Source organism: Streptomyces hawaiiensis, from assembly GCF_004803895.1.
Lineage (GTDB): Bacteria > Actinomycetota > Actinomycetes > Streptomycetales > Streptomycetaceae > Streptomyces > Streptomyces hawaiiensis.
Genome location: NZ_CP021978.1, coordinates 1 through 57,079, shown reverse-complemented (window position 1 = coordinate 57,079; position 57,079 = coordinate 1). Strand labels below are relative to the sequence as shown.

Sequence of the window (57,079 nt, the reverse complement as noted above, 5' to 3'; positions counted from 1 at the left end):
CCGGGACAGCAGGTGGCCACGATGATGGGCGGCATGGGCCGCTCGTACGACGGCGCGTACGCCCAGTACGTGAGCGTCCCCGCGGCGCAGGTCATCCCGTTCGAGACCGGCCTGCCGTGGGAGGTCGTCGGCGCGCTGCCGGAGATGTTCCAGACCGCCTACGGATCGCTGACCACCGGCCTGGACCTCACGGCCGGGCAGACGCTGCTGATCCGCGGCGGCACCTCCACGGTCGGGCTGAGCGCGGCCACGATCGCGAAGGACCTCGGAGCCACCGTACTGTCCACCACCCGCAGCCCGGAGCGCGCCGGGGAACTGCGGGCCGCGGGCGTCGACCATCCCCTCGTCGACAACGGCACGATCGCCGACCAGGTGCGCGAGCTGATGCCGGAGGGTGTCGACGCCGTACTGGAGCTGGTGGGCTGCTCGGTCCTCGCCGACACCCTCCGCACCGTCCGCCGGCACGGAACGGTCTGCTTCACCGGAGCGCTGGCGGGCCAGTGGACGATCCCCGATTTCACCCCGTTCATGATCCCGGGCGGGGTGCGGCTGACGTCCTACGGCGGTCAGGCCGCCGACCTCCCGGCCGACGTCTTCGCCCGCCAACTCCAGGCCATCGCCGCGGGGAGTCTCACAGTCCCGGTCGCGAAGGTCTACCACGGCCTGGAACAGGTCCGTGACGCCCAGGCCGACGTCGAGTCCGGCACCACGCCGGGCAAGCACGTCGTCGTCCTGGACTACTGAGCCCGGATCCCTCGACTTGAGCGGCAAGGGCGGTCGGCGCCGTTTGGGGAATGTTCGAGGAGGGTGGCCGCTGGTCCGGGGGACGTCAGTGCGCTCGGGGGAAAAGCCGTTCGACAGCGGTCACCACCGCGGCGCGGCGGGCGGCGGTGGTGGGGTCCACGGCGTGTGCGGCGGCGGCCTCGCTGAGTTCGGGCTGTGCCGCCCAGGTCATGGCGATCTGGTTGACCAGGGCGAGGACATCGGCCGGGTCCCATGCGGAGTCGAGCTGTCCGGCCTGCTGCGCCTGGCGGAGCTGGTCGATTTTGCGGGCGATCACTGCCTGGTCGGGATCGTCGGCAACGGCTCTGGTGCCCGGCAGTTCGAGGCGGCCCCAGGTGATCAGGCGGTGGTGGTCCGGACGGGCGACGAAGTAGTCGAACAGGCGGCCCGCGTAGCCAGGCAGGTCGCACGGGTCCATCTGGGTGGCCTCGGCGATGACGACGTACTCCCGTGCAGCGACAGCCGAATAGAGCGCGTCTTTGCCGCGGAAGTAGGCATAGACGCGTTCTTTGCTGGTTCTGGCGAGCTTGGCGATGCGGTCCACACGGGCCCCGGCGATGCCGTGGCGGGCGAATTCCTCCATGGCAGCGGTGAGGATGCGCTCGCGCGTGGTGTCACCGCCCGCGGCGGCTCCTGCGGGCGCTGCGGTCGGGCCGGAATCGCGGGACTGGGACATAGCCCCAGGATAGAGCACCGAACCGTTTGGTTTGGCCTCCGGGCGGTCGGCGCGTAAGGTAAAACCGAACAGTTCGGTTTGACACCTGCGGGTGAAGCCGACGAACCACTGAGGGAGTGAACTCATGCAGCACCGCAATCTGGGCTCTCAGGGTCTGCGCGTCTCGGCGCTCGGCCTGGGAATCATGGGCATGTCCATGGCCTACGGCGCCTCGAACGACGACGAGGGCCTCGCGACCATCCGCCGCGCCCACGAACTCGGGATCGACTTCTTCGACACCGCCGAGCTGTACGGCGCCGGCACCGGCAGCAACGAGATCCTCCTCGGCAAGGCAGTCGAAGACTTCCGTGACGAGGTGGTCCTCGCCACCAAGTTCGGCTTCGACATGACCGCCCCGGCGATCAGCCCCGCCTTCAACAGCCGTCCGGAAAACATCCGCAAGGTTGCCGAGAACAGCCTGCGCTACCTACAGAGCGACCACATCGACCTCTTCTACCAGCACATCTCTGACCCTGACATTCCGGTCGAGGAGGTCGCCGGCGTGGTCGGCGAACTGATCACCGAAGGCAAGGTGAAGTACTTCGGCCTGAGCAACGTCGGCCCCCAGTACATCCGCCGCGCCCACGCCGTCACCCCGGTCTCCGTGCTCCAGTACGAGTACTCGCTCTTCGAGCGGGAGGTCGAGGAGAAGATCCTTCCCGTTCTGCGGGAACTCGGCATCGGCCTGGTGCCCTACTCCCCGCTCGGCCGCGGCTTCCTCACCGGCCAGGTCAAGCCCGCCAGCGAGTACCCCGCGGACGACATGCGCAGCTGGGACGAGCGTTGGCAGGGCGAGAACTACACGTACAACGTGCACGCCATCGAACAGCTCAAGAACCTGGCCGACACCAAGGGCATCACCACCGCCCAGCTCGCGCTGGCCTGGCTGCTCGCCCAGGGTGAGGACATCGCGCCCATTCCCGGCACCCGCAGCACCAAGCGGCTTGAGGAGAACGCCAGCGCCGTCGACGTCCAGCTCTCGGCCGCCGATCTGGCCCGCATCGCCGAGATCCTTCCCCACGGTTCGGCAGGCAGCCGCCTCCCGGCCGCGGTACTGTCCAGCTTCACCACAGAGTGACCGCGCCGGGAGCCATCTCCTCTTGACGGGCAAGGGGCCTGCGCCGCGTTTCCGTCACGCGTCGGTCCTGGCTGCGCGGGCCGCGAAGGCGGCCGGGGTGAGGCCGGTGCGGTCGAGGAAGAAGCGGCCGAAGTTCGCGGGGTCGGTGAAGCCGAGGTGGACGGCCACGGCCCGGGCGTCCCACCGGGCTGCTCCCAGCAGGCGCCGGGCCTCCAGGAGGCGCCGCTCGTCGATGAGTTCGCGTACTCCCTTGCCGGTGGCATCCTGGGCGGCACGGCTGAGGGTGCGGACCGAGCAGCCGAGCAATTCGGCGTAGTCCGCGGCTTGGTGGAGCTCGCGAAAATGCAGCTCCAAGGCGTCCAGGAAGCGTCGGTATCTGTCGGCGCGGGCCGCGCCGGCCGTGGCTGTCCCGGTGGGGGCGATGCCCGGGGAGTTGGCCAGGCGCAGCAGTAGTGATTCGAGCAGGCTGCGCCGCAGCGCGTGGTGGATGTCGAGGGGGCGGCGCCCCAGTGCGCGGTGCTCGTCCAGGAGTTGGAGTGCCGTCTGCTGGAGCCAGGCGGTGTCGTCGGGGTGCGGGCTGAGCACGGCAGGTGCCTCGTGTGCGGTGAGCGGGGCCAGGAGACGGGCGAGGTCGGGCCGCAGTACGTCCGGTTCGAACAGGATGAACGGGCCGCGGGCCGCGCCGGGCGGATGCCAGCACTGTGCGTGTCCGGGACGCACCCACAGCCACTGGCCTGGGGTGACGGTCCGCGTGACGTGGTCGACGTCGTGCCGCAGCTCACCCTCGGTGACGGTGATGAGGTAGTGGAAGGTGGCGCGGCCCGGACGGGGCGGGTTCCACGGCCAGTCGTCGTGGTGGGCGAAGAAGTCCTCGACGGTGCTCACCTCGAGGCCGTACGGGGTACCGACCGGGGGCTGGAAACCGTACAGCGGAACCGCGGCCTGCCCGGCCTGCTCGCCCGGCCCACTTGGCCCGGAGTGTCGCTTGTCGACCATCACGTGTCCGCAGCCTACCGCCCTTCCCGTCGACTTCGACGCAAGGATGGGACGTGCCACCGCGCCCGCGCGGCGCGCCCTCCGCCTCCTTCGACGCCACAGTCCGTCACCACCTGAGAAGGCTCACCACCCATGAACGGATCGGCCCTGCACAAGACCGCCGCCGACTGCGCAGCCACATCACCCCGGCTACCACATGAACAAGAAGCACTGGATCACCCTGGAGGGCGGAGAAGGCGTCGACAGGGAGCTCGTCGGGGAGCTCGTCACCGACTCCTACCGGCTCGTCGTCGCCCATCTGCCCAGGGCCGAGCGGCCTGTCGACCCGCACACCTACGGCACCGGCCCACGGGCGGCCCGGTGAGCGCGGCCGGTGACCGGCTCCAGGACACCGCCTGCCGGGCGGCACTGGGCCTCCCCGACGTCAGCCACGGCTACCCCTTCACCCCGGGACTCGACGTGTACAAGGTCGCGGACAAGGTGTTCCTGATCGTCACCGACGACCCGGACGAGCAGATCATCACGGTCAAGTGCGAACCCGAACACGCCCGCGCTCACGTACGCGGCCACGCCTCGATCACGCCGGGCCGCTATCTCGACAAACGCCACTGGATCTCACTGGGGCCAGGACCCGGCATCACCGAGCGGCTGGTCACCGACGCGGTCGAGGACTCCTACGACCTGGTCGCCGAGAGGCTGCCGCGACGCGACCGCGCCGATGCCCGATGAGCCCTGCGCGCTTCCCCACGAGCGGCTGAGCCGACGCCTGTCAGTGCCCCGTGCAAGGCTCGCCACGTCCGCACACGTCCACTTCCGACCCGAGAGACCGATGGAACCGACCCTGCCGCTCTTCGGCGAGGAGCCCGCACGGCCCCTCGCCGACCGCCTGCGCCCCACCCGGCTGGAAGATGTCGTCGGGCAGGACCACCTCCTTGCCCGGGACGCCCCGCTGGGCCGCATGGTCGCCCAGCAGCGCCTCGGCTCCGCCATCCTGTGGGGCCCGCCCGGCGTCGGGAAGACCACCATCGCCCGGCTTCTCGCGGACGCCGGCAACCTGGCCTTCGAACCGGTGTCGGCCACCTTCTCCGGAGTGGCCGATCTGCGCAAGGTCTTTGCCGCCGCACGAAGCCGGCGCGGCATCGGCCAGGGCACCCTGCTGTTCGTCGACGAGATCCACCGCTTCAACCGTGCCCAGCAGGACAGCTTCCTGCCCTACGTCGAGGACGGCACAGTCACCCTGATCGGCGCCACCACGGAGAACCCGAGCTTCGAACTCAACGGCGCCCTCCTCTCCCGCACCCAGGTCCTCGTGCTCAAACGCCTCGACGAAGCCGCACTGTCCACGCTCCTCGACCGCGCCGAGCAGCTCACCGGCCACCATCTGCCCCTGGACGACGACGCCCGCCGCGCCCTGATCGCCATGGCGGACGGCGACGGCCGCTACCTCCTCAACATGGCCGAACAGCTCCAAGCCCTCCCGGACACGGAAGCCACCCTCGACACCGCCGGGCTCGCCCATCACATCCAGCAGCGCGCCCCGCTGTACGACAAGGCGCAGGAGGGCCACTACAACCTGATCTCCGCGCTGCACAAGTCGATGCGCGGCTCCGACCCGGACGCGGCCCTGTACTGGCTCGCCCGCATGCTCGACGGCGGCGAGGACCCGCTGTTCGTCGCCCGCCGCCTGGTCCGCTTCGCGAACGAGGACATCGGCATGGCCGACCCCCACGCCATCCAGCAGGCCCTCGCCGCCTGGGACGTGTACGAGCGACTCGGCTCCCCCGAGGGCGAGTTGGCGATCGCCCAGGCCGTCGTCTACCTCGCCACCGCCCCCAAATCCATCGCCGTCTACCGCGGCTTCAACGCCGCACACCGATCAGCCCGGCATACCGGCTCACTCATGCCGCCCACCCACATCCTCAACGCCCCGACCCGGCTGATGAAGGACCTCGGCTACGGCAAGGACTACCAGTACGACCCGGACACTGCCGAGGGCTTCTCCGGTGACGACTACTTCCCCGACGACATGGACCGCGAGACGTACTACCAGCCCACCCGCAACGGCTACGAAGCCCAGATCACCGAGCGCCTGCGCCACTGGGCCGCTCTGCGTGCCCGCCGGCAACGCGGCTGACCGGCCGACGCGCCGATGGTAAGTGGATCGACTTGCCTCATGGATGGCGTGGGGGATACCTTCAGGTAAGTTCATCGACTTACCTCACGACTCGGCAAGGAACACTGAACATGAATCGTCTTGCGGGCAAGCGCGCCCTCATCACTGGCGGCACGAGTGGGATCGGTCTGGAGACCGCGCAGCGTTTTGTCGCGGAGGGCGCCGACGTGTTGGTCACAGGGGTCACCCCGGCCAGCATCGACAAGGCGCGGCAGATCCTCGGGGACGCGGTGCCGGTGGTGCAGGCCGATGCGCGCGATCTCGATGCGCAGCGCGGCCTGGCGGAGCGGGTGCGTGAGCACTTCGGGAAGCTGGACGTGGCGTTCCTGAACGCCGGCGTCTCGGACTGGCGGCCGTTCGAGGGCCACACGGAGGACAGCTTCGACCGGCTCTTCGACATCAACGTCAAGAGCGTCTTCTTTCTCACGCAGGCCCTGGTGCCCGTGCTGGCCAACCCGTCCTCGGTTGTCCTCAACGCGTCCAACAGCGCGCACGGCGGTTACGGGCAGTCGAACGCCTACGCCGCGACGAAGGCGGCTGTCGGTTCCCTGATGCGGTCGTGGAACGCGGACCTGCTCAGGTCGCACGGCATCCGGTTCAACGCGGTCAGCCCCGGCCCGGTGAACACCCCGCTGTACTCAGGGGCCAAGCTCGGGATCGAGGACCCCGCGCAGCAGACGGCGGTTCTGGAGGCGATCAGCTCCGGCATCCCGCTGGGGCGCATGGGTCTGCCCGAGGAAGTCGCGGAAGCCGTCGTCTACCTGGCCTCCGACGCCTCCGCCTTCGCCGTGGGCCAGGACCTTATCCTGGACGGTGGCCAGACCGTTCTCTGACAGCGAGGACGCGGCCGCGAGACGGGCGAGGGGCGTGGGCATGTCGGTGGCGGACCGTGACCGAACGGAAACCGGTGGCGACACGTGCCAGGCCGGGTATCACGCGCAGATCAAAGCGGAGAACCGCGCGCGCATCATCCGCGCCGCCCGCGACCTCTTCCTCGCCCGGGGATACGACAAGACCTCCCTGGCCCAGATCGCCCGAGAGGCCCGCGTCTCCACCGGCACCCTCTTCAAGCGGTACCCCTCCAAGGCCGCGCTGTTCGCCGCCGTCACCTCCGAACAGTGGCAGCTCGACGTGCAGTACGCCGCACCACCCCCGCCCGGTGATCCCCGGTACGGTCTGGACCACATCGGCCGCGACTACGCCTGCCTGATCGGGCGGCCCGGCACGGCGGCACTGTGCCGCCTCATCATCACCGAACTTCCCCAGATGCCGGAACTCGCCGACATCGTCGGCACCGGCTTCGCCATCGACCGCGGACCCTTCTTCGACCGGCTCCGCGACTACCTGGACACCGAAGCACAGGCCGGCACACTCGACTTCCGTTCGGCCGACGGACAGACACAGCAGACCTCCGCAGTGGCCGAACAGTTCCTCGGCATGATCTGCGGCCAACTCCTGTGGCCCCAACTCGTACGCACCGACTTCGTCCCGCCCGACCCCACCGACACCACGATCGTGGACGAAGCCGTCGCCCTCATGCTCACCCGCTACCGCACCGGATCCTGAACCCAGGACGCGGCGGCAACTGCCGGCCGACCGCAGAAGCGTCTGACGCAGAGTGGTGGCCCCCACGTGAGTCGGCCGGTCTGGCGGAGCGCTCGGATCCAACAGGCGAGTCCGCCCCCGTACGAAACCACCGACCAGGCCCCGTTAGGAGGATTCGGGCACGGCCGTGAGCAGGTCGGCTGCCTCGGCTGACTTCGGCAGCGTAGGTGGCCCAGTCGTCGGTGGAGAGCCGTTGCCAGGCGACAGCGACATTGGTGTGGATGCGGGCGGGGATCTCGGACGGGTGGTGCAGCTGTCGGCCGGGTCGTCGCCACACAACCGCCCCACACGAACCCGTTAGCCCCACGCTTCGAGCACGCGCCACAACCCCAGCTCACGCACCTCGGCCTCCCCACCGAAGCCGCCCGTCTCGCCCCTCAGCGAACCAGCAACACACCAGCCAGCCGCCACCCCGTACACCAACAAGCCCCCTCCGAGCGTCGGCGGCCGTCGCGCTCGCGGCCGGTTATCTGCTCGGGCGCCTGCGCCCGTGGCATCGTGCGGGTGACTGGGCGGCCGATCTCCCGGCGTTCGTCCCCCACCTGTTGCCATCCACGCAGCACCGAGCGTAACCCGCGCGGAGCAACCTCACCGCTGCTTGATCAATGACGACAGAGGGTGTCGGGTTTACGGCCGACGATGGACGTATGCGCGAAACCCCAGAAGAACTCGACAAGCTCCAGTCTCTCCTCGACTCCTCTCTCTCCGGCTCGACCGCACACCTCCGCTCGATCGTCGAGGGCCGCACCATCACGGCGGCGCAGCTCACCGGGGTTCTTACCGGCATGTGCACGCTCGCCCTCTCCACAGTGACCGCAAAGGGCGAACCTCGGATCAGCGGCGCCGACGGGCACTTCCTGCACGGCCGGTGGCACTTCGGCACGGCCCGCAACGCCGCCAAGGCCCGTCATCTCGCGGCCCGTCCGGCCGCCAGCGTCGCGCACATGCGCGGCGAGGACCTCGGCGTGTTCACCCACGGCACGGTGGAGGAGCTGAACCCCGAGGACGCCGAGACCACGGCCGACTGGCAGGAACTCCTCGCCTACTTGAAGGACTTCTACGGCGACGACGACGCCTTCGACTGGAACCGCGAGGTCGTCTACTACCGGCTGAACCCGCACTGGATGACCGTCTACGCCCCCGACCTCGACAAGCTCACCGGCACGTGACGCCGGGCCCGTCGACGAGGGCCTGCACCTGCGCGTACGTGGGTGCGGGGTCGGTCGACGGCGCGCCGTCGCGTACCGCCAGCGCCGTGGCGACGGCCTCGCCCAGCGCCCGCCGGTACAGCAGCGACCCGAGGCTGCCCCGCCCCGACCGGGTCGGTGACAGCCGGGCCGATGCGTAGCTCGGAGAACGGCACCTGCTCGCCGAAGCCCGCCGCCACCTCGCCCTCGTTTTGCGCGGCCGCCGCCGCGACCCCGGCTTGGACGATCGGATCGTGGCTCCGCCATTTCCACGCACTGCCTGGACATCAGCGAGCCGAAGACCACGCTCGGTCTGCTGTCGGACTACCGCCTCTACACCGCCCGGACGTGGTGCTGGCCGACCCGGGCTACGACCACGACAAGTACGCGAGGCCGTTCCCGCCTCCTTGTGTCACGGGCTCGAGGCCAGCCAATCCGAGGGAAGGATGACCGGCACAGAAACAGGAGTGCCGACGGTAGTGAGAAGCCCACTAGGGCCTGTTGCGAAAGTGCCGGTCACAGCCACTCGTTGGCGGTTGCAACCAACACACTCGCGTGATGGCGGATCGTGAGCCGCCCCATAATGCCGTGCAGTCGGACCGGATGACGGGAGACACTGGCGCGGTGAATCAGCTTCAGGAGATCGCGGGATTGGCCGGTGGTGTGCTGAGCGGGGATCTCATCGGCGCCTACCTTCATGGATCTTCCGTGCTCGGAGGCCTCAGACCAGCCAGCGACGTGGACGTACTGCTCATCTCCCGGAGGTCGATGGACGAGCGGGAACGACGGGCGCTTCTCGGTGGCCTGCTCGGGATCTCCGGCCCCCGGAACAAGGCCCGCCCGGTCGAGCTCACCGTGGTCGTCCAGTCCGAGGTCCAGCCATGGCGATACCCTCCGACCTGCGACTTCCTGTACGGCGAGTGGCTGCGCGCCGAGTACGAGGCCGGGAAGGTCCCCCGGCCGGAGCCGTTGCCCGATCTGGCCCTGCTGATCACGATGGCAGACCGGTGACTACCCCCTCGCCGGCCCGCGGCCGACACAGATCCTCGACCCCGTCCCGCACTCCGATCTGGTCCGGGCAAGCGTGGCGGGCATCCCCGACCTGCTCGACAACCTGGACGGCGACACCCGCAACGTCCTGCTGACCTTCGCGCGCATCTGGACCACGCTCACCACCGGCCAGATCAGGCCGAAGGATGCTGCCGCAGACTGGGCCCTCGCCCAGCTCCCTCCCGAACACCGCCCAGCTCTCGAGCACGCCAGGCAGCTCTATCTCAACTGCCGCTACTCCGATGAAAGCTGGAGCGAGAGACCTTGCAGGCACAGGTCCGTCCGCCTGTAGACCACGTGCTCGCCGAGATCGACCGGTTGAGCACCCGGAGCCAGCGGACATAAGAACCGTCCTGAGGTCCTGATCACCGAGAGTGTTCCGACTGCGCTGGTCACAGCCACTCGTTGATGGCCGCGATCAGTACGGTCGCCTCGTAGCGGACGGCGAGCTTGTCGTATCGCGTGGCGACGGCGCGGTGTCTCTTGAGTCGGTTGATCCCGCACTCGACCGTATGACGCTGGCGGTAGTCGGCCGGGTCGAAGTGCGGTGGCCGGCCGCCGCGGGAGCCGAGCTTCCGGCGGTTGCGTGCCTGGTCGGCCTTGTCCGGGATGGTGCAGCGGATTCCGCGGCGGCGCAGGTAGGCGCGGTTTTTGCGGGAGGCGTACGCCTTGTCGGCCCGCACGCGATCGGGGCGGACGCGTGGCCGGCCCGGTCCGATGCGGGGCACGCGGACCTTCTTCAGCACGGGCTCGAACTGCGGCGAGTCCCCGCGCTGCCTGGCCGTGATCACGATCGCCATGGGCTTCTGGCCCTGCTCGACGGCCAGGTGCAGTTTGGTGGTGAACCCGCCGCGCGAGCGTCCCAGCCCATGATCTCCGGGCTCGTGAACACACCGCCCGGTGGTTCCTTCTGCAGGTCACCCTGCTTGCGGGCCCCCGCTGCATGCTGATGGGCGCGACAGACCGTGGAGTCGACGCTCAGGTCCCACGTGATCGCCCCCTTCGCGTCAGCCAGGACCTGGAGCTGGGTGAGGATCCGGTGCCAGGTGCCGTTCCGCTGCCACCGGCGGAACAGGTCGTAGACTCGGCCCCACGGCCCGTACTCGACGGGCACGTCCCGCCATGGCACACCGGTCCGGACCTGGAATCGCATGCCGTCGATCAGCCGCCGCCGAGGCCAGACCGGCGGCCGCCCGGCCTTCGCGCCCTTCGGCAACAGCGGCTCCAACACCGCCCACTGCTCGTCCGTGAGATCTCCCCGCCCCATGCACCGTGATCATTCACAGTCCAAGATCCACTTTTGCCACACGGCCTAGTACTCCAGCAGGATTTCGGCTGTCTCACCTGGTCTTTCGCCGGGTGGCGGGAGTGTAGCGGGACTTCGGTCGTGCGGGGGCGGTCTCACGGAGACCGCCCCTCGATCGTGCGACAACGCCGCAGGTAGTGACAGCGGCGGGGCAGTTTCCGAGGGTGATCACCGAGTCTGCCGCCGCGCAGTGGGACCGCGAACTGGACGATCTCTTTCTGACCATCGGGCACCGCTTCAGTCGGGTCGAGCTCCGCCGACGTATGCGTGACTACGTACGCGGGCTACTCGCTCCAGTCGCTCGCAAGAACAGCTGGCAGCCGGCCGAACAGGCCGGCCACCCTACGCCCGACGGCCTGCAGCACCTCCTCGCCGGATCGAAGTGGGAGCCCGATGACATCCGCGACGACCTGCAGGAATACGTCGCCAGCAAGCTCGGCGAGGCCGACGGCGTGCTGATCAGCCGGGGTTCAGCGCCAGTACTCCGGAACCGCCGGCCGAACCGAGAACTGTCGGCGTTTCGGGAGAAGATCCGGCTCCGGGCCGGCATGCGGTTCGCGGCGGGCGAGAAGACCGCGGTGATCGCCAAGGACCTGCGGGTGAGTGTGCGGTCGGTGGAACGCTGGCGCCGTGCCTGGCGCGAGGGCGGCATGGAGGCCCTGCGTTCTGCGGGCCCGGCCAACTCCCCGACGGTCACCGATGCCCAGTTCGCCGTGCTCGAGGCAGAACTGGGCAAGGGTCCGTCGGCGCACGGCTTCGACGATGAGCGGTGGACTTTGGCCCGGGTCCAGACGGTGATCCGCCGTCGTCTGAGGCTGAGCCTGTCGGTGGCGACGGTGTGGCGGCTGTTGAAACGGCACGGCTGGTCCTGGCAGGCGCCCGCCCGCAGAGCACTCGAACGTGATGAGCACGCCGTCGAACTGTGGAAGAAGGAGGTGTGGCCGAGGGTAAAAGGCTCGCGGCGGCCCATGGGGCCTGGATCGTCTTCGAGGACGAGGGCCGGGTTCTCGATGACGCCGCCTCGCGCCCGCACCTGGGGCCGGCGCGGGCACACCCCCGTCATCCGAGTGAGAGGCCGGTCCCGCCGTAGGACCTCGGTCGCCGCCCTGTGCTGCTACAAACCGGGCGTGGAAAGCCGTCTCATCCACCGGCCCCGCAACCACCTCATGCTCAAAGGCGCACGCAAGAGTTTCTCCTGGCAGGACTACCGTGATCTGCTCGTCCGTGCACACATCCAGCTCGGCGGCCCGATCGTGATGGTCTGGGACAATCTCAACACCCACCTAGCGTCCGGGCTGAAACGGTACGAGGCCGAGCACGACTGGCTCACCACCATCCGTCTCCCGCCGTATGCACCCGACCTGAACCCCGTTGAGGCCCTCTGGTCACTGGTATGCCGGGCCATGGCGAACACCGCCTTCGACACACCCGACGACCTCGACCGTGTCCTGCGCCGGGAGTTACGCAGGATCCAGCTCCGCCCCCACCTGGTCGACGGCTGCCTCACCGCCACCGGCCTGACCCTCGCACCACCGACCCCACCCTGAAAACCTCAGTAACTCCAGGACCCGCTTGGCCAGCTGCTGCAGCAGCCCGTTCTGCCCGGTCAGCTGCAGCCCTTCCGGCCGGGCCCGCTCCACCAGCATCGCAACCGGTTGCTCGTCGGACACGGGCGCAGGCTGCCCCAACGGGGCACTCTCGACAGGTTCCACGGTCTCCAACTCCACGGCGGCGTAAGTCACTTGACGTCTCTCCCATGATCGTCGGATCCACCGTTAGATTTACACTCCCCATCGCCTTGCCCGACGACCCGGGCGGGGACGTCACCGGACGCGCCCCCGGTAGCAGGCAGCGCTTCCATGCCGGTCTTGTCCGATCTATTGACGGTGTTCCTGACCCACCTCTACCTTTCGTCCGCAGTTCCGCACAACGTTCGTAATATCGAATGATGGCTGAGGTGAGTCGTTTGGACGAGCCGCCGCTGGAAGGACCACCCGTGCACCACACCCTGCACCCTCGACGGTCGAGTCGTCGGTGGACGATCCTCGGGGCAGTCCTGCTGTCCCTGGTCACGTCCCTGTCCCTCGTCGTCACGCAGCCCACCGCCGCGGCCGACGGCAAGCCGTTCACCAACCCGGTCAAGACGCAGAAGGGCGCTGACCCCTGGCTGGAGTACTACAACGGCAACTACTACCTGGTGACGACGACGTTCACCAACAAGCTGCTCATGCGGAAGTCGCCCACCCTTGCGGGGCTGAGCACCGCCCCGAGCGTGGAGATCTGGTCGGACAGCACCGCGGGCCGCAACGCCAACATCTGGGCACCGGAGATCCACTTCCTCGACGGCAGGTGGTACCTGTACTACTCGGCCGCACAGGCCGGTGCCACCTGCTGTGACACCCAGCGCACGCACGTGCTGGAGAGCTCCGGCAGCGACCCGATGGGCACGTACACGTACAAGAACATCCTCACCGACGACAGCCTCACCCCCGGCCCGGCCGCCGCCCAGGGCTGGCTGATCGACGCCAGTGTCCTCAAGCACGACAACAAGCTGTACCTGCTGGGCAGCGGCAAGATCAACGGCAGTACGCAGAGCCTGGTCATCGCCCCGATGAGCAACCCGTACACGCTCAGCGGTCCCTTCACGATCATCTCCAGCCCCACCCTGAGCTGGGAGACCTCCGGTGGCCCGGTCAACGAGGGGCCAGAGCCGCTGTACCGCAACGGCCGCACCTTCCTCACCTTCTCCGCCAGCAGCTGCTCGACCGCCGACTACAAGCTGGGCCAGCTGGAGCTCACCGGCAGCGACCCGCTGAACCCCGCCTCCTGGACGAAGAAGCAGACCCCGGTCTTCCAGCGCAACGACGCCAACGGGGTGTACGGGCCGGGACACAACGGGTTCTTCACCTCGCCCGACGGCACCGAGAACTGGATCGTCTACCACGCCAACAGCGCGGCCAACGGCGGCTGCGGCAACGCCCGCACCACCCGCGCGCAGAAGTTCACGTGGAACGCCGACGGGACGCCCGATTTCGGCAACCCGGTCGCCACGGGGGTGACGCTGGCCGGCCCCTCGGGTGAGACCGTGACCACCCCGACCGCGTACACCATCGTCAACCGCAACAGCGGCAAGTGCCTCGACGTCGAGGGCGGCAACACCGCCGACGGCACCAACATCTTCCAGTGGAGCTGCATCGGCGGCGCCAACCAGAAGTGGCGCATCGAGGACATGGCCGACGACTCCAGCCGCCTGGTGAACGTGGCCACTGGCAAGGTCGCGGACGTCGCCGGCTGCTCTTCCGCCGACGGCACCGACATCCGGCAGTGGTCCTGGCTGAACAACAACTGCCAAAAGTTCCGCCTGATCTACACCGGCGGCGACTACGTCCGGATAGTCAATGCCGCCACCGGAAAGGTCGCGGACGTCGCCAACTGCGGTACCGGCAACGGCGTCGACGTACGTCAGTGGTCCTGGCTGAACAACAACTGCCAGCAGTGGCGGCTCGTGCCCACGACCGCCTGACCGTCCGACGGCCCCGGGGGTACCGGGGCCGTCGGCCTAAGCACTCAGTGGTTGGGCTGCTGGCATCCCCGTTGCGCCCCCCCTTCGTCCATGCCCTGGCTGGAGTTGGGGATGAGGGAGGGCGGGATGGGCGGCGCGGACGCAGCCGGGGATCGAGGCGCGCTCAGCCGGTTGCGCGTCGGCGGGGCCTCCGCGCCGGGCCGCCGTCAGTGCGGCGGTGACGTCAGGCGGGGGACATCGGCGGGGGAGAGGTCGGGGCGGGCACGGTGCCAGCGTGCGGGATGTCGCCACCGGCCGGAGGCGTCGCGGGCGACGTCGACGCCGACTTCCACCACCAGCTCGGGTTCCACCAGCGTGACGTTCAGCGTCTCCCGGCTGCCCCACCCGGCGGAGAACGACCAGCCTGTCCACGGATGACCGCGCCGCCCTGCAGCGAGCAGGCCGGCCACCGCCGCACCCGCCGCCTGGGCGAGGGTGGTGGTGCGGCCGACGTACTGAAAGCGTCCTTCAGCGTCGTACCTGCGAGCAGCACCGTGCGAGGAACGGCCAGAGAACCGGTTACCGCGCCGACGATCGCCTCGCTTGTCTCGCGGACTTTGTATTTCTGCCACCCCTCACCGACGGGCGGTAGGCGTCGTCCAGCCGCTTGAAGACCACTCCCTCCATCCCGACCGACGCCCACGTCAGCCACTCGCGCACGGCATCGGCATCGATGGTCGACGGGCACAGCGCCCACGGCGCCGACAGCCGACGGGCGGCGAACACGGACTCCAGCGCGGCCCTGCGGCGCCGGTACGGCCATCCGGTCGTGTCCGTCCCGGACAGCCGCAGCAGATCGAACGCGATCAGTTCCCTGTTGGATCTGCGTGTTGAAGCGGATCTGCAGGGATGGGTGTTGTGGTCGGTTGGCGTGTTTTCTGGGTGGCGGAGCATTGCACAGAACCCTCACAGGGGGTCCAGAGGCTGCTGCAACGTGAGGTGTTGGAGTCGTACGGCGCGGCAGCCCCTCCTGGAGACCCGGTCATGCTGTCGCCGGACTACCGGATAGATCCGCAGCTGAGCCGCTATCTATGCCGCTCGTCGTTCGCTCGTTTGGGTGGGGAATCGAAGCGGAACTACACGGACGATTACCGGCTCTTCTTCGACTTCCTGTGGCAGCGCGGCAGGTGGTGGCACGAGGCCGATATCGAGGACTTGTGGGATTACGAAGACTGGCGGACGCGCTCACCGCGCAACCCCGTGCGGGTGGGAGGAGCGCGATGGAATCGCGGCCTGGCCGCCTTGAGTCGGCTGTACGCGTGGGGCGTGAGCACCGGGGTGGTGGCCCGCTCACCTGTGGCGATGCGGGAGGTGCCGGGCCGCTATGGAGCACCAGTAAGGGTTCCGGAGGCACGGGCGCCACAGACGCGGAGTAGCAACGTGCACTGGTTGACCCCGCGTGCCTTCCGGTTGTGGCTGGAGGTGGGGCTGCGCAGACACACCGTGGACGGCGTTCCGGGGCAGGGGTGGACGGGGCGGTTGGAGGCACGTAATACGGCGTTCGCCGAGCTGTTGTTCTCTTCTGGGGTGCGGCTGACGGAGGGGGCCTCGCTGTTGACCTTCGAGATGCCGCAGCCCACGTTGGGGGCGGGCCGGTTTGTTCTGGGGCGGCTGGGGCGGGCGGTGACCAAGTCGAAGCGAGCCCGGACCTTCTATGTGGCGGCTGCGGTGGTCTCCGCGGTCGCGGGGTATGTGGAGTCCTCGCGTGCGGCGGCGGTACGGCGGGCGCAACGGCGGGGGCGCTATGAGGACCTGGCAGCGTACCGGGTGGTGCGGGCCGTGACCGGGATGCGGCAGAAGGTGTTGCACTGGCGCGATACTCAGGGCCGTGTGGGGCGGACCGCGTTGGCGGACGCGGGGGTGGCTGAGCGGATGAGCTTCTATCGCGAGGGGCCGCAGGGGCTGGAGCCGCTGTGGCTGTGGCTGACCGAGGAGGGGCTGCCGCTGCGACCGGCCTCGTGGGAGAACGTGTTCCGCACCGCTTCGCAGCGGTGCGAGCAGGTGCTGGCGGGGCGGGTGGCCGAGCCGCCGTTCTGTACCCCGCACATGTGTCGCCATTCCTTCGCACTGCACATGCTGGTGGTGCTGCATCACGTGATGGACCGTCGGATGGGGCTGAGCGTCCAGGAGCGGCGGGACTTCCAGCTGCTGTACGGGGATGTGTGGCGGATGGTGCAGGATCTGCTGGGTCATGCGCAGGTCGAGACGACCCGTGACTTCTACCTGGCCCCGGTGGCGGACCTGCGGCTGCGCTCGCTGCTGGCCGAGCCGGCACCCCTGGCCGAGGGGGCGGCAGCGCCGTCTGCGCAATGGGTGAGCTCGCTCCTTGCACGGATCGCCCAGGAAAGCGAGGGCGTACAGGACCTCGATTCGGCCCTGGGGCTCGGGTGAGCGGGCGTGGGAGGCGCGCCGCGCTTCCGGAACAAGGACACCGCCGGCCGACCGTGCTGGACACGCAGGGAATGGTGGTCGAGCATCGCGATGCCGCGGGCCGGACCCGGAGCTACGACTTCGGCCAGCTGCCCGTCGCGCCGGAGCTGGCGCGTTCGTGGGCGCGGGTATTCGCCTCCCGGTGCGCCCCCGGCGGTGGGTGGAACTCGGCCCACTCCAGCACCACGAGCTGGACGATCCTGGCCCGCGTCGCCGGGTTCCTGGCCGAGCGTGGATCTCCGCCCACCAGCTCGGAAGGCCTGACGCCAGTGGTCTGGAATGCCTACCGGCTCAGCCGCCCGCACACCGCGACGGGACTCAACGAGCTGGCGGCCCTCGCGGCCTTCCTGCGTCGTGACCCGGAGATTCCCGCATCGGCGCGGGAGGCGATAAGGCAGCGGATGGGGCGCCTGCCGGCCAAGGAAGAAGCCTTCTCCCCGGCCGAGTTCGAGCAGATCCGTCACACGGCCCGGCGCATGGTCCGTGCCGCCCATCTGCGCATCACACACAATCTGCAGCTGCTGGAGGGCTGGCGCGGCGGCGCGCACCCGGACGGGTGGGCGCAGTGCCAGGTGGGAGAGGCGTTGGAGGCGCTGGCGCGTACCGGGTTCTGCCCGCCAGGGCCTTCCAGCCGCCCGGGGCGCGTGTCTGGAGCCTATGCGAGGGCGCTGGGCGGCCGAGACGGCGGAGGCGACGTGGAAGCGGCTTTTTCTGGGCCGAGAGGAGGTCGCGGCGGTAGCTGTGCTGCTGGTGGCCGAGTTCGGCTGGAACGCCTCCACGGTCTCGGAGCTGCGCGTGCCCCAGATCGTCTCCGCGCTCGAGCAGGCCGGGGTGGGGGCCGTCTACCGCATTGAGTTGCACAAGATGCGGCGCGGCGCACGCAACACGGAGACGCGGAACCTGACCGACTGGGGCGCCGACTCACCGGGGCGACTGCTCACGGTGGTGCTGGAGGCCACTGCCCCGGCCCGCCGGCTGGTAGAGGAGGGGGGTGTGGCGCCCTCTGCGCACTGGCCCCTTCGCCCTGGGACTGTCGGGCAATCAGGTGGAGTCATGGGGCCGAGCGCATGGACTCGGCGGCTCGCCACTGCGACGGATGCGCCGCACCGTGAACGTGCTGCACCGGCGGGAGCCGGGACAAAACAGCCAGGGCGTGCACGATGCGGTGTACGTGCTGCGCGAGCCACAGGCGCGGCAGGCCGCAGCCCCCGTCATCGCAGCCGGCGCCACCGACGCCCTGGAAGCGGCCCGCGCCACCGTGCTGCGCGCCCACCTCAGCGTCCAGCTCCGGGTAGAGGACCTACCCACCGCGGTGGCAGACTGCGTGGACTTCGCCCACAGCCCGCTCACCCCCGGCACGGAAAGCTGCCAGGCATCGTTCCTGCTGTGTACCGCCTGCCCGAACGCTCGCGTCCATCCCGGCCATCACCCGCGCCTGGCTCATCTGCACCGGGCCATCGCAAGTCTGCGTCCGGTGCTGCCCGACGCGGTGTGGGAGGCCGAGTGGCGCGACCCCTACCTGCGACTGGAAGATCTGCGGCGCCGCTTGGGCGAGACCGCTTGGCAGCGTGCCCAGGCCACGGTCACCGCCGAAGAGCGCACCCTTGTCGAGGCGTTGATGAAAGGCCACCTGGACCCGTGACCCACCCGCTCGTCCCCGCCCCCGACGGGCTGCCGGATCCCAATGGGCCCGCCTTCCTGACCGATCGCGTGGTCGCTGACCACGCACCGTTGCCCCGCTACGGTGACGCCGTCTGGCCGTTGGCTGCGCTGGAGGGAGACCCCGCCGCCCAACCCAAACGGGTGTTCTGGAACTCCTACCCCGAGTCGCTGCGGGAGCAGTTCCGGCTGCTGGTCTGGCTGTTGATCAACCGGCCACTGCCTGAGCGTTTCGTCGCCGAGCGTGGCTCCGCCTGGCGCATCCGGGTCAGCAGCGTCGGCGTCTACCAGACGCATCTGTACTGGCGATGCCTGGCTCGGTGGCTTTACGAGCACGGCGCCCAGAGCCTGACTGCCTGTACCGCGCAGGTCTTCACCGACTTCATCAACCGGCCCGCCAGGCCGCGCGGCAGGGTCGAGGCTCAGCACGAGCTGACGGCGCTGACCCGGCTGTGGGCCCTGGATGCCCTGTGTGCGCCGCAGTTTGCCGGCATCGCAGAACCGCCCTTCAGCCGCGCACCGGCGGACTTCCTCCCGCCCGTTCCTGCCCACGGGGAGAACGCCACCGAGCCGCTGGCACCGGCCACCATGGGCCCGTTGCTGATCTGGGCACTGCGCATGGTCGAAGACTTCTCCGATGACATCCTCACCGCCCACCACATCCGGCAGACCATGACCGACCGGGTCGCGCAGTCTCGCGCCACCCCCGCCGCCCGAAGCGCGGTGCGCACCTACCTGTCCGGCCTCGTGGCCGACCAGCGCCCGCTGCCGACCACCCTCCGGCACGGCCGTCCAACCCTCGCCCAGACCTACATCGCGGCTCGCACGGGTGCCGTCCCACACCAGGTGCAGAAGGTGATGTATACGGAGCGGGCGCGCTGGCGTCCCTACCTGGAGGCCAACCCGGGCCCCTGCCCCCTCGACACGGCCCTGACCGGCACCGTCGACGGGCAGCCCTGGGCCGAAGCGATCGACTTCTACAACGTTCCCACCCTGCGCCAGCACCTGGGCACCGCCGCCTTCATCGTCATCAATTACCTCACGGGCATGCGACCCGGCGAAACTCTCGCCCTGCGCCGCGGCACCTGCCACACGCCCGACACGGGCCCGCCCCTGCTGCACGCCCACACATACAAGACCGCCACCACACCCGAGGGCACCCACCTCAGCAGCGGACGGCAGCGCGAGACCCCCTGGGTCGCGGTCGGCCCGGTGGTCTCGGCTGTACGCCTGCTGGAACGCATGACCGGCACCAGCCCGCTCCTGTTCGACCTCACCGAACATGGCTGGTACGACCGGCACCGCCGCAACGGCGCGCTCACCCCCGAGGCAATGCGCGACCGCATCGGCGCTTTCCGCCTCTGGGCCAACACGCTCGCTGACAACCTCGGCCGAGACGCTGAACGCATCCCCGAGGATCCGCACGGCCCGATCGGCACCGCCCGCTTCCGCCGCACCCTGGCCTGGCACATCGCCCCCCGCCCCGGCGGACTGGTCGCCCTCGCCCTGCAATACGGCCACCTGCGCACAGCCGTCAGCGCCGGCTACGCCTCCCGCAGCCGCGGCGGCATCCACGACCTCCTCGACATCGAAACCGCCCGCACCACCGCCGAGACCCTCACCCGCCTTCACGAGGACCTGGAAGACGGCGGCGGGATCTCCGGACCTGCCGCCCGCCGCGCCCTGCACGCCGCCACCCAAGCTCCCGCCTTCGCCGGCACCCTGCACACCGCCCGCCAGGCCCGCGACGTCCTGGCCAACCCGCAACTGGCCGTCCACGAGAACCCGCACAGCTACCTGATGTGCATCTACGATCGCGACAAGGCCCTGTGCAGCCGCCTCGGCCCGCGGCCCGAAGCCCCCACCCTGGAACGCTGCCAACCCGGCTGCGCCAACATCGCCCGCACCGACGACCACGCCGCCCAGCTCACCGCCGAAGCCGACAGAATTGAGCAGCAGGCAGCCAGCCCGCTCACCCCGCCGCCTCTGGCCCAGCGCCTGACCACCCGCGCCGCCCGCCTGCGGGACCTGGCTGCCGGACACCACCACACCCGCCTCACCCCTGAGGAGCCAGCACCGTGACCCCCGCCCCGGACGAACGCGAGCGCATCCGCGCGGCCACGGACCGCATCCTGGCTGGCACTCCGCAATGCTCCACCGGAGCCCTGACCATAGTCGCCCTCGCCGCAGAGGCCGGCGTCCCCCGCAACGCACTCACCCAACGTCACCTGGATTTGAAAAACCACTTCTACGAGGCGGTACGCGCCCGGGGCCAGCTGCCCGACAGCGAGCGGCGACTACCCCAGCAGATCACCAGACTCAAGGAACTACGGGCACGCGACGCCGAGGAGATCGCCCAGCTACGCACCGATGTCGAACACCTCGTCCACGCCCTTAACCAACTCACCACGGAGAACCACCTCCTGCGCAGCGAGGCAAGCGCCCCGCGTGCCCACGTTCTCGCGCTCCCCAACCCATGTCCATCTCATGCGGGGACCTGAACAACCCGCACAGACCAGCCGACCGAAGTACTGACTTGGGCAGCTGAGGGTGACGGCGGCCGAGGGGCGCCGGCGCGAGCGGCGCCGTGGGGGCGCGAGATTCAGAGAGCGGGGGCGCGAGCAGGGCTACAGGACGGTGGCACGACGCCGCCGCGTGGGTGCGAGCAGCGGCGGGTGCGGCATAGCGGAGTGCGGCGTAGCGGCGGTCGCCTGTCGGCGCAGGGCGGCGTCTGCAGCGACCGCCGCTGTCACCTCACGGCCCTCGGCCTCCGGGCCGCCCCGGAGGAGAGCCCCGGGGCGGCCCGGAGGCCAAGGACGGTGAGGTGTTCCGGCAGAGGATCCGTGTGGCCGTGGACCGTGGACCGCTGGACCACGCCCGCGCCCTGCGCGTCCCGCGCCGCAGGGCCCTGCCCGGCGCGCCTGGCGGGCGATCCGGCGGAGGCGGTGCCCGGCGGACGCGTCCCCGGCGATCCAGTGGACGCCCCGCCGGCGATCTAGCGGGTGGCCCCGGTGTGCTCCCGCACAGTCGCCGCCTCGCTCGCCGTCGTCCCGGCCCCCGGCTCGGCGCTCTGCTTCGCGAACCCGCGCCGGCCCGGCAGGACCGCGAGGACGATCAGTGTTCCGGCGGCCATGATAATCCCGCCGATGAGGCTGGTCTGGGCGACTCCGTGGGCGAAGGCCTGGTGGACGGCGTCCACGGCGGCCTGGGCCTGCTGGGGTCCGGCGGAGGGATCCTGCGCGACCCGCTCCGCGACGGCCAGGCCGGCGCCGACCGAGTCCTTGGCGGTCTCCATCGCCTCCGCCGGGAGCCGGTTGCCCACCAGGTCGGTCAGCTCGTCCCGGTAGGCCGTGCCCAGCAGTGAGCCCAGCACCGCGATGCCCAGCGCCCCGCCCAGCTCCAGCGCGGTGTCGTTGACACCGCCGCCGACGCCCAGCTCGGACTCGGGGAAGGAGCCCATGATCGTGTCGGTCGCCGGGGAGATGGCCAGTCCGAGCGCGAGGCCCAGCATCATCAGCGGAGTCAGGAAGTCCCCGTACGTCGACCCCTTGTCGATCTGGGTGAGCAGGAACATGCCCGCCGTGCCGACGGCCATGCCGGTCACGGCCATCACCCTCACCCCCAGCTTCGGGGCGAGCACCCCGGTCACCGCGGACCCGAGGAACACCGCACCGCCCAGCGGCAGCAGCCGTACACCCGTGTCCAGGGCGCCGTAGCCGAGGACGAACTGCAGGAACTGCGTCGCGTAGTAGATCACGGCGAACATGCCGAAGAAGAAGAACATCACCGCGAGCATCGAGCCGCTGAAGGGCCGCAGCGCGAACTTTCGGACGTCCAGCATCGGGTGCGGGTGCCGCAGCTCCCAGGCGACGAAGTTGACCAGACCGACACCGGCGACCACGGCGGCGGTGACGGGGCCGGCGCCCCAGCCGGAGTGTGGGCCCTCGATGGCGGCGTAGATCAGGGAGCCGACGGTGACGATCGACAGCAGACCACCGACGTAGTCGATCCGGCCCATGCCCTCCGCCTTGGACGGCGGTACCAGGGCGAGCGCGCCGAACACGGCGAGGACGGCGATCGGCACGTTGATCAGGAAGGTCGAGCCCCAGGCGTGGTCCTCAAGCAGCCAGCCGGAGACCAGCGGGCCGACGGCTACCGCCACCCCGGAGGTCGCGGCCCAGGCGGTGATGGCCTTGGCCCGCTCGCTCCGGGGGAAGGTCGCGACCACCAGGGACAGCGTGGCCGGCATCACGACCGCGGCACCCACACCCATGATCGCGCGGGCCACGATGACCAGCGAGGTCTCGTCGACCATGCTCCCCATCACCGAACCGCCGGCGAAGATCAGCAGACCCAGCACCAGCGCGCCGCGCCGGCTGTACTTGTCGCCGATCGCGCCCAGCACCAGCATCAGCGCCGCGTACGGAACGGTGTAGGAGTCGACGACCCACTGCAGATCACTGCTGCTCAGGCCCAGGTCGGTGGTCATGTCGGGGGCGGCGACGATCAGCGACGTGTTCGCCATCACCGTGATCAGCAGGCTCAGGCACAGCACGAGCAGCGCCCACCAGCGCCGCGCGTACGGCCCGGTCATCTTCTCCAGGGGGGTGTTCGCAAGGAAGGGCATCAGTAGCTCCTGAGAGGGACGGGGCGGACGAGCGGAATCACTTAATTGCCCGTGAAGCGAGCGGGCGACGGGCTGAGATCTACGGGCTTCAAGATCATCCTGTGGCCCCTTGTGGGCTTCCCCCGGCGATCCCCTGGAGGGCCGCGTCGGTGTCCGCGATGGCCAGCATCCTGTTGATGTCGGCGCCGGCCAGTGCGCCGGCCGCTGCGGAGGCCCCGACCTGGGCGACCAGATCGGTGGCGTTGCCGGCCACCCACACACCTGGCACCTCGGTGGTGCCGGCCGTGCCGGAGGCGAAACCGCGGCCCGTCGGCAGGTCCCGCACCGGCAGGCCCAGACCTTCCAGACCCTGGGTGCGGGCCTGCATAGGCGCGGCGACCGCGACGACGCGGCGGGCCACGACCTGCCCGTCGGCCAGGCGCACCCCGGCGAGGGCACCGTCCTCGTCGTTGACGACCTCGGTGACCGGGGTGTCGATGACGCGGATGCCGCGGGCGGCGAAGCGGGCGCGGCTGTCCTCGTCCAGGTCAGTGCCGTGGGTGAAGTAGGTCAGGTCCTCGGTCAGCTGACGGAACAACAACGCGTGGCCGATGGAGGCCGCGCCGGTGGCGGGGATGCCGATGGGCTCATCGCGCACCTCCCAGCCGTGGCAGTACGGGCAGTGCACCACACTGTGCCCCCAGTGCTCGGCGAGCCCGGGCACCTGTGGCAGCACATCCGTGAGGCCGGTGGCCACCAGGATGCGGCGGGCGGTGATGCGGCGGCCGTCGGCCAGGGTGACGGTGAACCGAAGGTCCCCGTCCGCCGACGGGGCGGCGGACTCGGCCGAGACCGCCTCGCCGAACACGACGCGTCCGCCGTACTGGCGCACCTGCTCCCGGCCCCGTCGAAGGATCTCGGACGGCGGGGTGCCGTCCAGGGCGATGAGGCCGTGCACGGCCTCCGCGGGCGCGTTGCGCGGGGAGCCGCTGTCGATCACGACGACCGAGCGGCGGGAGCGGGCGAGGATCAGTGCACCGTTCAGCCCCGCGGCGCCCCCGCCGATCACCACCGCGTCGACGGTCCCCTCGGCCAGTGCATCGCTCGCGTACGGAGGAGTCGTCACAGCCATGGCCTCCTGCCTTTCCTTGTCAGTCATGGTTCGGTCAACCCTTCGAGTTCTGGGTGGTTGGAGGGGGGCAGCTGTTCAGGAAGCCCAGGATGTGGTCGGCGACCGTCTTGGGCTGTTCGAGGTGCAGGAAGTGCCCCGCGCCGAGGACAGCCCGACGTTCGTGATGTACGGATCCAGTCCGGCGATGAAACTCGCCGTCGCCAGGACCGCGAGGATCAGACCGGGCCTTGTCGGCCTGGAAGGCATCGCAATGCCGGGCGGCGCGGAGGAGTGCAAAGGCATGAGTTGCTCTCCATCGCGCCAGGCGTGCACGCACCCTGCCCGGTGAGCCCAGGACGGTTGTGTACTGAACAGTCAGAAACCTAGGCGGTTCTGTACTGAGTTGTCAACAAGGGCGGGGCGGCTTTACCTTCGGTGTATGGCGAGACCACGAAGCTTCGACCCCGACCACGTCCTCCATGCCGCCGAGCGGCAGTTCCGCACCTCGGGCTACAACGGCACGAGCGTCGACGACATCAGCGCCGCCACCGGCCTGGGCCGCGGCAGCCTCTATGCCGCGTTCGACGGCAAGCACGGCGTGCTGCTGCAGGCGATGGCCGGCTACTTCGCCCGGCTGGGGCAGTTCGCGCCGAAAGCGCTCGCCGGACCGGACGAGGGCGCCCTGGAACGACTGCACGCCTACTTGCTCCGCGCCGTCCACGGGGTGCCACTCGCCGCCGACGTACCCCCCGCCCCTGACCGGGCGGCGGCGGCCTGCTTCGCCGCCAAGATGGCCCTGGAGATCGGCGCCTCCGACCCCGAGGTGAAACGCCTGGCCAACGACTGCTTCTCCGTGCTCGCGACAGCGGTGGCCGACTGCGTGCGAGCGGCGCAGCGCAACGGCGACATTGACCCCGACGCGAATCCAGACGACCTTGCCTACCTTCTGCTGACCATCATCCGCGGGACCGATGTCGTAGGCGCATACGGCCACAGTCCCGCCCGCCTGACCTCGATCGCGGAGAGCGCGTTCGCCTTGCTGCCTCGCCCGCGCCACCACTGACAAGGGCACGGCCAGCCTCGTTGCACAGGAATACCTTCTCCTGGTTGACCGCGTGTACGCGGTGGTCGAAAGGCTGGCCCCCGCGAGCGCAAAGGGCCGCTACCTGGCCGTGTACGGCACCAGTTGGGGTATCGCAGGGATCGCAACACCTCTCCTGTGGACGCAACTGCTCGAGCATGCCGGGCCCGCCGGGCTCTGGAGTGCCATGGCACTCGCATGCCTGCTGCTCGCGGTCCTGCAGCCAGCTCTGGTCCGCTACGTCACCTCCCGTGGTGATGACGACCAACGCCATTCAACACCTGCCAAGTTGAGCTGAAGAACGACGGCCCGCGGGGCATACCGCAGGGTTCGAATACGTACCGGAACCCACCTGCGAAATGGGCTCTGCGCGATCTACCTGGCACTGAGCCGAGTCGAGAACTCAGCCGCCGAAGCCATCACCGGGTCCCGGCCCACGCGTCAGGCGGGCCTCCGTGCTCACGGTGCCCCAAGGACGGTCCGATACGGCTGTAGCCGGACTGCTTGCGTAGGTCAAAGAGCCGAGGCGATCCGTAGTCCTTCAACATGTAGGACTTGACAGAGAAGACGAAGTGGGCCGGCCACTCCTGCGCCTCCCGGGCCGCCCCGGCGCCACGCCGGGCAAGCCGGTTTTGCAGCCGCTCGAACGCGAGGCGGCCCGCGGTGTCCCATACGACCAGCTCGCCGTCCAGCGCGGTCGCGTCCGGCAGTTGCACGGCCCCGGCCGCGACCTCCGGAAACGACGACCCCATTTCTGTGCCGCGCCTGGAGCGCAGCACCACCCGCCCGGCGTCGACGGAGACGAGAGCCCGAAAGCCGTCCCACTTCGGCTCCGCAGCACTGCCCGGCCGCAGATCGGGTACGGGCACGGGGGTGGTCAGCATCGGCTCTGGCAGCGTCCATGGCACCTCCCATCCCTTCCACCCGCCATGTCCGCCACCCGAGTGGCTGCGCATCGCCCGGCCAGCGAGGCACAACTCCACTCGCGACGAGGGCCCGGGCCACAACACCCAAGGGCGTGGGCATACTGCTGGTCGTGGCCGACTGGGCGGATGCCGTGGTGGGCGCGGGTGCCGCTGGCGTGGGCGCGGGATTCGGAATGCTTGTCCGTCCCCGGCCCGCGGTGACTTCCGGCGGGGCGGCCAGGGGCGACGGCTATGCGGAAGGGATCGCCGACGCGGTCCTGTTGAGCATCGCGATGTACGAGGCTGCGGTCTTCCCACTTATCTCTGATGGGGTGAGCGATGAGGAGCAGGAGGCCCGTCGTACCGTCGCGTACCGGCTCTCCGCCTATGACGGCCTGCCCCGTTCCGTTCGCGTGTCGGCGGCCGCTGCGTTGGAGGCCCTGGATGACGGCGGTGCCGTCCCAGGCGACCAGCCGCAGGCCGAAGGCGAACGCTCCCGGGGTCGTGGGTGTCGCCTGGGCGTCGCACCGGCGTTCGAAGAGCGCCTGAAACGGCTTGTCTCTCAGACGCTGGCGGCTCTGGTGAGGGCCGAACTGGTGGGCAGGCGCTGGACGATCCCGCCCGGCAGGAGCCGCAGTTTCTCGGTCAGGGCGCAGGACCACCCGGTATCCCGGCGGCCCGGCACTGTCGGAACTGCTGAACAAGCACAGAGCCAGGACGCAGTAGACCACCGCGCGGGCCGGCAGAAGCCTGCGGCGGCGCTCGGCACTCCCCGTCAACTCCAGTACCTCGTCGACCACTTCAGGGGTGATCTCTTCGGTGAGTACGCAGAGCCGGATCCGGTCGCCGAACTGCGGCTCCAACCGCCTTCGGGGGCTTCGCGGGGACACTGGACGGGTCGTTGAGATGACGATCGAGGCAGCAGCGATGGCAGACTGAGCGCCCAACGGGGCTCCCTTGCAGACAGTCGGATCTTGGTCGATCTTCTGTCCTACCGGGAGCCCCGTTGCCATGTCCCGAGAACATCTGGCGCATCATCAAATTGGGGCGAATCTCCCCACGCATCCGAAGGGTCTATTCACCCAAAACCGCCATCAGTATGCGCTCCACCTGCACCGATGCCCTAAATCAACGGCATTGCTCTGACCAGTGGAGCGTGACGTTCCCGCCGCCCACACCGAGCGCGCCGCAAAGCTGCCCCGGTGGGCACGCTCCCGACCAGCGGGGGACGTTTTGCGGCGCTATGTTCCTTTTGTAGTTTTCCGGAGTGGGGTGAGTGCCCCCTGCGTGATCTCGCCCCCTACCCATCGAGGAGTCACCATGCTGCGTGAATCGCTGAGGCAGGACAGCCTGGTCCTGGAAGCCGGTCTGATCGAGGAGCTGACGGCCTGTCCCGAGGCGCCGGTGAGCGCTGCTCCGGCCTACTGTCCGCAAGCGATTGGCATCGCGCTCCTTTCGCCGAAGGAGCCGAAGGAGCCGAGGAAGCCCCGCTGCCAGTGAGCAGCGGGCTCTCGCACGCTGCTTACAGCGCTTCCGCCGAGTCTTTGGCGGGCTGTGTTCTCGGTGCCCTGAGGGGCGCCGGGAACACAGCTGTGGTGGCGGCTCATCTCCGGGCGGCGGAAGGTGAGCCGCCCACCACCGGGGTCGTCGGTGGGACGACGCGGGCGCCCGGCCGGTCGGCCGGGGTGGCCGCCGTACGCATCCTGGGCGCCGACGTTCTGGCTCCCTGTCTGCTGACCGGCCAGCTCCTTCCACTGGAGGAGTCGGACGCCGTCCGCATGAGTCTCCAGGCGCTGCCGCCGGCACCGCGGCCGCCCTCCGCACCTCCGCAGGGACGCGAGGCGCCGTGGATCAGGGCCTGGACCGATTGGGGACTGGTCACCGCTCTGGAACGTCTCGATCCCGCCTTGGGCGGTGCTCCGGCACCAGTGCCCCAAGGTCCGCCCCCGTGCGGGGGCGCCGCGCCCCGCCATCGTGCGGCCCGGACCACCGGGGATTTCCCGGGCGGGGGCAGCGGCGAGGGGTGGGTGCCCTGGTCGTGGCGGATGGGACTGCTGGCATCACTGGCCCTGCCCGGCCTCGACGGGCCCGTGCACGACGCCGCGCGCTCCCACGTCCTGGCCCTGGCGCGCGGCGCTACCCGGGCGGTCCTGCGACGCGACTTCCTGAGCGCGGCGCGCATCACCCGCTGGCTGGCCTGGCTCGCCGCTGAGGGCACCGCTCTCCCTCTGGACGCCGCCCTGCTGACGCAGGACATCGCACTGCGCGGCGGCGGCGACCGCTGCCTGCTGGACACGGAGATCACCCACAACCTGCTCGGCCTGGAGACCGTATGAGCACCTCCCTGGCCCGCACCGCCCACGACATCCGCTCCCGCGCACACACACCGCCACGAAGGCGTGCTCCACGGGCGAGACCTCACTGAGGATTTGGACGCGTACAAGGCACTGGCGGAGACGGCACTGACGGCCGGCCTGATCCTGCGCGACGGGGCCGCCAGCAGCCGAGAGGCGACGCTGGCCCGGGAACTGCTCGACTTCTGCTGGACGGAGCTGAAGGAGGGCGCCCTGCTGTACGAGCAGCTGCTGCGCCACCCCCTGGCCACCGACGCCTTCGAGTGCTACGGCCACTTCGCCCGGGCCGGCTACAGCCATCGCGGCCTGGAACGGTTGACTTCCCACCTCGCTGCGGCAGGCACCGCACAGGCCGTCGAACACGTCCCCAACCGGCGGCTCGCCGTTGCCAACGCGCTCCGAATCACCGGCCACGACCGCGGAGCGGGAGCTCCCGACTGGGAGACGCTGACCCGGGCGACCTGGCTTGGCAGCACCCCGCCCCCCTGGCACATCGACTGGATGACCGGCTACGCCGTCACTCACACCGTCTTCCACCTCACTGACTGGGGTCGGCTCCCGCACGCACTGCCCGGTGACGTGACCGCCTACATCACCCGCTGGCTGCCGGTATGGACGGACGTCTGGACGGAGACCTGCCAGTGGGACCTGGTGGGCGAACTGCTGTTCATCGGCAGCTGCCTGCCAGAGCCCTACGCCGAGCCGGACGACTGGCGCCGCCTGGCGGAAATTCAGCACGAGGACGGCCTGGTGCCCCGCGATGACCAGCCCGTCGACGACGCCCCCGCCACCCGCTTCCAGGACCACCACCACCCCACCGTGGTGGCTGCCATCGCCGCAACTATCGCCCTCACCCGCGCCCTGGACTCGATGGGCACCTCAGCCGCGTCCGCAACCGCCCCCGGCACACTCGCATGACCGCCTCCCTCCTCGCCGGCAACCCGGAGGACGGAGCGGAGCACGCACTCGACCCCGCCACCGTCCACCAGGCGACACACAGCCTGCTGTCCACCACGACCACAGCACGCGGAGCCAGCGCGATCGCGGTCGGCCTCCACCGTGAGGGCCGCCGCGCCTTGCTCGTACGCGGCCATACCGCCCACCGCGCCGGAGCACCGGCCGACGCGAGCACCCGTTTCGAAATCGGCTCCCTCACCAAGACGTTCACCGCCCTGCTCATGGCCGAACAAGCAGCTCGCGGCGAACTGCACCACCACGACCCGCTCGCCCGCCACCTCCCCGCCGGCACCCCCCTGCCCCCACGCGGTACCCACATCACCCTGACCCACCTCGCCACCCACACATCGGGACTGCCCACCACCCCACCCGGCCTGCCCCACCTCCTGCCCACCCTGCTCCGCTCCGCCCTCCCGCGACTGTGCACCACCGCCTACGCCGGCTTCACCACCGACGACCTGCTGCACGCACTGGCCCACGCCCGCCTGCGGGCCGCCCCGGGCACCCGCATGCACTACTCCAATTTCGGCGGGAGCCTCCTCGGCCACGCCCTCACCGGCGCAGCCGACGGCATCTCCTACCCCGACTTGCTCGAAGCCCGAGTCCTTCGGCCCCTCCACCTCCGCGACACCAGCTGCACCGCCACTCCGCCCCCGCACTCCACGCAGGTCACCGGCCACCGGCGCCACCGCGCTCAGCCCCCGCTCCGCATGCCCGGCCTGGCACCCGCAGGAGCCCTCCGCTCCAGCGTCCGCGACCTGCTCACCCTCACCGAGGCCCTCCTCGACCCGCCCACGGCCGACAACACCCCGCCCACGCTGCGGACGGCTCTGGAAGACGTCCTGCGGCCCCGGCTGCGCATGCCGAACGGCAACGGCCTGGCCCTGGTGTGGAACTTCCGCCCCCGCCCGGACGGCTCCGTCCTCTACCACCACTCGGGCGGCACCTTCGGCTGCACCGTCTTCGCCGGTTTCAACCCCCGCCACCGCACCGCCCTGGTCGCCCTGGCGAACACCGCATCCGGAACCGGCATCCCCCTTATCCAGCAGGCATACAACGCCCTGATCGCCCTGCACGAGTGAGAGCCCCGTGACCAGTAGCAGGCGAAAGCCTCATGGCGGCCAAACCGGCTGCCAGCCGCGGCGCCCTTGCCTCCCGCGGCCCGGCCACGCTGACGCCACCCGGACTTCGAACTCGCCCGGGAACCACGCCCGCAGCCGCCCGGCCTGCGGCAGGGTGACCCGCTGCCGGCCCTGTTCCACCCGTGCGTCACGGAGGACAAGAACAGCCCGTCGGCCATCTCCGGATCGGGCTGTGTGTGAGCCAGACGTTGGTGATCCCGGCTTGTGAGCGGTCGTCGAGCTGGAAGCTGACGAGGTCCGCTCGTTCGCTCTTGCCCTGCGGCGAACACCGACTCCAGCGCGGCCCTGCGCTGCCGGTACGGCCACCCGGTCGTGTCCGTCCCGGACAGCCGCAAGGACCATTTCGATTTTGCCGGGCCCCAGCAAAATCCGCCATTCCCATGAGGTCACGGGAGTTCTGAGCTACAAGGCCCATGAGGAACGCCAGCGCTACAGGCAGGTTTATGCCTCGATGATCCAGTCCGTGGGGATCAGGGCTTTGCCTTGGCGCCAGTTCTCGATGACGGCGTCGCGGAACCATTCATCTCGCAAGTTCACGTGATCGCAGACGATGATCTGCAGTCCCTGGCCGTTGCGGTTGACGACGTCTCGCATGAGGGAGAAGTAGCTGCGGACTGCTTCCCAGTCGGCGTCGGTGAGGGCGCCCACGTCATGGACCTCTTCGGGGAAGAAGGCCTGGGTGGGCTGGTCGAACATGATGAAGTGCGGGACGGGCCGCTGGTGTTTGAGCAGGTAGGTGTGCAGGGCCAGGTGCGCGACCAGGTGGTACCCGATCCAGTTCTTTGCGCTGCCGATGCGGGTGAGGGGGATACGACTGGTTTCAGTGCGCAGGAAACGACGTTGAGGAGAGAGAGGCTGATGCGTACTTCTTCAGCATCGTCTGCATGCTCGAGATCCAACTCGCGGGCCCAGTCCGTCATGTCCAGCGCGATACGGCTGAGGCGGCTTTCCGTTTCCGCCCTCACGTCGTCGGCATCGACCAGTTCCTGCAGTTCTGCGATCCGCTCCCGCATGCGAGCCGCCTGGGTGCGGTCTCTCGGGTTGGTGTCGGTGGTGGTGAGAGTCGGTCGCGCTGGTCCAGGGGTTGGTGTTACGGGGCTGGTCAGTGGGGGTTTGTGGGTGGGTGGGCCGCTGTCATGAGGTGAGAGATTGAGGGCCGGGATCGCTGTCGTGGGGCTTTATCGCATGGCAGCTGATGCTGTCTCAGGATCGAGAGTTCTGATGCGTTGAGGTGGGCCCGGCCGGTGTGATCGTGGGGTGGAAGAGGTAAGGGCCGGCCGTGGGCCTGTGCTGCCCAGGGGGCTGGTGGTGCGTCGTTTGCTGGAGCGGCAGCAGGCGGGGGAGCTGGCCACGTGGCATGTGCGTGCGGTCGCTGAGACGGTGGGGGTTTCCGAGCGTACGGTGTGGCGCTGGCTTGAGCAGGCCAAGACGACCGGGCAGGTAGAGGCGCCGGTCCGGCAGGGGTATGCGGTGTCGGACGAGGTGTGGGCGCTGCTGGGCGAGGTCGGAGGGAATGTCGCTGAGCTCAGGCGCCGGCTGGCCGCTGCCAGCGGCGGGGCCTCGGTGCCGTCGGCGTCGACACTGCACCGGGTGATCCGCAGGGACCGCCGGGCGGGCCGGGCTTTGCTGGTCGAGCGGGAGCCTGAGGTGGCCGGGCCACGCAGGCCCGATCCGCTCAGCGAGCTGGGCCTGAACGTCGTGGCCGGCCAAGACACATGCGGGCAGGTTTTTCTGCGCGAGCAAAAGCACCTGGCGCAGGTCCCGGTCCTGGTACCGGGCGCGCAGGTGGTGCACACGTCCGCTGTGCGGTCAGTGCTGCGGACGGTCGCGCACGCGGCCGCGGTGGGGGCGGTGGTGTGTCTGTACGGCGACGCCGGCCAGGGCAAGACCGTCGCGCTGCAGTACGCCTTGTCCCAACTGCCGCACCCGGCCCGGGTCCGCCGGGTCCACGTCGGTGTGCACCCGACGGTTCCCGAACTGCGTCGGGTGCTCGCGGACGCCCTGGAGCTGGGTAGGCGTCTGCCGCGCGGGGCGGGGGAGGCCGACCTGACGCTGGTGAACGCGCTACGACAGCCTCGTGTGCTGGTGCTGGACGAGGCACAGCGCCTTCCGGGGCCGGCGTGTGGATTGGAGGGGTATGTGTAAGGCGGGGGTTGCTTTCCTTCTGGTGTCTCGTTGATGGCTTCGGTGGCACGCGCATGGTTCAGGCGCCACCTGAATGACGGTTGTCGCGGGATGGTGGTGTGGTGTGGGGGAGCGGTTTCTCCGGCTGATCGCGGGCGGGCTTGCCACCTCGGCATCCGATGTCGACCAGGCGCGGGATGAGTGGGCTTTCCAGGCCCGTTGTACAGAGGCGTTTGTCTCGACGTGGGTGGTACGGGGTTTCGCCGACACGACGATCAGTTGCTACACGTCCCTGCTGGAACGGGTGCTGGACCACTTCGACCGGCCGGTGTGGCAGATCGAGCCCGCCGACGTGGACGCCATGCTCCGCCAACTGCTGCTGGCGGGCCGGGCCGCGGGGACCAGGCGCCAGTATCTGCAGATGCTTCGTACGTTCCACGGCTTCGTCCGGGACCGCTACGCCACCGAGATCCGCGCCCTGTACGGCATGGCGGTGGGCGACCCGCTGGACCGGTTCAACCGCTTGCGGCATGTCTGGGACGACACCCCTCGTCGGCTGCCGCCCACGGCTGAGCGCCTGACGGCGTTCTTCGCCTTCGCCCGCGCGCGCCTGGCGGCCGCGTCCGACTATCCGGCTGCGGCACGGGACTACGCACTGCTGCGCACCCTGTACCACTGCGCACCTCGGGTGTCGGTCTTCTATGTAATTACGAGATGAGAGCACTGCTGACCTGCTGTGCTTAGATTCCAGAGATGACATTGTGATCTTGACTGGTATGGCATCTGAACTGCTGTGGTTCATTGAGCGTGTTCTAACAGGAAGACCGGTTGAGCTTCTCAACTGTGATGCTGTGAGTAGATAGAAGATGTCGTAACTAGATAGATAGTTTCCTGACTTGGCTGTCGATGCGGCTGTGTCGTAGTTGATCTTTAGGTCGTGAGTGAGGCAGGGATCTGCCGTGCTGGCTTGCGGGTGACTGGCCGGATTGATCTGGGTGTCCCCGCGCGGTGTCCACTGTTCCTCGTCGTCCCGTCCGTGTGACGACCACGCGGCGTCAGACGGCAACATGGCAGCAGGCCACAGCCTCCGTTGGCCGAGCACTCCGCCCGACAGCACTGTGTTCCAGCAACCGAGCGACTCAACCAGCAGGCTTCAGGAAGGACAGTTACAGGGCCGCCGACCGCATCACCGTCGGCGGTCCTGCCACCGACGCCACCACCGTCGCAGACTGTGTGCCGGCCCACGCCACGCTTCGATGAACTCGTCGATGTCGCGTGCCAGCTTCGCGCCATGAGTGAGAGCCATGCTGAGAAAACCGAACAGTGCCAGCACACCGATCGTGACCTCGTCCATCCGTCCCGTCCTTTCAACAAGGCCGGACAGAGCGGGCGCGCTCAGTCCAGCCACCTACAGGTGACGAACCGAGATCGCGCCGGTGCAGCGACTCAGGGTGGTGTTTCCGGCTGCAGGCCGGGGCCGAGCACGGGGTGTTCCTTCGCTTCGGGTTGCGCAGGCCTGAGGTTGCTCTCCGCAGGAGGGGCGAGGCAAATGTGTGGCCGCCACCGGACGGTCCACCATGGGCCCTCACCGCTACTGACCTTTTCGGCGTGATGTCGTTGGGGGCTGACGATGCGTGATCGTCGCGGTATGCCGGTTGTGTGAGATATCCGCAGGGTGGTGGGCTGACGCCTGAACGGCAGTCGTTTCGCGAGCGGATCCGGCTGCAGGCCGCGGAGCGATTCGCTGCCGGTGCCTCCAACGCCGAGGTCGCCAAGGACTTACGGGTGAGTGTGCGCTCGGTGCAGCGTTGGCGCCGGGCCTGGCACGACGCCGGCACCGAGGGGCTGCGGTCTGCCGGGCCGGTGTCACGGCCCAAGCTGAGTGAGGCCCTGTTCACCGTGCTCGAGCAGGAGCTCGCCACGGGTCCCGTCGCGCACGGATGGCCGGACCAGACATGGACCCTGGCGCGGATCAAGACGTTGATCGGGCGCAGGTTCCACAAGAGCATGACGCTGTCGGCGATCGCGCAGATGCTGCACCGGCATGGGTTCAGCCACCAGGTCCCGGCCCGCCGAGCGGTCGAGCGCGACGAGGAGGCCGTGGCGGGCTGGGTGAAGGAGACCTGGCCGCAGGTGGAAGGTCCGTGGCGGCGCTCGATGCCTGGCTGTGCTTCGAAGACGAAGCCGGCTTCTCGATGACGCCGCCCACCAGCCGCACCTGGGCCAGGCGCGGACACACACCCCTCATCCGGGTCCGGGGACGATCCCAGCGCCGCTTCTCCATCGCCGCTCTGGCCTGCTACAAGCACGGTGAACGCTCACGGCTGATCTACCGGCCCAAGCGGCACGTCGATCACAAGCGGGGCGGCAGACGCAGCTTCACCTGGACCGACTACCGCGACCTGCTCATCGCCGCCCACCAGCAGCTCGGCGCACCCATCGTGCTCGTGTGGGACAACCTCAACGTCCACAAGGACCGCCGACTGCGGCAGTTCATCGACACCCGCGACTGGATAACCTGCTACTTCCTGCCGGCCTACGCACCCGACCTCAACCCCGTCGAGGGCATCTGGTCGCTGCTGCGACGCAGCAGCCAGGCCAACACCGCCTTCACCGACCCCGACCACCTCATGAGCACGCTCCGACACGGTCTCCGCCAGATCCAGTACCGCAGCCACCTCATCGACGGATGCCTCGCCGAAACCGGCCTCACCTTGACGACACCACGGCGACAACGTCAGTAGTAGGAGTGCTGATGACGAAGCGGACCTACACCTGCGGATTCGACGCCGCCATCGCCGTCATGGGGGAAATGGAAGGGGCTGATCCTGTTCTCACTCGGCGAAGGACCGCTGCGCTTTGGCGAGTTGAGGCGAGCCGTGCCCGGCATCAGCGAAAGGATGCTGATCCTTCAACTCCGGGAGATGGAGACCAGTGGCCTCGTGCACCGCGAGGTCTATCACCAGGTCCCACCCAAGGTGGAGTACTCGCTGACCGAGTTCGGCCGCTCCCTCAACACCGCGCTGGAGCCGCTCGGCGAGTGGGGCGAGGAACACATGGAACGCATCGAGGTGATCCCCTGAGCCGTTGATTGAGACAGCCCAGTTCCAGCTGTCTCAGCCAATCTCAGAGCCTGTCGGGTGGACGATCGAGAGCGGTGTGTAACTGAGGCCCTGGGTCGCCGGACATGACGAAGGCCCCGGAATGATCACGCGGTGTGTGTACGTGCGACAACTCCGGGGCCGTCAGCGGCCCATGTTATCCGTCCAGCCTGACCGATGAGATGTGGATACCATCCAGCCGCTCCTTCCCGTGCGTGACCTGCGAAAAGGTGGCGGGATACGCAAGTACGGCGACCGGCTGGTCCTCGACTCGATCTTCTACGTCCTGCGGTCGGGCTGCCAGTGGCGGATGCTCCCGCACGACCTGATGCCCTTCGACGCCGCCCACCGCTGGTTCACCAAGTGGCGCGAGGACGGCACCTGGGACCGCGTCCACGACGAGCTCCGCCGCCAGGTACGCGTCGAGGCCGGGCGCGACCCCGAACCCTCGGCCGCCGTGATCGACGCCCAGTCGATCAAGACCAGCGAGGGCGGCGAGGCCCGCGGATTCGACGCCGGCAAGCGAACGACGGGTCGCAAGCGACACGCGATCGTGGACACGATGGGACTCCTCCTGGTTGTCGCGGTCACCTCCGCCTCCGTGCAGGACCGGGCCGGAGGCCGCACTGTCCTGGCGCGGCTCGCCGCCGGCTTCCGCACGGTCGGCCTGGTGTGGGCCGACGGCGGATACGCCAACTCCGTTGATTCCACGCTGCTTTCATGGGCCCGCGACGCGCTGAATATCGTCGTGGAGATCGTGAAGCGGACCGACGACGTCAAGGGTTTCAAGATCCTGCCCCGCCGTTGGGTGGTAGAGCGGACCTTCGGGTGGCTGGTCCGCAACCGCCGCCTGGCCCGCGACTACGAACGGCTGACCGCCACCTCCGAGGCCATGATTAAGGTGGCGATGATCCGCCTGATGCTCGTCCGACTCGCCGGGCAGTCAGCACGCTGGAGCCATGAACCCCATCGCAAGACCGCGCGAACCGAGACCGTCGAGAACCTCATCGCAGCGTAATCAACCGGCCACCCGACAGGCTCTGAGAGAGGTGCGTTGGTGTGGGTCATCGGGTCTCGGCCGTCTCATTCTCAGCCGCGGTGACTTTGGCCGGCCGGGGCAGCCAGCGGAGCGCGACGAGGCCGAGGATGAGATGCAGGACGCTGGCTGCCGCCGCGGCGACGTGCAGTCCGGTGAGGAAGGCCGACTTGGCGTCGGTCACGATCGCCGCTGTCAGTTCAGGCAGCTGGAGTGTCTCGTCGAGGGTTGGGGCGAGGTCGGGGCCTTGGAGGCGGAACAGCAGAGCTGCCAGCGAACCGAGCAACGCGATGCCGAGAGCATTGCCGATCTCGTTGCTGGTCTCCGCGATCGCACCTGCGGATCCGGCGCGCTCGGGAGGGACTGCGGCAACGGCGGTGTCGGCGACGACAGCGAAGGAAATGCCATAGCCGAGGCCCGCGACCGCGGTGGATGCGACGTACCAGCCGATTCCGCCTGTGATGGTGGTGGGCAGCAGCAGGAGCAAACCGGCGGCGATGGAGAAGTGGCACACGAGCAGCGCGGCGCGCTTGCCGACGCGGTCGACGACCAGCGGGGTCACGATGCAGGTGGTGGTGAGTACGCCGGCTCCAGGCAGCGCCCAGAGCGCGGCCTGCAAGACGGGGACGTCGAGGACAGACTGCAGGTAGATCCCGGCCAGGTACGCGGCAGCTGACCATGCTGCGAGCGGCAGCAGACCGGTGATGACGGCGACGGTGAAGATCCGGTCGCGGAAGAGTGAGAAGTCGATGAGCGGGTGCTCCAGTTGCCGTTGCCGTAGACCGAACCACGCCAGCACGGCAATGCCCGCGAGCACGGTGGCCACGGCGGTAACTGTCAGGCCTTGGGCGGCCGCGTGCTTGATGCCGTAGATCGCCAGCAGGAGCCCGACGGCGGAGGTCACGACGCTGGCGGTGTCGATCCGCCCAGGCTGGGTCGCCCGGACCTCGCCGAGCAGCACCGGTGCGAAGCAGAGGAAGCCGACGATGACGGGGAGGTTGATCAAGAACACCGATCCCCACCAGAAGCGTTCCAGCAGCACGCCGCCGATGACCGGTCCGATCGCGAAGCCGGCAGCGAATGCTGCGGCGAAGATGCCGATGGCCTGTGCGCGTCGCTTGGGGTCGGTGAACAGTTCGCTCAGAACCGCCAGCGCGGAGGGAAGCAGGGTCGCGCCGGCGATCCCCATGACCGCGCGGGCGGCGATGAGCAGTTCCGGTGTGGGGGCGAAGGCAGCGGCAGCAGAGCCGAGGCCGAAGAAAATCGCGCCGATCATGAGGAGCCTGAGGCGTCCGTAGCGGTCGCCGATGTTCCCGAACGCGATGAGCAGTGACCCTACGGCGAAGCCGTAGATGTCCAGGGTCCACAGTGCTTGGTCGGCACTGGGGCTCAGCGCCTGACTGACCCGGGGCATCGCGAGGAACAGGATGGATCCGTCCATCGAGACCAGCAGCACGGGGCCGAGGACGACGAGCAGACCGAGCCAGGCCCGGAGGTTACCGGCGTTGGTCGTGGGTGAGGCGTGGTGAGTCATGTCGTCAACGCTCCAGGCGCCTGGAGCGTTGCATCCAGACACCTGGTGTGGCTACACCCAGCAGGTGCACCCACACCACCGCGGACCATGTCTAGGCTCGATGGTGTGGAGAGCTTCGGAGCATTTTTGAAGAGCCGCCGCGACCAGGTCACACCGGACGCGATCGGGCTACGCACCTACGGCAATAGTCGGCGCGTTCCAGGGCTGCGCCGAGAAGAACTGGCTCACCTCGCAGGCGTCAGCGCCGGCTATTACACGCGGTTGGAGCAGGGACAAGCGGGCACAGCCTCGGCGCAGGTTCTCGACGCACTGGCCCGGGTGCTGGAACTCGACGAGGTCGAGACAGTCCACCTACACAACCTCGCCCGCCAGACCGACCGGCCCGGCCTCACCGAACCGCCCGCCGAACATCCCCATCCTCGTGTGCTCGCGCTGCTCGACTCGCTGGGCGAGGCTACTCCCGCGATCGTGCTCGGCAGGCGCGGGGACGTGCTCGCCTGGAACCGCACAGGTCACGCGCTGCTCGCCGAACACACGGAATTCGACGCCCCGGCAGACCCAGCTCGTCGTCCCTCCATCCCGCGGATGTTCTTCCTCGACCCCCTCACCCGGGACCTGCACCGCAACTGGGACGAGCTCGCGCGCGTCCACGTCGCGTACCTGAGGCTCACCGCCGGCCGGTTCCCAACCGACGCGCGACTGGCGAACCTCATCGGCGAGCTCACCATGCGCAGCGACCAGTTCGCCCAGATGTGGGCAACCGGAGAGGTCGCCGACTGCACCACCGGCGACATGCACCTGCAACACCCCACCGTCGGTACCGCGAGCATCGCCTACCAAGTGTGGCTCCAGCCCGACAGCCCGGACCACCGCCTCGAGATCTACACCCCAACGACGCATCCTCAGCAGACGCACTCCACCTCCTCACCCGTCACATCGCGGGCGAGGACGACTCCAACATCAAAGGGACCGAACAGCCCGCCGCTGGTCGAGGTCACGATCGATCCGTCAACAACCTCGCGCCCCGCAACAGCTAGGGCACTCACTGACCGGTGGGGAGCCGGAACAGTCCGCTGCAGAGTGGCCGTTTTCTCCACCCCCACGTGAGGCGCACCGTCCGCCGTGGCCCTGCCGCGCACACGCTATCTGTACGGGAACCGGGGGAGTTGGGAGCATGAGTAGATAACCGGGCAGGTGGGAGTGGTGTCATGGGTTCGGACGAGATCAGGTCCCAGGGCTTCTGCCTGAAGGAACTGTTCCGTGAAGTGACCTATGAGATCGACTATTACCAGCGTGACTACACCTGGGGCGAGGACGAAATCCGCACCCTGCTGCGGGATCTGTGTGGATCGTTCAGGAACTGGTCGACGGATCCGGCGTACCTGCGCCGGCCGCACACCGCACCGCAGTACTTCCTGGGGCCGTTCGTCTACTACGAGCCGTCGAAGAACCGGCGCTATCTCGTCGACGGGCAGCAGCGGTTCGTCACGCTGCATCTGCTCTTCCTGCAGCTGCGGCTTTCGGCGCAGGAGCGTGGGGACGCCAGGGCGGTCGACCGGCTCAACCGGGTGATCACGATCGACGGAGAACATTTCGCGCTCGGCATCACCGATCACGAGCCCGTCTTGAGGGCGGTCGCTGAGGCCCGCAAGTACGAAACGGGCGTGGGGGACTCCCTCTCCCGTCGCAACTTGTGGGCACGTAGCCAGCAGATCGAATCCCAGCTCGCGGAAGAGCTCGATGCGGAGAACCTCCCCCGGTTCACCGAGTGGCTGCTGGACCGGGTGGTCCTGGTCGGAATCCGGGCGGCCAGCTCCGATCATGGCTACCGGATGTTCGAGACGATGAACGACCGTGGCGCCCGCCTCACCGCCGTGGACCTTCTGAAGAGCCACTTGCTCTCCCACGTCGGAGCGAACGAAGACCACCTCAACACCCAATGGCACGAGATGCTGCGGGAACTGGCCACTGACCGGGAGGACCCACCGCCGCTTCCCGCTTCATCAAAGCCTTCCTTATGGCCCGCTGCGCACGTGAGGGCCGGGAAGACGACCGCCGGCAGATCGACAGCAACCTCAATGTGTGGGTCCGCCACAACGCCGCTTACCTGGGACTGGTACCCGAACGTCCCAGTAACTTTCTGCACTTCGTGCAGGACCTGCTGAAGTCGGCCAGACTGTTTCGGCCGTTCCTCGCCGCCAGCCGAGCACTCAAGACAGGCGGCGACCGCCTGGAGACGGTGCTCTTCAACGAACGCAACGGACTCAGCTGCCAGGCCATCGCCATCCTCGCCGCCATCGATCCCGACGACCGGCCCTCCGACGCCAAGGACAAGGGCCGTCTGGTCGCTGTCTACATGGACCGCTGGTACGCCCTCAGAGTCCTGCAGGACCTGCCTGTGCAGTCAGCGGACTCCAACTCCCTGGTCCATGACACGCTCGTTCCGCTCCTGCGCAAGTGCCGTACCACGGCCGACGTCGCCTCCGCGCTGGGCGATCGCGTCACCCACGACGGGGGCTCGATACGCGATGCGGCCACCCTGGGACTGCGCGGCAACAACGCCCACCAGATCCGCTACCTGCTGGCTCGGGCCACCGCTTACGTCGAAGAGGCCTGCCAGCGGCCGCACGACGTGCTCGCCTACCTCGACCGGGAACGGTTCCACATCGAGCACTTGTGGGCCAACCACCACCACCGTGTGGAGGAGGAGATACCCGACCCGGTTGTCTTCCGCAGCCGCCGCAACCAACTGGGCGGCCTCGGCTGCTCATGGGGCGCGAGAACTCCAGCATCAACGACCTGCCCCTCAACGGAAAGGCCGCCTATTACGCCCGCAGCAACGTCCTGCTGGGCATTATCGCCCCCGGCTACGACCAACGGAATCCCCTGCTGCGCGAGTTCATCAAGACCCACAAGCTTGACAAGGTCCTCAGACCGTTCGGACCCCGGGAGGCGATGACCTCCGTCGTCCAGACCCGCCAGGAACTGTATCTGAGCCTGCTCGAGCACATCTGGAACCCGGAGCGCCTCGGCCTGCCCGTCACCTTGCCCAGCGCGTCCGGCTCCAACGAGCCGACTGCTCAGATCAGGCCCGTGGTCGCCGCGCGCCGCAGGCCCGCTGCAGGGCGCCGCCGCACGGATGTCGCCAGAATGGTCGCAGCCCGGATCCTCACGGGCGGCACGAGGATCGTGCTCACCTACCGCTCCACCGACCACTGGGCCACCATCGACGAAGACGGCGGCATCATCCTCACTGCCACCGGAGGCACCCCGTACGGGCGGGTCGACGAGGCCGGCGCTGTCGCCCGCGGCACCAAGACCTGCCAGGGCATGAACGAATGGCACATCGAAGACGAGCAAGGGGTGCGCACCAGCCTGCGAACTCTGCGCGACCGCGCCGTGGCGTCCGGAGCCCTGTAGCTCAGGCGCACGGTCTTGTCGGCGTCTGCTCGTACGCTGGCGGTGGAACAGAACGTGGGGAGGCGGAATGGCGGACAAGACGGCCGGCATGCACGAGTTGTGGCCGAAGCTCCTGGAAGTGGTCAGGAACCGACGGCGGTTCGCCTGGATCCTCCTGGGGCAGAATGCGAACGTCCTCTCCTACGACGGCACCACGCTGACGCTGAGCTGGAACAATCAGGGCGCGTACGACAACTTCATCAGCTCGGGTTCGCGCGGGGTACTCGAGGATGCGCTTGCAGAACTTCTCAATCCCCCGCCCGCCATCGAGCTGGTCGTGCAGGGGAAAACACCGCCTTCCCTCGCCCACTCCGTGCCGGAAGGCCAGGCCGCGCAGGTACATGTGTCTGTCGCCGTCACGACCGCGGACCCCTCGCCTCAGCCAGGCGAATCCGCGGCGTCCACCCTGCAACTCGTCCTGGCGCAGACCGCGTTCCTGATGTACGAGCAGGGCAACAGCCGGGCTGCTGCCCTATTGTCGGATGTGGAAGACGTGGAACTGGTGCCCGGCAACCGATTCGGGGACTGGGAGGACGCCGTCCTCATCGTGCCCCCCTACCTCGTCCCCCGGTTCACCGAAGAGGTCACCGCAGCGATCCAGCCGGTGTTCGAACATGTGGCGGGGCGGCACGGCCTGGACATCGGCGGCATCACCGCCGCACCCGCGCTCCCCGAGATCGATGGACACTGGCGGCAGATCCTGCAGGAGCGACTGACTGCGGGAACAGCATCCAACCAGGCATCTAGGGCACGTGCCAAGAGAACAGCCCCACCCTCAACCGGGACGGCTTCGTCTTCGACTCCCGTGAGGAAGTGCTGGTCTACGAGGCGCTGAAGCGGGCGCAGGCGGAGCTGCCGCAGGATTCCACCATTTCCATCTTTCCTGTCGTGGTTCGTTCTTTCTGATCGGTGGCCGGAGGGTTGAGCTGGGCTGATCAGTTGGTTGGTTGGGTCTGGCGGTGTGGTGTGTGCTGGCGAGGTGGCGGGCGTTGCTTGCGGGCCCCGGCTGGGTGGGCCTGTGAACTGCGGGTTTGCTGCTCTGGGTTGGTTTCGTGGGTGTTGATCAGTTCTGTTGGCTGGTCGGTCAGGTTCGCTGGGTGGCTGTTGTAGCGGTGCAGGGGTGTGGGGCCGTGGATGCCGATGGTGCCCATCAGGTGTTGTTGGTGGGGGTGGAGCTGGTCCCAGGTGCGTTGTTGGGTGCGGATCCATTTGGTGGTCTGGTTGGGGAAGGGCATGCCGGTGCTGTAGCAGGTGTGGGCTTGGTGCCAGCTGTGGTTCCAGGTGGCGCGCCAGGGTGGGTTCCACCACGGGTCGAGCGCGGTGAGTGGCGGGTTGTGGGGCCAGGGCCGGCCGGTGCGTTTCACGTGGGCCCCGGCGGCTCGGCGTTGTTTGTACAGCCACCATCCCAGGGGGAAGCCGTCGTGTTCGGTGCGGTAGCCGGCTGAGGAGAGGTTGCCGTGTTGGGCGGCCCACGACCGGGCGTACGGCAGGCCGGCGGCGACGGCCGAGGGCGGGTTCTTCAGCCGTGGGCGGGCTGGGCGGGTTGGTTGGGGAGGTTTCGGTGGTGGCGCCAGCGCGCGGGCCCGTTCGCTGGTGAGGCCGATGCCGGCGAGCTGCTGTTGCTGCTCGGGTTGGAGGTTGTCGTAGCTGGAGCACTGGGTGAACAGCCATTTCGCTGTGTCGGCTGGGAGCGCGTTGAAATCGGCCGTGGTGGCCGGGGATCGGCCGGTGGTATGCGTGCAGGCGGTGAGGTAGGCCTGGCGCCAGCGCAGTCCTCCCGCCGGGTTCCAGTGGGGATCGATGGCTTCCAGGGCTTTGATGCGGTCGGCGGGCAGTTTTCCTCGGCTGGCGCGGCGACGTTGCGTGCGCAGCCAGGTGCCGAGGCGGTAGCCGTCGTGGCGGGCGGGTTCGGGGACGGCGAGGTTGCCGTGTTGCTGGGCCCAGGCGCGGGCGTGGGCGAGACCGGCCGCGAAGGCTGCGGCTTGGGGGATGCGGCGGGGCCGGGCGGCACGGGCGCCTTCGGCGGTGAGGCCCAGGTCTGCGAGGAGGTGCTGCTGGCGGGGGTGGAGCGGGGGAGTGGCGACGAACTGCTGCCAGCCGTCCCGCGTGGTCGGCGGTGCGTACGCCGCAGCCCTCGCTCCGTCGTGAAGGGTGCTGTCGGCAGGGGCGTCTGTCACCACTGTGCTGCTTCCTGGTAGGCGTCATAGATCCGAGAGGGACGCGGAACTTTGGCTGAGGAGTCCGGCTGTTCGTCTCCGGCAGGCTCATCGACGTCAGCGGGGCCGGGCAGGTCGTCGTCCTCGTCCCAGCCGTCCTCGAACCCTGTCTCCCCTTGCTGATCCTCTTCTTCCAGCGGTGTGAAGGCACCCACCAGGCCGTAGGAGAGGGTCGGAGCCGCCACGGGGTCCGGGGCCGCCTGCGGCACGGCCGGTCGGGCCAGGGACGCTGCTGCGCTGGCGCGCGCCGCCACCGTCTGCTCGCGGCGGGTCCCGGCACCGTTGCTCGCACGCCGCAGGAGGCGGTCCAGGGCCTGGGCGAGCTGCCGCTCGTGCTCGACGCGGTCGCCGCGGCGCTCGACTGCGGCACGGACGTGCTGCCAGGTGAAGTCGGTGAAGGGCAGGCTGACACAGCCGCGGTGGATCCACGGCACCTCTTCCCACCCGGTGGGCAGCCGCACCCAGATCTGATGGGGGTCGTAGGGGTTGTGGTGCACCTCCCATCTGCCGTCCGGCGCGCCCGACCGGTTGCTGCGGTGCGGATTGAGGACCTTGTGGTCGTAGGTGCGGTAGTCGAAGCGGATGCCGTAGTCGTTGATGGCCACCCGCTTGATGGGCATGAGCTCGATGTAGTCGTCCGCGCTCAGCGGCACCGGGATATAGCCGGTGACTCCCACGAGCGCGCCCCACATCTCGTTCGGCGACAGGGCGAGCTTCGGTGCCAGCGGATGGCGCAGCGAGGCGTGCGGGCGGTGCTGCCAGTCGGTGACCAGCCACTCATCCAGCAGGTCCTGCACCTGCGCAAGCGTCCAGCACGCCTCGTCCTCAACGCGCGTGCCGCGCCGGGTGACATCCGAGCCGCTGTAGCCGGCCACGTACTGGGAGAACCGGTCCCCGATGGTGCGGAACGTCCGCTCGACATGGCCCTTGGCCGGGCCGTTGGCCGGCGGCGCGGGCTGAACGGACACCCCCAGGCTCTCGCACGCGGCAATGAAGGAATGGGAGACGAACACCGCACCTTGATCGACCACCACCGTCTCCGGCATGATCACCGGCCGGGCCGCTGCCCCTTCCAGCCGCGCATCCAACGACACCAGCCGCTCATAGGGGATGACTGACCGGGACATCGCCAGCGCCGTCTCCCACCCCGGGCGCATCCGCATGGGCGTGACCATCTGCGCCAGCAGCACCGCCGCGTCCACCGATCTTGTGCCCACCGGACGCACCACCGCGGCACAGATACTGCGCGTTGCCACGTCCAACGCGATCGATAACTCGACCGACCCCGTCACCCCCTCGGCGAGCACCACCAGCACATCCAGCGGCGTACTGTCCAGCATCACCAGCTCACCCGGCCGCAGCGCCACGGTCGGGGTGAAGGGAGGGGCCGGCCGCGACGTGCGCCGCCGCTGCTGTGCCGCCGACCCCAGCAGCCCGTGGCCGTCGGCGAGCGCGTGCACCAGCCGGTTGAACGTCGTCACCGGCGGCACCTCCACCGCGCCGGGACCATGGGTTTCCTCCAGAACCCACCCGACCATGCGCCGCAGCCGGCTCAGCGTGCCACTGGAGCGTTCCCGCTGCGCCTCCAGCACCTGAGTGATCGCAGCGACCACACGCTCATCGGCCCGTCCCACCACAGAACGCCTACGCGCCGTGCGCTGGTCGACCAGCCCCCACAGCCCCTTCTCGCGGTAACGGGCCCGCATCCGCCGCACGGTCACCGCACTCGTCTGCTGCCCCGCCACGGTCAACTCCGCTGCCTTGGCCTCCTCCCGTTCCGCCACAGTCCGCTGCGCCGGATCGAACTCCGCCCGCGGCACACCGCCCTGCCCCGGCACCGGAAGGCCGGTCTCCACCTCGCACACGTGCCGCTCCCAGGCCTCAGCACGCTCACGTGCCTGCACAGGCAGTTCCTCCAGGAGCCCGAACGGAGGCACCTGAGGGCGGGCCGCTCCGACGAGTTCGAAGTCAGGAGCGGCGAACAGATAGCTCACTAGCACCGTCGCCGGGGAGTTGTCCGAGTCGACCAACCTGGCACGGGCCCCTTCGAGCATCACCACCGTCCAGGAGCGGTCCTCGAACCGCACCTGGCTCCCCACATCGAGTACTGCCGCCGTCACGCAGACGCCCCCTCGCCCGGGCCTGCTGTCACGGTCACCCGTTCATGCAAGGGCTCGTTCAGCGGGGCTGACAGCGACCCGGTCCATAGGGCATGGAAGAGGGCCGGGAGAACCCTGATGGTGTCCCCGAGGTCACGTGCCCCTTCGATCAGCGGCCGAGGACGGGCAAAGACCTGCACCGCCTCTTCCAAGAGCGCGGTGTCCCGGTAGCGAGGGTGCCGGTATCCCGACAGCCAGCCCAGGTTGGCGGCGACAACCGGTTCGGGAGGCGAGGCGACCCGGTACTGCCATCCCACCGCACGTGCCGCCGCTGCCATGACGTCAGCACGGTGTGCGAGCCGGGGAGAGATCTCCCCTCGTCCGGCACAGTCGAGCAGCAGACCGCCGCCGTCGCTGAACCGCGCCATCAGATGCGGCACATGCGACACCCCGGACCCCTCAGATCCCCGCCAGGACAGCTCCACAGGGCGGCATGCCATCGCCGTGACCGAAGGATCACGGTCCAGCAGCATCACCTGGGCGCGCATGACACCCGACCCGTAGTGCACCAGCCGCCCGGTGGTAGCCGACCACCACCAGCCCGGCGCGAAACGACGGCCAGACCGCAGGGGAAACGGACGTACCGGACCGCAGTCCTCCAGACGAAACGACACGAGCGGCCTCGCCCCACGGCATCAGCTGTTCTCCACCGTACGGATCCAGGAAACGGGCGCTGTACGAACCTGGATCAGCGACCGCCAGGTGCGCCGAGGAGCCTTGCTGCCACACGCACCATCAACTGACGAGCATCCCATCAGGTAATGGGCACATGGCGACCTACTCCGTCACGCCCATGTGACGCCCAGCTCCCGCAACGCATTCAGCTGCTCCTGGGTGAGCTTGTCGCGCCTCGATTTGGTGTTCTATACCCAGACGCCCAGCTTCACGGCCACCGGCTCCGTCGCGCCGTCGACCGTGATCTCCTCAGCGTGGCCGCGCGGTACAGGCCGGTGACCTTCCCGTTCCACCCACTGCGTGCGGGCAGCCAGGCCGCGCTGGAACGCCTGCTGCGCCTTGCCCGGCTTCGTCGCGCGGGTGGCCGCCGGGGCCGAAGATGACGGCTGGACGGGCTTCACCCCCAGCTGGGACAGCCGTTCCTGCTGCTCGGTGGACAACTGCGCCCAGGTACTCGCGTCGCGTTGCCGTGCGAGCCATCGTCCGATGTCGTCGCCGCCGAAGAGGACGCCGGGTGCGATGTCGGGCAGGCGGCCGTCGGCGTCGACGAGGTCGGCGAACCTCGCCCTCGCTCCACCTGCCCTGGGGCGAGGTTCCTGTGGCCCGCCGGTAGGACCGCGCCGACCATCGCCTTGTTTGTCTCGCGGTCCTTGCTGAGTGCTGCCGGAACGGCCGCGGCGGCTACCTCTGCCAAGAGGTAGCCGCCGCATCGCTGAAGTTCTCACCCACTCCCTCTCATGGAGAGAGTTCAGGGATCACCAATGAGGTTCGCTCAAATACGCCTTCCACCGTCCGCGACTTGGTCTGGGTTGGAAAGGAACTGCTCGATCTCCCCGAATAGATCGTTCAGTTCAGCTTCCGCGATTTGCTCACGACTGCAGAAACGCCTCAAGAGTCGTACCTGAGGGACAGTGAAGTGTTCGCGAAACAGCCTTCTAGATGTAGCCGCATCGTCTGGAACATCGCTCACCCCCAACTCCTCTTCTAGGATCTCTACATAGTCTTTCGCGTCCTCGTCGCCGCTGGCAGCAGCCCTTCGCCACCAACCGTAAGCAGCCTTAAGATCACCAAAAGCCTCGGCGATTTCGGCGACTCTTCTTTCTTCGGCGGGCTCTAGTTGGTTTTTCGTGTCTTTGTTGAGCAGCTTGAAGAGCTCGCACAGTCGATCCCGCTGACGCCGGTCGCGCAGCAGGTCCCGCACCCGAAGCGGGTTTTCAACCGTCACGAGGCAGGCCCCGGCCGGGGGCCGGCCCGAAGGCCGGCCCTCCTGGTTGAGGGTGAGGTAAGAGACCTCACCCAACCGGTTTTCCTCGCGCAATGCCTGGTCAAAGAGCTCCAGCAGGACCAGGCGTCCGAACGCTTCGCGCTCCTCATCGAACATCCAACTGCTCATGCTGACACCTCCTCGGATGACGCAACCATTGCCTTCTCCAACCGTCGACGGGCCGCCCCGAGATACCTCCGGACGGTGTCCACTTCGACGTCCATCTCCTCTGCCACTTCCTCCAACGGAAGTTCTCTCACAATAGCGAGGTCAACAACCTTCCGTTGAGCATTGGGCAACTCGGTGATGAACTTGTAAATCTCGGCTCGGAGTTCAGCAACGAGAACTGACTCCGGAATTCCGATTGATGAAGTCCCCTCAGGGAGAACCTCCGGGGGAACCGGGATAATGGGGAGCTTCTTGTTATTCCTGAATTCGTCAACGATTACGTGAGACAGGACCTTACGACTGTACTGAACTAGTCGACTGTCACTGATGAGACCCAGGTCCGGAAATCGTTTGAATACTTTTTCCATGGTGATCTGAACCGCATCTTCAGCGAAGTTCCGGTCAGATGATTTCGCCATGGCTGCCGACATGAGAGGACGTCTCAGAGTCGTGAACCTGTTGTTCGGATCACTATCAAAAGCGGGCGAGTACGCTTCTTCGGTCACGGTGACCTCCGACCACACATCGCCCGCGGCGGCGTACCGTGGCGGGCGGTGTATACACCGGCCTCCCACGGGATCTCAGGCCAAGCCATCGGGCTCAGCTCCCTTCTGTGAGGTGTCTTCAGCGGTGAAGGCAGCGCCTTCACCCACCTACACGCTGGAAGGGCCTGAATCCGGATGCCCGCGGACCGACTTTTTCCAAGTTCCTTGAAACCGCAGGTCAGTCCACCCGCCGGGCAGATGCATCTGTGGGGCGGCTTCAGCCCCACAGATGCGCGCATGAGCGGCCTCCAGCGCGGTCGCCTCCGGCGTCAGGTCCAGAAGGAACTGCACGCCGCACGCCGCCGCGCTGGAGGCCCAGCGCTTGGCGCGGCACTACAACTTCAAGAACGCTAGGAGCGCCACGAAGGCGGCCACGCCGAGGGTGATGGCCGGGACGAGGGCCGGACTGGAAATCGCGAGGTAAGTGGCGAAGGCCGCACCCATCACCGCGATCGCGATGGGCGTGCGCTCGTTGCTGGGCACTGGACTGCCTCCAAGGCATCGTGGGCGAACATGCGTCGGAGGGCACGGAACTGTTTGTCCTCCACCCACATACACGGCGCAGGACCCCGGGACCGGATGCCTGAATGCCAGTCAGATCCCCGACACGACTACGCCGGCATCACCGACGCCCCATTCGGCGCCGACGGCGCCTGCACGTCGGTTGCCTGCTCAGCCTCGCCCCGGAGCCCGAGAGCTCTGTGGTGGTGACGGTTCGCCACCGCCTGCACCACCTGCTGCGCGGCGCCGACCACCAGGCCCTACTAGACGGTGTATGCGGAGAGTGTTCCAGCGCTGACGGAGGCATTAAGCAGCAGCCCCAGGGGCTTGCCCACTCAGGCGCGGCCGAGAGCATGACGCTCCGCTCCCGGCCCTGCGCCCGCCGACAGCGTCATGCCCACTCCATGCCCAGCTTCCGCAGTGCGTCGAGTTGTTCCTGGGTGAGCTTGCCGCGCCTCGATTTGGTGTTCGAGATCCATACACCCAGCTTCACGACCACGGGCTCCGCTTCCCTGTCGACGGCGATTTCCTCAGCGTGGCTGCGCGGTACAGGCCGATGCCCTTCCCGTTCCACCCACTGCGCGAGGGCTGTAAGTCCGCGCTGGAACGCCTGCTGTGCCTTGCTCGGCCCCTTCGCCGCGCGTTGGGCCGCCGGAGCGGGTGACGGGGCCTCAAGCGGCTCCACCCCCAGCTGGGACAGCCGTTCCTGTTGCTCGGTGGACAGCTGCGCCCAGGTGCTCGCCTCGCGTTGCCGTGCGAGCCATCGTCCGATGTCGTCGCCGTCCATCAGGACGCCAGGTGCGATGTCGGGCAGGTGGCCGTCGGCGTCGACGAGGTCGGCGAGGACGCGGTAGTGGCGTTGCCAGTCGAGTGGCCAGGGGCAGTTCCAGTCGGGGTCGATCGCGGCCAGCTGCTTTGCGCGCTCTGCCGCCCGCTCCTGGTCCTTCCCGAGGCCGCCTTTCCTGCGGAGGTTGGCCATGTGCTGCCCGATGGGCACCAGGCCCTCGGCCTCGCTCTCGCCCCACACGGCGTCCTGCCTGGGGGCGAGATGCCCGGTGGCCTGCCGGTAGGAGCGCAGCGCGGCGAGCTTGGCTTCCCACGCCTCGTCGCCGGGCTCCCAGACCATCCCGGCCTCGGGGGCGTTCAGCAGCTCTTTGCGTCGCGGCTCCAGTTCCCCGGCCCGCAGTGCCTTGCGCTGCTGGTGCACCCACCTGCCCAGCGGGAAGTCCTTCGTGACGCCCACCGTCGTCTCGGTGTCGTAGGGGACGGCGTAGAGGCCGGTGATCTTGTTCTGCTTCCGCCAGCGGAGCAGGGCTCGGTAGCCCTCCAGCCACACCAGCGACTCCGGCCGGTAGACGCGGGTGCGCAGGAAAGCGGCGATCGTCGACGCGTCGCGGGGAGTGGAGAAGTGGAGCAGGGCTGATTCGGCGGCGGCCTGGGTGTCGTCGTGCTCCTGGTCCTCGCCGTCGCCCTCGCCGTCCGCGCCGACGATCCGGCCCTCCTCATCGCGCCGGACGTGCAACTTGCGCTTCCCGCTGCTGAGGGCACGGGAGGCGAGCTGCTCAACGAGTCGTTCATCATGACTGCGCAGGCCCTGGAGGACCGCTACAAGGGGGCGGAAACTGGCGGAGGCGACCATGTCCGTCGGGTCCTCGCCGGGCTCCAGGAAGACGGGCACGATGATCCTGGCCACCTTCGTGCTGCCGTCCTTGTTCAACCTGAGTGCGCGGCCGATGTTCTGCACGATTTCGACCTGCGAGCCGCGGGTGTCGGCGAAGCAGATCGCCTCCACCCCGCGCTTTCGCCGGTGATGTCGATTATCTAGAGGTAGTGGAGTGCAAGGGACGTTTGTTCTGGCCGCGGCGGCGAAGCACACGGGTTTTCCGTTCGTCTGAGAAGTCCCGTACGTGCTTGCCGTGGGAGCGGGCTGCTCAGTCCGGTGTTGCTTCGGTGTGCTTCGCCGTGCCCGCATTTTTTGGTGCCAGCCGGGCGGCGTGGCGGCTCAGCCTGCGTTCCCGGCCCGGGCCCGGGCCTTGAGGAGCCTCCGCAGGCCGGTCAGCAGCCGCTCGTGGAAGACGGAGGGGGCCGCGGCTGCGGGAGCCGTCCGCAGCCGCTCGACGTGCCGCATCTGGCTCTGGATCCAGGGCACCTCCTCACCGGCGAGCTGCCGCTCGAACTCCGCCTCGTGCCCGCCTGCGGCGAGCCCTTGGAGCAACACGGCACGCCGCTCGGGTTCGGGTGCGTCCGCTGCTCGCGGGTCGGTGACAAAGAGAGCGGTGTATTTCGGATGGTCGGGCCACCACTGCGCCATCCAGCGCAGGGCGTGGTCGCATACCACGGGATCGCGATCGGCGGACGCGCAGTGGTACAGCAGCTCACGGACCTCCGGGAGGTGTATGCAGTGCTCGGTCAGCTCCTGGAGGGCAGCCACCCGCAGTTCGGGGCCCGGACCGCGTTTCGCGCTTTCCAGGAGCGCGGCCGTCACCGCGGGATCGCCGCCCCAGATCTCGCCGAGCACATGCATCGCGGTCCGCCGCAGGCGGATGTGGCAGGAGGACCGGCAGCAGTCGATGAGGAAGTCCCGCGCCTCGGTGCTGAGGCTGTGGCCGATGGCGCGCAGAGCGGTCTCCGCGGCCCTTTCGCGAGGGGCGGGCGCGAGGCTTAGGGCATCCCGCATCAGCAACCGGAGGTCCTCGGGATGCCTCTGCAGCCACGAGGTCAGCATCTCCCGGCTGCCGATCAGCTCTTGGCGGTCGAGCAGCGTGCTGAGCTGGTAGTACTGGCGGGACCGCCAGGCCGCCATCGCCGTTCCCGCAGTCAACTTGGAGCCGAACATGGTGTCGTCTCTCCAGGGAGCGTCGACGGGGTGACGCGGTGCGGGAACTGGGCGCGCCCCGCCGCCCTCGTCCTTCGGTTCCGACACTAACTCGGCCCGCAACTCCGCCGCCGTGGCCCGTACCGCGTCGAAGACGTCCTCCCGCGCCCGCCACCGAAGGAAGCGCACCGTCTCGTCGTCCGGGTGGCGGCGCGCCAGACAGCTCAGCGCCGCCTTGCGCGCACCTGGCGTGGGATCGCCGACGGCGCGGGCCTGGAGGAACAGCCGCAGCTCCGCAGCCCGTTCGCGTTCGACCGGGCGGACGCCCAAGGCCTGCAGGGCGGCGATGCGGACAATGACCTCGTCATGCACGGCACTCGTCTTGATCGCCTCCGTGACGGTGGCGCTCGCCGGCCACCGTTCGCCCAGGACGGCGAGGGCTCCGGCGCGGGCGTTCGTGGACCAGGCGAACCGCGCGTACGCGATGACGGCGGGAAAGTCACGGTGCAGCGCACCGGCGAGCTGGGCGGGGACGCGAGACTCGATGAACTGACCCCATACGTGGAACCAGGTCAGATAGCGGTCGCGCCCCGCCCAGTTCTCACCGAAGGAGGCGAGTGACGGGGTGACGCTCTCGGCCGCGAAGTACGCCGCGTCGAGGAAGAACGTCCCGAAGCTCTCGGCCCTCGCGCTCAGGTACTGGGTGATCCCGTCGACCACCGCGACGCTCTGGGTGCTTAGCGCCCCGATCTTCTTCACCTCGGCGAGCGCCCGGAGGGCGAGGACGAGCCGCTCCTTGCGGTCGGTGAAGGGGGCCGGCCGGACGAGGCTGTCGACCAGCGTCCCGGTGTCGTGCTCCCGGAGCTGCCCGGCGAGCAGCAGGATCACCTCGTGCCAGGTGGTGTCCTCGGCCCTCGGGACGAGGACCTCAGAGACGAGGGCCTCGGGGGTCCACTCCCGTTCGTGCTCGTAGCGGTGGACGATGTCCGCCGCGGCCAGGTACTCCAGGAATGTGCGGTGCACGAAGCCCCAGGCGCCCCCGCCGTACCGGGCGAGGATGAAGTTGCGCTCCCGGAGCTGTTGGATCATGGCGCGGGCGGCGCGGCGCGCGACGTCCGGGCGGACGTCGCAGAGCTGGAGGTACTGGCGGAAGACGTCCTCGATGTCCGCCTCGGGCACGTAGTTGCCCGAGATGCCGCCTGATCCCTCCTGCATTCTGCGGGCGAGGAGCCGCAGCATTTCCAGGCGTTCGGTCTGGCTGAGCAGGTCGAGGGCTTCGGATACCGGCTCGGACAGCGGGGCCGTCAGATGCTTGGCGTCCCGGTCCCAGCGGGCGACGAGCACGGTGACGGCGTGCTGATACACCCCGTGCCGGTCGCGGGGGAGGGTCTGCCGGCGGCCGAGGATGACGAGGATGGTCAGCAGGAGCGGGTTCCCGGCCAGTTCGCGCACTGACCGCGAGTGGGCGACCGCGTCCTTGAACCGGGTGAGGAGCTGCTCGGTGAGCGTCGGCTGTCCGGGGCACGCCGTCTCGTACCACCGGCGCGCGAACTCGTGGATACGAGGGGTGTCCAGGTCCTGGATCATGTAGTGGGCGAACCCCGCTCCGTCCAGCGTCTGCCGCTGGTAGCCGATGACCCGGGATGTGACGATCACCCGGCAGCGCTGGTGGTGGGCGGCGAACCCGGCGATGCGGCGGGCCGTCTCCGCCCGGAACTTGGGGTCGAAGATCTCGTCGAGCCCGTCGAAGACGAGGAGGACGCGTCCCGCGTCGAGAAGCCGGCCCAGGACGGGGAGTGGAAGGCCCATTCCCTCGGTGGTCCATAGGTGTGCGAGGAACTCCGCGAACGTCTGCTGCCGCCAGGCCGGCTGGGCGTAGTGCCGCAGCTCCACGATGAGGGGGATTCGGCCCGCGAGGCCGGCGAGGGCCCCGTCGGGACCGAGGCCGCCGGTCAGGGCGAGCGCGAGGTAGTGCGCGAGAGTGGACTTGCCGGCCCCTGGGTCGCCGAGGAGCACGACCCGCTGGCCTTTCTCCCGGGCGAGGACATCGAGTACGTGCTCGGCGGGCTGCTGGCGGTACGCCTCCATGAGGGAGTCGAGCAGCTCCAGGTCGAGCCCCGGCGGCAGCTCCCCGTCCGCGGCCAGCTCCTCGCCCTTGAGGAGCTGGCCCATGAGTTCCCGGGAGAGCTCCACAGGCGGCGGGTCGGCCCGGACGGTCGGCACGACGAAGACCTCGCGCAACTCGACGCTCGGCTGTGTGCTCTGGTCGTTGTCGGGGGTGAGGACCTCCAGGTCGAGACTTCCGTACGTCTCCCGGACGCGGCGCGCGTAGGTCGCGAGCGCCCGGTCGGCGTCGGCGTCCCGCTCGTCCTCGGCGGCGTCGCTCGGTCCGTCGTCCCGACCGTGCGCGGCCTCTCCTGAGGAGTCTTGGACCTGCCGTATGCGCACTGCGGCTTCGCGGAGGGCCAGCAATGGCTCCACATCCGTGCCCAGGGCCTTCGCTAGGGCCACCAGGGTGGTCTCGGTGGGTACCACTTGCCCGTTCAGTGCCTGGCTGACCGTTGTCCGCCCCAGCCTGGTCCGCTGCTGCAACCCACCCATCTGCAAACCCCGCTGCGCCCTGAGGGTGCGAAGCCGTAGCGCGAGTTCCGCGAGCGGATCCTCGTTCACGTCCCCCATGTCCTGCTTCTCCGTCTCCACCGCGACCGTCTTCGTTCATCTTTGTTCGCCCTGAACCCCGGTGAACACCAGAACCGCGAAATTCGCCGAAGTCCCCGTCGTCGGTTGTCCTGGGAAGAAGGCATGAACACCTCATCCACTCACCTGCTCCTGCTGGCCCTGCTTCTGGCCGTCATCGGTCTCTTCTGCACGCTCGTAGGAGCAGCGGCCGGTCTGCTCGCTCGTATCGATGGAGCCACCTATGCCACCGCCCTGCTGCGCGCTGCGGTGGCCTTCGCGGGCAGTGCCACCCTGTCCCTGGCGCTGCTGACCTTCATCCTCGCGGTGCTGTGAACCGAGAATGGCTTTGTCCCACTTGTGCACGCGAGAGTAACGGCGCCCGCCCATGGCGGGCGCCGTTACTCCTCGGCGCTTGAGCGCGGCCAGTGCCAGGGCGTCGACTACAGGACAGGGATTATCCATAGTGCGCTGTTCTGTGTGGTGTGTTTGGCAGGGATGTCACCTGGTCGTATGGACGTCTGACGGTCCGCGACTCGGTGGCCGACGGGTCTTGGTTGTGTTTGGGGGTGGAGCAGAGCTTTGTGGCTGAGCGTTCGATGTCTCCGTCGACGGGTGTGGAACGGTGGGTGGTGGCCGACACACGCACCTACGACCTGCATGTCGAGGCGTGTGCGTTTTTAGAAGGCGAGGAAGTGGTCCGGCTTGCGTTCGTAGCGGCGGTGAAGGCGGCGGCAGCCGGTCAGCCAGGACATGGTCCGCTCCACGACCCAGCGGTGCCAGCCCAGACGCCGGGACGACTCGATGCCCTTGCGGGCAAGGCGGTGCCGGATGCCGCGAGAAGCGAGCCATCGCCGCAGGTGGCGGTAGTCGTAGCCCTTGTCGCCGTGCAGCTTGGTGGGCCGCCGGCGTCGAGGGCCGCGACGTGAGCGGATGGGTGGGATGCCGCGGACCAGCGGGATGAGGGCCTGGCTGTCGTGGAGGTTCGCGGCGGAGATGCCGACCGACAGGGGCAGGCCCTGGCGGTCGACGATGAGGTGGATTTTCGATCCCTTCTTGCCGCGGTCGGTCGGATTCGGTCCCGTCAGCTGCCCCCTTGAGGGCCCGGACACTGACCGAGTCGATCGCGCACCGCGACCAGTCCAGCTCACCTCGGGCACCGAGTTCATCCAGGACCAGGCGGTGAAGCTTGGCCCACACCCTGGCCTCGGTCCATTCGGTGAACCGGCGGAAGGCCGTCACGCCCGACAGGCCGAAGCCTGGGGGCAGTTGATTCCAGGTGCAACCCGAGGTGGCCACGAAAATAATGGCGGCCAGCACCTCACGGTCCCCTCGCCGCCGGTGCCCTCCACCCTGAGGGCGAACCGGCGCCGGCGGCACCACCCGCTGGAACAACGCCCACAGGTCTTCCGGCGCCATCCGCTCGACAAGCGCAGCAGTCATCACCCCAGACTGCCGCAAGATCACGCCAACTGAAATGGCGTCTTAGCCGGGTTGCGCAGCAAGGGCCGCTCACCGAACACGGAACGGGTCTACGCGGGCCGTCTCGCCCTCTATCTGAACTACTGCGCCGAGCGCCGTATCGAGTGGTCACGTCCGAGTTTCATGGCTCTGTCCGGGCTGCAGCAGTGGCTGGTCACCTCGCCGCTGCCGGCCCGCAGCCGCCGCTCCCCGGCAACGGCTGCGCCCCGCTACCGTTCGCAGGGCACGGCGAACGCGGTGATGACGGCGGTTGCGGACTTCTTACGCTTCGGCGCACTGCACGGCTGGGTCCCCGCGCAGACGGCGGGCTTGCTGTCGGAGCCGAAGTTCCTGCGGTTCTTGCCGGCCGGTTACGACGCCGGCGAGCGCGGCCAGTGGCGCCAGGTTCAGGTATCGGCCTTCCGTTTCCAGGTCAGCGAACCCGGATACGAGGACCTGTCCCCGCAGCAGATCCGCCGCATGATCGCGGATACGCCGCGGGCGCGGGACCGTTTCCTCATCGCGCTGCTCGCCGCGACCGGCCTGCGGATCGGGGAGGCCCTGGGCCTGCGCCAGGAAGATCTGCATTTCCTGGCCTCGTCACGTTCCCTTGGCTGCCCCGTGGAGGGCCCGCATCTTCATGTG

48 protein-coding genes and 9 pseudogenes (1 of these 57 cut by a window edge) are annotated in these 57,079 nt (G+C 68.8%); 34 read left to right on the top strand and 23 right to left on the bottom strand.

Annotated features, from left to right (window positions below):
• A protein-coding gene (locus tag CEB94_RS00285) for an alcohol dehydrogenase catalytic domain-containing protein (RefSeq protein WP_175430242.1) crosses the window boundary here: on the top strand, positions 1-744 show its 3' portion. 279 nt of this gene lie to the left of the window's left edge; the window shows 744 of its 1,023 coding nt (coding positions 280-1,023); the start codon falls outside the window, past its left edge; it ends in the stop codon at positions 742-744.
• 85 nt (positions 745-829) lie between these two features.
• On the opposite strand, the gene CEB94_RS00280 is transcribed toward CEB94_RS00285, so the two are convergent.
• On the bottom strand, positions 830-1,585 hold the full coding sequence (locus CEB94_RS00280; protein WP_246111636.1) for a TetR/AcrR family transcriptional regulator: 756 nt from the start codon (positions 1,583-1,585) through the stop codon (positions 830-832).
• Here CEB94_RS00280 and CEB94_RS00275 point away from each other — a divergent pair.
• The gene (locus CEB94_RS00275) at positions 1,584-2,576 is read left to right on the top strand and encodes an aldo/keto reductase (RefSeq protein ID WP_175430241.1); all 993 of its coding nucleotides are present in this window, start codon (positions 1,584-1,586) and stop codon (positions 2,574-2,576) included. The genes CEB94_RS00280 and CEB94_RS00275 overlap by 2 nt on opposite strands.
• A gap of 54 nt (positions 2,577-2,630) precedes the next feature.
• Here CEB94_RS00275 and CEB94_RS00270 read toward each other — a convergent pair whose 3' ends face one another.
• Entirely contained in the window at positions 2,631-3,575 is a 945-nt protein-coding gene (locus CEB94_RS00270; RefSeq protein ID WP_246111635.1) for a helix-turn-helix domain-containing protein, read from the bottom strand.
• A gap of 181 nt (positions 3,576-3,756) precedes the next feature.
• Here CEB94_RS00270 and CEB94_RS00265 point away from each other — a divergent pair.
• From CEB94_RS00265 to CEB94_RS00235, 7 genes and pseudogenes are all read left to right on the top strand, one after another.
• Positions 3,757-3,936: pseudogene (locus CEB94_RS00265) on the top strand (MmcQ/YjbR family DNA-binding protein); the annotation flags it as partial.
• Positions 3,933-4,301: an MmcQ/YjbR family DNA-binding protein gene (locus CEB94_RS00260; RefSeq protein ID WP_175430240.1), complete on the top strand. Its 369-nt coding sequence runs from the start codon at positions 3,933-3,935 to the stop codon at positions 4,299-4,301. The pseudogene CEB94_RS00265 and the gene CEB94_RS00260, both read left to right, overlap by 4 nt.
• 100 nt (positions 4,302-4,401) lie before the next feature.
• Complete coding sequence (locus CEB94_RS00255; RefSeq protein WP_175430239.1) at positions 4,402-5,706, top strand: replication-associated recombination protein A; 1,305 nt, start codon at positions 4,402-4,404, stop codon at positions 5,704-5,706.
• A 110-nt stretch (positions 5,707-5,816) separates the two neighbouring features.
• Entirely contained in the window at positions 5,817-6,578 is a 762-nt protein-coding gene (locus CEB94_RS00250; protein WP_175430238.1) for an SDR family oxidoreductase, read from the top strand.
• 40 nt (positions 6,579-6,618) lie between these two features.
• A complete protein-coding gene (locus CEB94_RS00245) occupies positions 6,619-7,311 on the top strand; it encodes a TetR/AcrR family transcriptional regulator (protein WP_175430237.1) in 693 nt (230 codons plus the stop codon).
• Between the two features lie 686 nt (positions 7,312-7,997).
• The gene (locus tag CEB94_RS00240) at positions 7,998-8,519 is read left to right on the top strand and encodes a pyridoxamine 5'-phosphate oxidase family protein (protein ID WP_037700075.1); all 522 of its coding nucleotides are present in this window, start codon (positions 7,998-8,000) and stop codon (positions 8,517-8,519) included.
• A gap of 621 nt (positions 8,520-9,140) precedes the next feature.
• Positions 9,141-9,932 (top strand): annotated as a pseudogene (locus tag CEB94_RS00235) (aminoglycoside adenylyltransferase family protein).
• Between the two features lie 47 nt (positions 9,933-9,979).
• Here the strand turns inward: CEB94_RS00235 and CEB94_RS00230 are convergent.
• A protein-coding gene (locus CEB94_RS00230; protein WP_425472410.1) for an IS5 family transposase occupies positions 9,980-10,854 on the bottom strand; the annotation gives its coding sequence in 2 pieces (ribosomal slippage) (positions 9,980-10,506 and positions 10,506-10,854; 876 coding nt in all).
• Between the two features lie 203 nt (positions 10,855-11,057).
• Between CEB94_RS00230 and CEB94_RS00225 the strand changes: the two are divergent.
• Positions 11,058-11,409: pseudogene (locus CEB94_RS00225) on the top strand (transposase); the annotation flags it as partial.
• 32 nt (positions 11,410-11,441) lie between these two features.
• Complete coding sequence (locus CEB94_RS00220) at positions 11,442-12,440, top strand: IS630 family transposase (protein WP_246111634.1); 999 nt, start codon at positions 11,442-11,444, stop codon at positions 12,438-12,440.
• A gap of 12 nt (positions 12,441-12,452) precedes the next feature.
• On the opposite strand, the pseudogene CEB94_RS42060 reads toward CEB94_RS00220, so the two are convergent.
• Positions 12,453-12,620 (bottom strand): annotated as a pseudogene (locus tag CEB94_RS42060) (IS256 family transposase); the annotation flags it as partial.
• Between the two features lie 269 nt (positions 12,621-12,889).
• Here CEB94_RS42060 and CEB94_RS00215 point away from each other — a divergent pair.
• Positions 12,890-14,416 carry a family 43 glycosylhydrolase gene (locus tag CEB94_RS00215; protein WP_425472530.1) on the top strand — a complete coding sequence of 509 codons (1,527 nt, stop codon included), beginning with the start codon at positions 12,890-12,892 and terminating at the stop codon, positions 14,414-14,416.
• 206 nt (positions 14,417-14,622) lie between these two features.
• On the opposite strand, the gene CEB94_RS00210 is transcribed toward CEB94_RS00215, so the two are convergent.
• Positions 14,623-14,865, bottom strand: a complete 243-nt coding sequence (locus tag CEB94_RS00210) for a hypothetical protein (protein ID WP_246111633.1) — start codon at positions 14,863-14,865, stop codon at positions 14,623-14,625.
• Positions 14,866-14,974: 109 nt separating this feature from the next.
• Positions 14,975-15,349 carry an ATP-dependent DNA ligase gene (locus CEB94_RS00205; RefSeq protein WP_175430235.1) on the bottom strand — a complete coding sequence of 125 codons (375 nt, stop codon included), beginning with the start codon at positions 15,347-15,349 and terminating at the stop codon, positions 14,975-14,977.
• A gap of 90 nt (positions 15,350-15,439) precedes the next feature.
• On the opposite strand from CEB94_RS00205, the gene CEB94_RS00200 reads away from it, so the two are divergent.
• From CEB94_RS00200 to CEB94_RS00185, 4 genes are all read left to right on the top strand, one after another.
• Complete coding sequence (locus tag CEB94_RS00200; RefSeq protein WP_175430234.1) at positions 15,440-16,846, top strand: site-specific integrase; 1,407 nt, start codon at positions 15,440-15,442, stop codon at positions 16,844-16,846.
• Between the two features lie 1,135 nt (positions 16,847-17,981).
• On the top strand, positions 17,982-18,527 hold the full coding sequence (locus CEB94_RS00195; RefSeq protein WP_175430233.1) for a hypothetical protein: 546 nt from the start codon (positions 17,982-17,984) through the stop codon (positions 18,525-18,527).
• Positions 18,524-20,626, top strand: coding sequence for an integrase (locus tag CEB94_RS00190; RefSeq protein ID WP_175430232.1), 2,103 nt, complete (start codon positions 18,524-18,526; stop codon positions 20,624-20,626). Before CEB94_RS00195 ends, CEB94_RS00190 begins: the two co-directional genes overlap by 4 nt.
• The gene (locus CEB94_RS00185; RefSeq protein ID WP_175430231.1) at positions 20,623-21,045 is read left to right on the top strand and encodes a hypothetical protein; all 423 of its coding nucleotides are present in this window, start codon (positions 20,623-20,625) and stop codon (positions 21,043-21,045) included. Before CEB94_RS00190 ends, CEB94_RS00185 begins: the two co-directional genes overlap by 4 nt.
• Before the next feature lie 494 nt (positions 21,046-21,539).
• On the opposite strand, the gene CEB94_RS00180 is transcribed toward CEB94_RS00185, so the two are convergent.
• Positions 21,540-23,171 carry an MFS transporter gene (locus CEB94_RS00180; protein WP_175430230.1) on the bottom strand — a complete coding sequence of 544 codons (1,632 nt, stop codon included), beginning with the start codon at positions 23,169-23,171 and terminating at the stop codon, positions 21,540-21,542.
• A 94-nt stretch (positions 23,172-23,265) separates the two neighbouring features.
• On the bottom strand, positions 23,266-24,282 hold the full coding sequence (locus CEB94_RS00175; protein WP_175436816.1) for an NAD(P)/FAD-dependent oxidoreductase: 1,017 nt from the start codon (positions 24,280-24,282) through the stop codon (positions 23,266-23,268).
• Between the two features lie 418 nt (positions 24,283-24,700).
• Here CEB94_RS00175 and CEB94_RS00170 point away from each other — a divergent pair, with 418 nt between their 5' ends.
• Complete coding sequence (locus tag CEB94_RS00170) at positions 24,701-25,324, top strand: TetR/AcrR family transcriptional regulator (protein WP_175430229.1); 624 nt, start codon at positions 24,701-24,703, stop codon at positions 25,322-25,324.
• Positions 25,325-25,376: 52 nt separating this feature from the next.
• Complete coding sequence (locus CEB94_RS00165) at positions 25,377-25,640, top strand: hypothetical protein (protein ID WP_175430228.1); 264 nt, start codon at positions 25,377-25,379, stop codon at positions 25,638-25,640.
• A gap of 121 nt (positions 25,641-25,761) precedes the next feature.
• Here the strand turns inward: CEB94_RS00165 and CEB94_RS00160 are convergent, their stop codons facing one another.
• Together CEB94_RS00160 and CEB94_RS42055 are read right to left on the bottom strand one after the other, a co-directional pair.
• Positions 25,762-26,226 carry an ATP-dependent DNA ligase gene (locus tag CEB94_RS00160; protein WP_246111632.1) on the bottom strand — a complete coding sequence of 155 codons (465 nt, stop codon included), beginning with the start codon at positions 26,224-26,226 and terminating at the stop codon, positions 25,762-25,764.
• Complete coding sequence (locus CEB94_RS42055; RefSeq protein ID WP_425472409.1) at positions 26,220-27,260, bottom strand: transposase domain-containing protein; 1,041 nt, start codon at positions 27,258-27,260, stop codon at positions 26,220-26,222. The genes CEB94_RS00160 and CEB94_RS42055 overlap by 7 nt, the downstream gene beginning before the upstream one ends.
• A gap of 307 nt (positions 27,261-27,567) precedes the next feature.
• On the opposite strand from CEB94_RS42055, the gene CEB94_RS00150 reads away from it, so the two are divergent.
• The 4 genes from CEB94_RS00150 to CEB94_RS00135 all read left to right on the top strand — a co-directional run bounded on the left by CEB94_RS00150 (position 27,568) and on the right by CEB94_RS00135 (position 30,640).
• Positions 27,568-27,747, top strand: coding sequence for a hypothetical protein (locus tag CEB94_RS00150; protein ID WP_175430226.1), 180 nt, complete (start codon positions 27,568-27,570; stop codon positions 27,745-27,747).
• 95 nt (positions 27,748-27,842) lie between these two features.
• On the top strand, positions 27,843-28,583 hold the full coding sequence (locus CEB94_RS00145; RefSeq protein WP_246111630.1) for a hypothetical protein: 741 nt from the start codon (positions 27,843-27,845) through the stop codon (positions 28,581-28,583).
• Positions 28,584-28,676: 93 nt separating this feature from the next.
• Positions 28,677-29,519: a DUF6895 family protein gene (locus CEB94_RS00140; RefSeq protein ID WP_246111629.1), complete on the top strand. Its 843-nt coding sequence runs from the start codon at positions 28,677-28,679 to the stop codon at positions 29,517-29,519.
• Entirely contained in the window at positions 29,516-30,640 is a 1,125-nt protein-coding gene (locus CEB94_RS00135) for a serine hydrolase domain-containing protein (RefSeq protein WP_175430224.1), read from the top strand. Before CEB94_RS00140 ends, CEB94_RS00135 begins: the two co-directional genes overlap by 4 nt.
• A 501-nt stretch (positions 30,641-31,141) precedes the next feature.
• Here CEB94_RS00135 and CEB94_RS40455 read toward each other — a convergent pair.
• On the bottom strand, positions 31,142-31,474 hold the full coding sequence (locus CEB94_RS40455; protein WP_246112107.1) for a DUF3732 domain-containing protein: 333 nt from the start codon (positions 31,472-31,474) through the stop codon (positions 31,142-31,144).
• A 543-nt stretch (positions 31,475-32,017) separates the two neighbouring features.
• Here CEB94_RS40455 and CEB94_RS00125 point away from each other — a divergent pair.
• Both CEB94_RS00125 and CEB94_RS00120 read left to right on the top strand, forming a co-directional pair.
• Positions 32,018-32,845 carry an ATP-binding protein gene (locus tag CEB94_RS00125; protein WP_175430223.1) on the top strand — a complete coding sequence of 276 codons (828 nt, stop codon included), beginning with the start codon at positions 32,018-32,020 and terminating at the stop codon, positions 32,843-32,845.
• Between the two features lie 103 nt (positions 32,846-32,948).
• On the top strand, positions 32,949-33,542 hold the full coding sequence (locus CEB94_RS00120; RefSeq protein WP_246111628.1) for a site-specific integrase: 594 nt from the start codon (positions 32,949-32,951) through the stop codon (positions 33,540-33,542).
• 468 nt (positions 33,543-34,010) lie between these two features.
• Here the strand turns inward: CEB94_RS00120 and CEB94_RS00115 are convergent, their stop codons facing one another.
• Positions 34,011-34,178: a hypothetical protein gene (locus CEB94_RS00115; protein ID WP_175430221.1), complete on the bottom strand. Its 168-nt coding sequence runs from the start codon at positions 34,176-34,178 to the stop codon at positions 34,011-34,013.
• Between the two features lie 305 nt (positions 34,179-34,483).
• On the opposite strand from CEB94_RS00115, the gene CEB94_RS42050 reads away from it, so the two are divergent.
• The 3 genes and pseudogenes from CEB94_RS42050 to CEB94_RS00095 all read left to right on the top strand — a co-directional run bounded on the left by CEB94_RS42050 (position 34,484) and on the right by CEB94_RS00095 (position 36,943).
• Positions 34,484-35,568, top strand: a protein-coding gene (locus CEB94_RS42050; protein WP_425472408.1) for an IS630 family transposase whose coding sequence is annotated in 2 segments (ribosomal slippage) — positions 34,484-35,009 and positions 35,009-35,568 — 1,086 coding nt in all. Because the reading frame shifts where the segments join, the coding sequence is not laid out codon by codon here.
• 11 nt (positions 35,569-35,579) lie between these two features.
• Positions 35,580-35,907, top strand: a pseudogene (locus CEB94_RS00100) (winged helix-turn-helix transcriptional regulator).
• A 200-nt stretch (positions 35,908-36,107) separates the two neighbouring features.
• A protein-coding gene (locus tag CEB94_RS00095; RefSeq protein ID WP_246111627.1) for an IS5 family transposase occupies positions 36,108-36,943 on the top strand; the annotation gives its coding sequence in 2 pieces (ribosomal slippage) (positions 36,108-36,114 and positions 36,114-36,943; 837 coding nt in all).
• 46 nt (positions 36,944-36,989) lie between these two features.
• On the opposite strand, the gene CEB94_RS00090 is transcribed toward CEB94_RS00095, so the two are convergent.
• Entirely contained in the window at positions 36,990-38,495 is a 1,506-nt protein-coding gene (locus CEB94_RS00090) for an MFS transporter (RefSeq protein WP_175430219.1), read from the bottom strand.
• 87 nt (positions 38,496-38,582) lie between these two features.
• On the opposite strand from CEB94_RS00090, the pseudogene CEB94_RS00085 reads away from it, so the two are divergent.
• The 5 genes and pseudogenes from CEB94_RS00085 to CEB94_RS00065 all read left to right on the top strand — a co-directional run bounded on the left by CEB94_RS00085 (position 38,583) and on the right by CEB94_RS00065 (position 42,789).
• Positions 38,583-39,532, top strand: a pseudogene (locus tag CEB94_RS00085) (helix-turn-helix transcriptional regulator).
• A gap of 171 nt (positions 39,533-39,703) precedes the next feature.
• Positions 39,704-40,660, top strand: a complete 957-nt coding sequence (locus CEB94_RS00080) for a DUF262 domain-containing protein (RefSeq protein ID WP_175430218.1) — start codon at positions 39,704-39,706, stop codon at positions 40,658-40,660.
• A complete protein-coding gene (locus CEB94_RS00075) occupies positions 40,645-41,454 on the top strand; it encodes a hypothetical protein (protein ID WP_175430217.1) in 810 nt (269 codons plus the stop codon). Before CEB94_RS00080 ends, CEB94_RS00075 begins: the two co-directional genes overlap by 16 nt.
• Positions 41,451-41,915: a hypothetical protein gene (locus CEB94_RS00070; RefSeq protein WP_175430216.1), complete on the top strand. Its 465-nt coding sequence runs from the start codon at positions 41,451-41,453 to the stop codon at positions 41,913-41,915. Before CEB94_RS00075 ends, CEB94_RS00070 begins: the two co-directional genes overlap by 4 nt.
• A gap of 67 nt (positions 41,916-41,982) precedes the next feature.
• Entirely contained in the window at positions 41,983-42,789 is an 807-nt protein-coding gene (locus tag CEB94_RS00065) for a hypothetical protein (RefSeq protein WP_175430215.1), read from the top strand.
• A gap of 100 nt (positions 42,790-42,889) precedes the next feature.
• Here the strand turns inward: CEB94_RS00065 and CEB94_RS00060 are convergent, their stop codons facing one another.
• From CEB94_RS00060 to CEB94_RS00020, 9 genes and pseudogenes are all read right to left on the bottom strand, one after another.
• The gene (locus tag CEB94_RS00060) at positions 42,890-44,131 is read right to left on the bottom strand and encodes a helicase associated domain-containing protein (RefSeq protein WP_175430214.1); all 1,242 of its coding nucleotides are present in this window, start codon (positions 44,129-44,131) and stop codon (positions 42,890-42,892) included.
• Positions 44,128-46,224, bottom strand: coding sequence for a transposase (locus tag CEB94_RS00055; RefSeq protein WP_425472529.1), 2,097 nt, complete (start codon positions 46,222-46,224; stop codon positions 44,128-44,130). The genes CEB94_RS00060 and CEB94_RS00055 overlap by 4 nt, the downstream gene beginning before the upstream one ends.
• 62 nt (positions 46,225-46,286) lie before the next feature.
• A complete protein-coding gene (locus CEB94_RS00050) occupies positions 46,287-46,943 on the bottom strand; it encodes a TnsA-like heteromeric transposase endonuclease subunit (RefSeq protein WP_246111625.1) in 657 nt (218 codons plus the stop codon).
• A 171-nt stretch (positions 46,944-47,114) separates the two neighbouring features.
• A pseudogene (locus tag CEB94_RS40450) lies at positions 47,115-47,561 on the bottom strand (helicase associated domain-containing protein); the annotation flags it as partial.
• A 215-nt stretch (positions 47,562-47,776) separates the two neighbouring features.
• Positions 47,777-48,397, bottom strand: a complete 621-nt coding sequence (locus CEB94_RS40445; protein ID WP_246111624.1) for a hypothetical protein — start codon at positions 48,395-48,397, stop codon at positions 47,777-47,779.
• Positions 48,394-48,942: an RNA polymerase sigma factor gene (locus CEB94_RS00035; RefSeq protein ID WP_175430211.1), complete on the bottom strand. Its 549-nt coding sequence runs from the start codon at positions 48,940-48,942 to the stop codon at positions 48,394-48,396. The genes CEB94_RS40445 and CEB94_RS00035 overlap by 4 nt, the downstream gene beginning before the upstream one ends.
• 372 nt (positions 48,943-49,314) lie before the next feature.
• On the bottom strand, positions 49,315-49,464 hold the full coding sequence (locus CEB94_RS00030) for a hypothetical protein (RefSeq protein WP_175430210.1): 150 nt from the start codon (positions 49,462-49,464) through the stop codon (positions 49,315-49,317).
• Between the two features lie 409 nt (positions 49,465-49,873).
• Positions 49,874-51,300, bottom strand: a pseudogene (locus tag CEB94_RS00025) (helicase associated domain-containing protein); the annotation flags it as partial.
• Positions 51,301-51,484: 184 nt separating this feature from the next.
• The gene (locus tag CEB94_RS00020; protein ID WP_175430209.1) at positions 51,485-54,976 is read right to left on the bottom strand and encodes an NACHT domain-containing protein; all 3,492 of its coding nucleotides are present in this window, start codon (positions 54,974-54,976) and stop codon (positions 51,485-51,487) included.
• 123 nt (positions 54,977-55,099) lie between these two features.
• On the opposite strand from CEB94_RS00020, the gene CEB94_RS00015 reads away from it, so the two are divergent.
• Positions 55,100-55,309, top strand: a complete 210-nt coding sequence (locus tag CEB94_RS00015) for a hypothetical protein (RefSeq protein ID WP_175430208.1) — start codon at positions 55,100-55,102, stop codon at positions 55,307-55,309.
• A gap of 344 nt (positions 55,310-55,653) precedes the next feature.
• Here the strand turns inward: CEB94_RS00015 and CEB94_RS00010 are convergent.
• A protein-coding gene (locus tag CEB94_RS00010; protein ID WP_175430207.1) for an IS5 family transposase occupies positions 55,654-56,416 on the bottom strand; the annotation gives its coding sequence in 2 pieces (ribosomal slippage) (positions 55,654-56,067 and positions 56,069-56,416; 762 coding nt in all).
• Between the two features lie 51 nt (positions 56,417-56,467).
• Between CEB94_RS00010 and CEB94_RS40440 the strand changes: the two are divergent.
• Positions 56,468-57,079: pseudogene (locus CEB94_RS40440) on the top strand (tyrosine-type recombinase/integrase); the annotation flags it as partial.

Excerpts from the sequence above, each read along its gene's own strand:
- CEB94_RS00250 (WP_175430238.1), top strand. The coding sequence starts at position 5,817 with ATGAATCGTCTTGCGGGCAAGCGCGCCCTCATCACTGGCGGCACGAGT.
- CEB94_RS00220 (WP_246111634.1), top strand. The coding sequence starts at position 11,442 with ATGCGGTTCGCGGCGGGCGAGAAGACCGCGGTGATCGCCAAGGACCTG.
- CEB94_RS00070 (WP_175430216.1), top strand. The coding sequence starts at position 41,451 with ATGACCTCCGTCGTCCAGACCCGCCAGGAACTGTATCTGAGCCTGCTC.
- CEB94_RS00275 (WP_175430241.1), top strand. The coding sequence starts at position 1,584 with ATGCAGCACCGCAATCTGGGCTCTCAGGGTCTGCGCGTCTCGGCGCTC.
- CEB94_RS00090 (WP_175430219.1), bottom strand. The coding sequence starts at position 38,495 with ATGACTCACCACGCCTCACCCACGACCAACGCCGGTAACCTCCGGGCC.
- CEB94_RS00065 (WP_175430215.1), top strand. The coding sequence starts at position 41,983 with ATGGCGGACAAGACGGCCGGCATGCACGAGTTGTGGCCGAAGCTCCTG.
- CEB94_RS00205 (WP_175430235.1), bottom strand. The coding sequence starts at position 15,349 with ATGCTCCGCCACCCAGAAAACACGCCAACCGACCACAACACCCATCCC.
- CEB94_RS00280 (WP_246111636.1), bottom strand. The coding sequence starts at position 1,585 with ATGAGTTCACTCCCTCAGTGGTTCGTCGGCTTCACCCGCAGGTGTCAA.
- CEB94_RS00020 (WP_175430209.1), bottom strand. The coding sequence starts at position 54,976 with ATGGGGGACGTGAACGAGGATCCGCTCGCGGAACTCGCGCTACGGCTT.
- CEB94_RS00080 (WP_175430218.1), top strand. The coding sequence starts at position 39,704 with ATGGGTTCGGACGAGATCAGGTCCCAGGGCTTCTGCCTGAAGGAACTG.
- CEB94_RS42055 (WP_425472409.1), bottom strand. The coding sequence starts at position 27,260 with ATGGCAACGGGGCTCCCGGTAGGACAGAAGATCGACCAAGATCCGACT.
- CEB94_RS00160 (WP_246111632.1), bottom strand. The coding sequence starts at position 26,226 with ATGCTGACCACCCCCGTGCCCGTACCCGATCTGCGGCCGGGCAGTGCT.
- CEB94_RS00115 (WP_175430221.1), bottom strand. The coding sequence starts at position 34,178 with ATGGACGAGGTCACGATCGGTGTGCTGGCACTGTTCGGTTTTCTCAGC.
- CEB94_RS00170 (WP_175430229.1), top strand. The coding sequence starts at position 24,701 with ATGGCGAGACCACGAAGCTTCGACCCCGACCACGTCCTCCATGCCGCC.
- CEB94_RS00150 (WP_175430226.1), top strand. The coding sequence starts at position 27,568 with ATGCTGCGTGAATCGCTGAGGCAGGACAGCCTGGTCCTGGAAGCCGGT.
- CEB94_RS00195 (WP_175430233.1), top strand. The coding sequence starts at position 17,982 with ATGCGCCGCACCGTGAACGTGCTGCACCGGCGGGAGCCGGGACAAAAC.
- CEB94_RS00255 (WP_175430239.1), top strand. The coding sequence starts at position 4,402 with ATGGAACCGACCCTGCCGCTCTTCGGCGAGGAGCCCGCACGGCCCCTC.
- CEB94_RS00015 (WP_175430208.1), top strand. The coding sequence starts at position 55,100 with ATGAACACCTCATCCACTCACCTGCTCCTGCTGGCCCTGCTTCTGGCC.
- CEB94_RS00135 (WP_175430224.1), top strand. The coding sequence starts at position 29,516 with ATGACCGCCTCCCTCCTCGCCGGCAACCCGGAGGACGGAGCGGAGCAC.
- CEB94_RS00240 (WP_037700075.1), top strand. The coding sequence starts at position 7,998 with ATGCGCGAAACCCCAGAAGAACTCGACAAGCTCCAGTCTCTCCTCGAC.
- CEB94_RS00175 (WP_175436816.1), bottom strand. The coding sequence starts at position 24,282 with ATGGCTGTGACGACTCCTCCGTACGCGAGCGATGCACTGGCCGAGGGG.
- CEB94_RS00180 (WP_175430230.1), bottom strand. The coding sequence starts at position 23,171 with ATGCCCTTCCTTGCGAACACCCCCCTGGAGAAGATGACCGGGCCGTAC.
- CEB94_RS40445 (WP_246111624.1), bottom strand. The coding sequence starts at position 48,397 with ATGAGCAGTTGGATGTTCGATGAGGAGCGCGAAGCGTTCGGACGCCTG.
- CEB94_RS00245 (WP_175430237.1), top strand. The coding sequence starts at position 6,619 with ATGTCGGTGGCGGACCGTGACCGAACGGAAACCGGTGGCGACACGTGC.
- CEB94_RS00200 (WP_175430234.1), top strand. The coding sequence starts at position 15,440 with ATGCTGTCGCCGGACTACCGGATAGATCCGCAGCTGAGCCGCTATCTA.
- CEB94_RS00055 (WP_425472529.1), bottom strand. The coding sequence starts at position 46,224 with ATGCTCGAAGGGGCCCGTGCCAGGTTGGTCGACTCGGACAACTCCCCG.